Origin of the sequence: Streptomyces sp. NPDC002790, from assembly GCF_040295505.1 — a bacterium.
Taxonomy (GTDB): domain Bacteria; phylum Actinomycetota; class Actinomycetes; order Streptomycetales; family Streptomycetaceae; genus Streptomyces.
On sequence record NZ_JBEOVM010000056.1, the window covers coordinates 1 to 42,839 of the forward strand.

Annotated in this window: 37 protein-coding genes, 1 tRNA gene and 2 pseudogenes; 31 read left to right on the plus strand and 9 right to left on the minus strand. The window is 70.0% G+C overall.

Annotation, left to right across the window (positions count from 1 at the left end):
- Positions 1–88: 88 nt before the first annotated feature.
- Positions 89–835 carry a FadR/GntR family transcriptional regulator gene (locus tag ABT004_RS22965; protein ID WP_351339927.1) on the minus strand — a complete coding sequence of 249 codons (747 nt, stop codon included), beginning with the start codon at positions 833–835 and terminating at the stop codon, positions 89–91.
- A gap of 82 nt (positions 836–917) precedes the next feature.
- Complete coding sequence (locus tag ABT004_RS22970) at positions 918–1,685, minus strand: SDR family NAD(P)-dependent oxidoreductase (protein ID WP_351339929.1); 768 nt, start codon at positions 1,683–1,685, stop codon at positions 918–920.
- 206 nt (positions 1,686–1,891) lie between these two features.
- On the opposite strand from ABT004_RS22970, the gene ABT004_RS22975 reads away from it, so the two are divergent.
- From ABT004_RS22975 to ABT004_RS23070, 20 genes are all read left to right on the plus strand, one after another.
- Positions 1,892–3,868 carry a beta-galactosidase gene (locus tag ABT004_RS22975; RefSeq protein WP_351339932.1) on the plus strand — a complete coding sequence of 659 codons (1,977 nt, stop codon included), beginning with the start codon at positions 1,892–1,894 and terminating at the stop codon, positions 3,866–3,868.
- A 118-nt stretch (positions 3,869–3,986) separates the two neighbouring features.
- Positions 3,987–5,318: an ABC transporter substrate-binding protein gene (locus tag ABT004_RS22980; protein WP_351339935.1), complete on the plus strand. Its 1,332-nt coding sequence runs from the start codon at positions 3,987–3,989 to the stop codon at positions 5,316–5,318.
- A gap of 110 nt (positions 5,319–5,428) precedes the next feature.
- Complete coding sequence (locus tag ABT004_RS22985; RefSeq protein ID WP_451190362.1) at positions 5,429–6,292, plus strand: carbohydrate ABC transporter permease; 864 nt, start codon at positions 5,429–5,431, stop codon at positions 6,290–6,292.
- On the plus strand, positions 6,289–7,191 hold the full coding sequence (locus ABT004_RS22990) for a carbohydrate ABC transporter permease (RefSeq protein ID WP_351339941.1): 903 nt from the start codon (positions 6,289–6,291) through the stop codon (positions 7,189–7,191). The genes ABT004_RS22985 and ABT004_RS22990 overlap by 4 nt, the downstream gene beginning before the upstream one ends.
- Positions 7,192–7,222: 31 nt before the next feature.
- Entirely contained in the window at positions 7,223–8,371 is a 1,149-nt protein-coding gene (gene dgoD, locus ABT004_RS22995; protein WP_351339943.1) for a galactonate dehydratase, read from the plus strand.
- Positions 8,372–8,521: 150 nt separating this feature from the next.
- Positions 8,522–9,250, plus strand: coding sequence for an SDR family NAD(P)-dependent oxidoreductase (locus ABT004_RS23000; RefSeq protein WP_351339946.1), 729 nt, complete (start codon positions 8,522–8,524; stop codon positions 9,248–9,250).
- Between the two features lie 44 nt (positions 9,251–9,294).
- Positions 9,295–9,798 carry a 2,4'-dihydroxyacetophenone dioxygenase family protein gene (locus ABT004_RS23005; RefSeq protein WP_351339948.1) on the plus strand — a complete coding sequence of 168 codons (504 nt, stop codon included), beginning with the start codon at positions 9,295–9,297 and terminating at the stop codon, positions 9,796–9,798.
- Positions 9,799–9,894: 96 nt separating this feature from the next.
- Positions 9,895–10,887 (plus strand): LysR family transcriptional regulator, encoded by a 993-nt coding sequence (locus tag ABT004_RS23010; RefSeq protein ID WP_351339949.1) that lies wholly within the window; start codon positions 9,895–9,897, stop codon positions 10,885–10,887.
- Positions 10,888–10,933: 46 nt separating this feature from the next.
- Positions 10,934–11,608, plus strand: coding sequence for an RraA family protein (locus tag ABT004_RS23015; RefSeq protein WP_351339951.1), 675 nt, complete (start codon positions 10,934–10,936; stop codon positions 11,606–11,608).
- An 11-nt stretch (positions 11,609–11,619) separates the two neighbouring features.
- Positions 11,620–12,582, plus strand: a complete 963-nt coding sequence (locus ABT004_RS23020; protein ID WP_351339953.1) for a sugar kinase — start codon at positions 11,620–11,622, stop codon at positions 12,580–12,582.
- A 15-nt stretch (positions 12,583–12,597) separates the two neighbouring features.
- The gene (locus ABT004_RS23025) at positions 12,598–13,740 is read left to right on the plus strand and encodes an ABC transporter substrate-binding protein (RefSeq protein WP_351339956.1); all 1,143 of its coding nucleotides are present in this window, start codon (positions 12,598–12,600) and stop codon (positions 13,738–13,740) included.
- Positions 13,737–14,594 carry an ABC transporter permease gene (locus tag ABT004_RS23030; RefSeq protein WP_351339959.1) on the plus strand — a complete coding sequence of 286 codons (858 nt, stop codon included), beginning with the start codon at positions 13,737–13,739 and terminating at the stop codon, positions 14,592–14,594. The genes ABT004_RS23025 and ABT004_RS23030 overlap by 4 nt, the downstream gene beginning before the upstream one ends.
- The gene (locus tag ABT004_RS23035) at positions 14,594–15,415 is read left to right on the plus strand and encodes an ABC transporter permease (RefSeq protein WP_351339962.1); all 822 of its coding nucleotides are present in this window, start codon (positions 14,594–14,596) and stop codon (positions 15,413–15,415) included. The genes ABT004_RS23030 and ABT004_RS23035 overlap by 1 nt, the downstream gene beginning before the upstream one ends.
- On the plus strand, positions 15,412–16,215 hold the full coding sequence (locus ABT004_RS23040) for an ABC transporter ATP-binding protein (RefSeq protein WP_351339965.1): 804 nt from the start codon (positions 15,412–15,414) through the stop codon (positions 16,213–16,215). Before ABT004_RS23035 ends, ABT004_RS23040 begins: the two co-directional genes overlap by 4 nt.
- Entirely contained in the window at positions 16,187–16,543 is a 357-nt protein-coding gene (locus ABT004_RS23045) for a hypothetical protein (RefSeq protein ID WP_351339968.1), read from the plus strand. Before ABT004_RS23040 ends, ABT004_RS23045 begins: the two co-directional genes overlap by 29 nt.
- A 119-nt stretch (positions 16,544–16,662) precedes the next feature.
- Positions 16,663–17,664, plus strand: a complete 1,002-nt coding sequence (locus ABT004_RS23050) for a LysR family transcriptional regulator (protein ID WP_351339970.1) — start codon at positions 16,663–16,665, stop codon at positions 17,662–17,664.
- A gap of 93 nt (positions 17,665–17,757) precedes the next feature.
- The gene (locus tag ABT004_RS23055; RefSeq protein WP_351339973.1) at positions 17,758–19,350 is read left to right on the plus strand and encodes an aminotransferase class V-fold PLP-dependent enzyme; all 1,593 of its coding nucleotides are present in this window, start codon (positions 17,758–17,760) and stop codon (positions 19,348–19,350) included.
- A 40-nt stretch (positions 19,351–19,390) separates the two neighbouring features.
- Complete coding sequence (locus ABT004_RS23060) at positions 19,391–19,885, plus strand: RidA family protein (protein WP_351339976.1); 495 nt, start codon at positions 19,391–19,393, stop codon at positions 19,883–19,885.
- Positions 19,886–19,944: 59 nt separating this feature from the next.
- A complete protein-coding gene (locus ABT004_RS23065; protein WP_351339979.1) occupies positions 19,945–21,246 on the plus strand; it encodes an amidohydrolase/deacetylase family metallohydrolase in 1,302 nt (433 codons plus the stop codon).
- 116 nt (positions 21,247–21,362) lie between these two features.
- Positions 21,363–22,820 (plus strand): MFS transporter, encoded by a 1,458-nt coding sequence (locus ABT004_RS23070; protein WP_351339982.1) that lies wholly within the window; start codon positions 21,363–21,365, stop codon positions 22,818–22,820.
- Here ABT004_RS23070 and ABT004_RS23075 read toward each other — a convergent pair.
- The gene (locus ABT004_RS23075; protein WP_351339985.1) at positions 22,801–23,886 is read right to left on the minus strand and encodes an Lrp/AsnC family transcriptional regulator; all 1,086 of its coding nucleotides are present in this window, start codon (positions 23,884–23,886) and stop codon (positions 22,801–22,803) included. The two genes, ABT004_RS23070 and ABT004_RS23075, sit on opposite strands and share 20 nt — an antisense overlap.
- A 90-nt stretch (positions 23,887–23,976) precedes the next feature.
- Between ABT004_RS23075 and ABT004_RS23080 the strand changes: the two genes are divergently transcribed.
- The 3 genes from ABT004_RS23080 (at position 23,977) to ABT004_RS23090 (ending at position 27,381) form a co-directional block, all read left to right on the plus strand.
- Complete coding sequence (locus ABT004_RS23080; RefSeq protein WP_351339988.1) at positions 23,977–25,227, plus strand: metal-dependent hydrolase family protein; 1,251 nt, start codon at positions 23,977–23,979, stop codon at positions 25,225–25,227.
- Positions 25,224–26,798, plus strand: coding sequence for an AbgT family transporter (locus ABT004_RS23085; protein WP_351339991.1), 1,575 nt, complete (start codon positions 25,224–25,226; stop codon positions 26,796–26,798). The genes ABT004_RS23080 and ABT004_RS23085 overlap by 4 nt, the downstream gene beginning before the upstream one ends.
- A 91-nt stretch (positions 26,799–26,889) precedes the next feature.
- Positions 26,890–27,381 carry a lamin tail domain-containing protein gene (locus tag ABT004_RS23090; protein WP_351339994.1) on the plus strand — a complete coding sequence of 164 codons (492 nt, stop codon included), beginning with the start codon at positions 26,890–26,892 and terminating at the stop codon, positions 27,379–27,381.
- A 159-nt stretch (positions 27,382–27,540) separates the two neighbouring features.
- Here the strand turns inward: ABT004_RS23090 and ABT004_RS23095 are convergent.
- Positions 27,541–28,326: pseudogene (locus ABT004_RS23095) on the minus strand (pectate lyase family protein); the annotation flags it as partial.
- A 213-nt stretch (positions 28,327–28,539) separates the two neighbouring features.
- Between ABT004_RS23095 and ltnD the strand changes: the two are divergent.
- The 7 genes from ltnD (at position 28,540) to ABT004_RS23130 (ending at position 35,474) form a co-directional block, all read left to right on the plus strand.
- Positions 28,540–29,514: an L-threonate dehydrogenase gene (ltnD, locus tag ABT004_RS23100; RefSeq protein ID WP_351339997.1), complete on the plus strand. Its 975-nt coding sequence runs from the start codon at positions 28,540–28,542 to the stop codon at positions 29,512–29,514.
- Position 29,515: 1 nt separating this feature from the next.
- Positions 29,516–30,799, plus strand: coding sequence for a 3-oxo-tetronate kinase (otnK, locus tag ABT004_RS23105; protein WP_351339999.1), 1,284 nt, complete (start codon positions 29,516–29,518; stop codon positions 30,797–30,799).
- Positions 30,796–31,458 (plus strand): class II aldolase/adducin family protein, encoded by a 663-nt coding sequence (locus tag ABT004_RS23110; protein ID WP_351340002.1) that lies wholly within the window; start codon positions 30,796–30,798, stop codon positions 31,456–31,458. Before otnK ends, ABT004_RS23110 begins: the two co-directional genes overlap by 4 nt.
- A 61-nt stretch (positions 31,459–31,519) precedes the next feature.
- Positions 31,520–32,827, plus strand: a complete 1,308-nt coding sequence (locus ABT004_RS23115) for an MFS transporter (protein ID WP_351340004.1) — start codon at positions 31,520–31,522, stop codon at positions 32,825–32,827.
- A 31-nt stretch (positions 32,828–32,858) separates the two neighbouring features.
- Positions 32,859–33,674 carry a 2-oxo-tetronate isomerase gene (gene otnI, locus ABT004_RS23120; protein WP_351340006.1) on the plus strand — a complete coding sequence of 272 codons (816 nt, stop codon included), beginning with the start codon at positions 32,859–32,861 and terminating at the stop codon, positions 33,672–33,674.
- On the plus strand, positions 33,671–34,705 hold the full coding sequence (gene denD / locus ABT004_RS23125) for a D-erythronate dehydrogenase (RefSeq protein ID WP_351340008.1): 1,035 nt from the start codon (positions 33,671–33,673) through the stop codon (positions 34,703–34,705). Before otnI ends, denD begins: the two co-directional genes overlap by 4 nt.
- A 4-nt stretch (positions 34,706–34,709) precedes the next feature.
- The gene (locus ABT004_RS23130) at positions 34,710–35,474 is read left to right on the plus strand and encodes a FadR/GntR family transcriptional regulator (RefSeq protein WP_351340010.1); all 765 of its coding nucleotides are present in this window, start codon (positions 34,710–34,712) and stop codon (positions 35,472–35,474) included.
- Positions 35,475–35,496: 22 nt separating this feature from the next.
- On the opposite strand, the gene ABT004_RS23135 is transcribed toward ABT004_RS23130, so the two are convergent.
- Entirely contained in the window at positions 35,497–36,660 is a 1,164-nt protein-coding gene (locus ABT004_RS23135; protein ID WP_451190342.1) for an acyl-CoA dehydrogenase family protein, read from the minus strand.
- Between the two features lie 209 nt (positions 36,661–36,869).
- Here ABT004_RS23135 and ABT004_RS23140 point away from each other — a divergent pair, with 209 nt between their 5' ends.
- Positions 36,870–38,048 carry a CaiB/BaiF CoA transferase family protein gene (locus ABT004_RS23140; protein ID WP_351340012.1) on the plus strand — a complete coding sequence of 393 codons (1,179 nt, stop codon included), beginning with the start codon at positions 36,870–36,872 and terminating at the stop codon, positions 38,046–38,048.
- 15 nt (positions 38,049–38,063) lie between these two features.
- On the opposite strand, the gene ABT004_RS23145 is transcribed toward ABT004_RS23140, so the two are convergent.
- The 4 genes and pseudogenes from ABT004_RS23145 to ABT004_RS23160 form a co-directional block, all read right to left on the minus strand.
- Positions 38,064–39,524 (minus strand): PucR family transcriptional regulator, encoded by a 1,461-nt coding sequence (locus tag ABT004_RS23145; protein WP_351340015.1) that lies wholly within the window; start codon positions 39,522–39,524, stop codon positions 38,064–38,066.
- A 113-nt stretch (positions 39,525–39,637) separates the two neighbouring features.
- A tRNA-Leu gene (locus tag ABT004_RS23150) sits at positions 39,638–39,722 on the minus strand.
- 103 nt (positions 39,723–39,825) lie between these two features.
- On the minus strand, positions 39,826–42,438 hold the full coding sequence (locus ABT004_RS23155; RefSeq protein ID WP_351340018.1) for an ABC transporter permease/substrate binding protein: 2,613 nt from the start codon (positions 42,436–42,438) through the stop codon (positions 39,826–39,828).
- Positions 42,431–42,839: pseudogene (locus ABT004_RS23160) on the minus strand (glycine/betaine ABC transporter ATP-binding protein); the annotation flags it as partial. The gene ABT004_RS23155 and the pseudogene ABT004_RS23160, both read right to left, overlap by 8 nt.

Here is a 42,839-nt window from a genome sequence, read left to right on the forward strand (position 1 = left end):
CCGGGGGCGGCGGCCGGGGCGCCTGGGTTGCGGACGGGGGGCTCCGCCCCGGACCCCGCGCCTCAAACGCCGGCGAGGCTGGATCGCCTCAATCGCCGGCGGGGCTTGATCCGGCCCGCCCCAGATCCCGCGCCGCCTGCGCAAGCAACACCCGCATCGCGGCCTCCGCCGCATCCGCATCGCCCACCCGCACCGCATCCAGCACCGCGCGGTGACTCGGCACCGGGTCCCTGGGGTGACGCCCCGTACCGTGCACGAGCCGGTCGCGGTGGGCCAGCCCCGCCGCGATCACCAGGTCCATGCGCTCCAGCAGCTCGTTGTGGGAGGCCCGGAGCAGCGCGCCGTGGAAGGCCAGGTCCGCCTCTACCGCACGCGCCGCACTGCCCTCGGCCACCTCCCCCACCTCCCCCATCGCCGCCAGCGCAGCGTCGAGCGCATCCAGATCGTCCTGCGTACGGCGGCACGCCGCGAGCCGCACCGCGGCCGGCTCGACGATGCCGCGCACCTCGTCCAGATCGCCGAGCAGCGGATTGCCCGCGCCCCCCGCGACGCCCCCGTCCAGCGACTCGAACTGCCAGCGCAGCACATCCGCGTCGAGGAGATGCCAGTCCGCGCGGGGCCGTACAAACGTGCCGCGCTTCTGCCGGGCGTCGACCATGCCCTTCGCGGCGAGCACCTTCAAGGACTCCCGCAACGCGGTGAGGCTGACGCCCAGTTCGTCCTGGAGCGCGCCGAGGTCGAGGGTGGCCCCCTCCCCGATCCGGCCGCTCAGCACCCGGTGCGCGATGGTCTCCACGGTCTGCCCGTGCACCCCGCGGCGCGCGTACCCCGCCATGTCCTACCTGCTGTTCTCTCGACGTCTCGGCCCACCAAGTATCCTTGGGGCGGCGGGAGTTCACCCCACGTACGGCATGCGTTCACGCCGACGACTTCACCACGCTCCACCCGCCGTCGACCACCAGGCTCGCCCCGGTCACGTACGAGGCCTCGGGCGACGCGAGGAACGCGATCGCGGACGCCACCTCGTCGGGGCTGCCGAACCGGCGGGCCGCGGTCCCGGCGACGCTGGCCGCCCGCTCCTCCTCCGGCACCCGGTCCCACACCCCGGTCAGGATCGGCCCCGGCAGGACGGTGTTGACCCGCACCAACGGGCCGTAGTCCACGGCGAGTTGGCTGCTCAGGGAGAGCAGACCGCCCTTGGCCGCCGCGTACGCCGGATGGCCCGGGATGCCGTGCCTGGCGTGCACGGACGAGACCAGGACGACGGCCCCCTCCTGCTCCCGCAGGTCGTCCAGACAGGTCCGCACGCCGAGGAACGCCGCCGTGAGCCCGATGGACAGCTGACGGTTCCACGACTCGGGCGAGGTCTCGTGTGCGGGGGCGACCTCGATCTTCACCGCGTTGCTGACCAGAACCCCGACGGGGCCGAAGGCGCGCGCGGCGGTCAGCACCTCCTGCCAGGACTCCTCGCGGGCGACGTCCGCGGGCACGAGCGCGGCGCGTCCACCGCCCCGCTCGATCTCCTTGACCACCCCGGCCCCGTGCCGCTCGTCGATGTCGACGAGCACGACGGCCGCCCCCTCCGCGGCGAGCCTGCGCGCGGTCGCGGCGCCGATGCCCGCGGCGGCGCCGGTCACGATGGCGGTGCGCCCGGCGAAGCGGTCGGTGACACTCGGAACTCTCATGGGCTGCCTCCTGGCTCCGACGACTACCCCTACGGCTGCTCCGACGACTCGGAACATGATCATCAACTGTTCGGCTGTGCAGAGGGGTTGACCGCCTCACCCCCCACCTCTAGATTCCGCCACGTTAATTCCTAATTAATGGATTGAACAGACCGAGCACAACCGCCTGGCACAGCCGGCGGCTCCCACGGATCGAGTGAGGTGCGATGCTCCACTTCGGCGCCGACTACAACCCCGAGCAGTGGCCCGAGGAGGTCTGGGCCGAGGACACCCGGCTGATGAAGGAAGCCGGGGTCACCATGGTCACGGCCGGGATCTTCTCCTGGGCCAAGGTCGAACCCCGGCCCGGCGCCTACGACTTCGGCTGGTTCGACCGCGTCATGGACAACCTCGCCGACGCGGGGATCCGGGTCTGCCTGGCCACCATGACCGCGTCGCCGCCGCCGTGGCTGTCGCGCCTGCACCCGGAGGTCCTCCCGGAGACCGAGGACGGCCGGCGCAAGTGGCCCGGCGGCCGCCAGCACTACTGCCCCTCCAGCCCGGTGTACCGGGAGCACGCCACCCGCCTCGTCGAACGGCTCGCGACCCGCTACGCCGACCACCCGGCCCTGGACACCTGGCACATCGGCAACGAGTACGGCTGCCACACCCGCCAGTGCTACTGCGACGTGTCCGCCGCCGACTTCCGCCGCTGGCTGCGTGAGCGCTACGGATCCGTGGACGCGCTCAACGAGGCCTGGTCCACGGCCTTCTGGTCGCAGCGCTACGACGACTTCGCCGAGGTCCTGCCGCCGCGCCTCGCCCCCACCTTCGCCAACCCGGCCCAGCAGCTGGACTATTGGCGCTTCAGCGACGACGCGCTGCGCCAGTGTTACCTCGCCGAGCAGGCGGTGCTGCGCCGCGTCACACCGGACGTGCGGATCACCACGAACCTGATGCCGAACCACAAGCCGGTCGACGCCTTCGCCTGGTCCGAGCACATGGACGTGATGGCGCTCGACCACTACCAGGACCCGTACGAGTCGGACCCCCACCTCACCGCCGCGTACAACTTCGACCTGATGCGCTCGGCGCGCGGCGGGCAGCCCTGGCTGCTCCTGGAGCAGGCGCCCAGCGCGGTCAACTGGCGCCCGCGCAACAGCCCGAAGCAGCCGGGCCGGATGCGCCTGTGGAGCTGGCAGGCCGTCGCGCAGGGAGCCGACGCGGTCCTCTACTTCCAGTGGCGCCAGTCGCGCGGCGGAGCCGAGAAGTACCACTCGGCGATGGTTCCGCACGCCGGTACCGACACCCGCATCTTCCGCGAAGTCTCAAACCTGGGAAGAGAGTTGGCGTCGCTCCCCGAGATCGCGGGAACCCGCTCGACCGCCGACGTCGCCCTCCTCACCGACTGGAACAGCTGGTGGGCCCTGGAGCTGGACTCCCACCCCTCCACGGCACTCAACCAGTCCGAGATCAACCTCGCGCACCACCGGGCCCTGTTCGACGCGGGTGTGCCGTGCGACGTCGTCCCGCCGGACCGCGACCTCGCCGCGTACAAGCTCGTCGTCGTGCCGAACCTGTACCTGCTCAGCCAGGAGAACGCCGAGCGGCTCGCGGACTACGTAGAGGGCGGCGGGCACCTGGTCGTGTCCTTCTTCTCCGGAATCGTCGACGACTGCGACCGGGTCGAACTCGGCGGCTACCCGGCCCACTTGCGGCAACTGCTCGGTATCCGTACGGAGGAGTTCTGGCCACTGGACGTGGACCAACACCTCACGGTGGGTGGCGAGTTGAACGGTACGGCCGATCTATGGTCCGAGGCCATCGACCTGGAGGGCGCGGCCGCCGTCGCCGTCTTCAAGGACGGCGACCTCGCGGGCCGCCCCGCCATCACCCGCCACACATACGGCGAAGGCACCACCTGGTACCTCGCCACCCGCCTCGCCCCGACAGCCCTGCGCACCCTGTTGGACGGGGCCCGCGAGGCAGCCGGCGTCCACCCCGTCCTACCGAACCTCCCCGACCACGTACAGGCCACAGTGCGCGAGGGTGAGACCGGCCACTTCCTGTTCCTCCTGAACCACGGCGCGGCCGAGACAACGGTCCAGCTGCCGACACCGATGCAAGACCGCCTCACCACCGACTCGGCCCCCGCCACTCACGTCACTCTTCCGGCCCGAGGTGTAGCGGTCCTTCAGAGCTGAGCCCCGTGCATTTCAAGCCCCGCCGGCGATTGAGGCGCGGGGTCCGGGGCAGCGCCCCGCAACCGCAACCCCGTGCCACCGCACACGCACCCGCACCCGCACCTGACAAGGAGGTCAGATGCCCCAACCACCCACCCGGCGCAAAGTCCTCACCTGGGCCGCAGCAACCGCCGCCACCCCCGCCCTAGCGGCTTGTGGCGAATCCGCCGGCGCCGCCCGCAAAACAACGAACCACGGCCGTAAACCGGGCCAAAAGGTCACCCTCCGCCTCTGGACCTGGGTGCCCCTGCAAAAGGCCGTCGCCCTGTGGAACAAGCGCAACCCGGACATTCAGGTCGTCGCCCAGATGGTCCCCGCCAACACCTCCGGCGGCTACCAGAAGATGCACGCCGCCGTGAAGGCCGGCAACCCGCCGGACCTCGCCCAGGTCGAGTACTACGCGCTGCCCGAGTTCATGCTCGAAGGCGGCCTGACGAACCTGAGCGAGTACGGGGCGGACAAGCTCAAGGACCACTACGTCGACTGGCAGTGGAAGCAGGGCGTCTTCGCGGGCGGCACCTACGCGATCCCGCAGGCCTCGGGACCCATGGGCCTCTTCTACCGCAAGGACCTCCTGGAGAAGTGGGACGCCGACGTCCCCCGCACCTGGGACGAGTACCGCGCCACCGCGAAGAAGGCCAAGAAGCACGGCTCGTACATCACGGCCTTCCCGCCCTCCAACGCCCAGTGGTTCGCCTCCTTCCCCTGGCAGCGCGGCGCCCACTGGGTGCGTACCGAGGGCGACACCTGGGTCGTCGACCTCACGTCCCCCGAGTCGCTTGAGGTCGCCGACTACTGGGACGGACTGGTCCGCGACCGCTTCGTGCTCCAGACGCAGGACGCGCAGAGCGCCTTCTACAAGGGGTTGCAGACCGGACAGCTGGCGACGTGGCCGGGCGCGCAGTGGTACGACGCCCTGATCCGTGGCAACGCCCCGCGCACCAAGGGCACATGGGCGGTGTCCGAACTGCCGCAGTGGGAGGCGGGCGCGCACGCCTCATCGAACTGGGGCGGCTCCTCCACCGCGGTCCTCCAGGGCTCTCAGCACCCGGTCGAGGCGCTGAAGGTCGCGCACTGGCTGAACACGAACCCGGACAGCATGAAGCTGCTGATCGAGGCCGGATACGGCTGGCCCGCCGCGAAAATCGACCTGCCGAGGACTCCGCTCGGCAAACCGGACCCGTTCTTCGGTGGCCAGCGCTACAACGAGGTGTTCCAGGTCTCCGACCGCAACGTCGACACCTCCTGGCGGTACGCGCCGACCACGACGCAGTCCTTCACGCACATCCAGGACAACCTGGCGCTGGCCCTCGCGGGCAAGGGCACGTTCGTGGACGCCCTGAAGGACGCGCAGACCAAGTTCGTCGACGACCTCAAGGCCAAGGGGCTCAAGGCGAGGAGCGCACGATGACGACATCACCCGTGAAGTCCGCGGCGCCCGGCACCGGGCGTGACGCCGCCGCCGTGCCCGTCACGAGCGGGCGGCGCGCCCGCCGGGCCAGGCCCGACCGCAAGGCGTGGATGTTCCTCGGCCCGTTCCTCGCGGTCTATCTGTTCGCGATGATCATTCCGGTGTTCTACGCGATCTACCAGAGCCTGCTGAAGGTCGAGCGTTCGGGACCCCTCGGACTCGGCTCCCCGAAGGTCGTCTTCGGCGGCCTCGACAACTACGCCGTCGCGCTCCAGCAGGACGCCTTCCTGGAGGGCTTCGGCCGGGTGCTGCTCTTCGGGATCGTGCAGGTCCCGGTGATGCTGCTGCTCTCGCTCGGCCTCGCCCTGCTGCTCGACCAGATATCGGACCGCTGGGCCGGCCTGATGCGGGCGACGTACTTCCTCCCGTACGGCATCCCCGGCGTCATCGCGACGATCCTGTGGGGCTTCCTGTACGTCCCCGGCATCAGCCCGATCACCGAGCTGCTCGGCGACCTGGGCTTCCAGCCGGACTTCCTCGGCCCCGACAACGTGCTGTGGTCGATCGCGAACATCGTGATCTGGGAGTTCGCCGGCTACAACATGCTGATCATCGTCGCCCAACTCCAGTCGATTCCCCAGGAGTTGTACGAGTCGGCGAAGATCGACGGGGCGGGTCCCTGGCAGATCGCGCTCCGCGTCAAGATCCCGCTCGTCCGCCCGGCCCTCGTCCTCACCTGCGTGTTCTCCATCATCGGCACGATGCAGCTGTTCGCGGAGCCACTGGTCCTCAAGAAGATCGCGCCGGCCGTCATCCCCGACTACACGCCGAACCTCAGCGCGTACTTCGACGCCTTCTCCAACGCCAACATCTATGTGGCCGCCGCCAAATCGGTGATCCTCGCGGTGGTCGCGATGGTCCTGTCCTTCGGCTTCCTGAGCCTCGTCACCCGCAAGCAGAGGAGCGAGCGATGAGCGCCGTCGACACCGCCGACGTCAAGACGCCCGCCGCCACACCGGCCGGCAGGCCGCCACGGCGTCTCACGCCGGGCCGGATCGTGCTGGTCGCGGTTCTCACCCTCGCCGCGATCTACTTCCTCGTCCCCGTGTACTGGCTGATCGTCGCCACGACGAAGAACAACGACAGCCTCTACGGCTCGTTCGGCTTCTGGTTCGACAACCCCCAGCTGCTGCACAACCTGGGCAACGTCTTCTCCTACGACCGCCACATCTACGTCCAGTGGGCGCTGAACTCCGTGCTGTACGCGGGGGTCGGCGCGGTGCTCGCCACACTGTTCTCGGCGGCGGCCGGATTCGCTCTCGCCAAGTACCGCTTCCGGGGCCGCGAGGCGGTGTTCAAATTCGTCCTGGCAGGGGTCCTCCTCCCCTCGACGGCCCTCGCCCTCCCCTTGTACCTGCTCTTCAGCAAGCTGCACCTCACGGACACGTACTGGGCGGTCCTGATCCCCAGCATCGTCAGCCCCTTCGGGGTGTACCTCTGCCGGATCTACGCGGAGGCGTCCATCCCCGACTCCGTGCTTGAGGCGGCGCGGGTGGACGGCGCGGGTGAGGAACGGATCTTCGCGACGCTCGTCCTGCGCATCATGACGCCGGCGCTCGTCACGGTCTTCCTGTTCCAGTTCGTGCACATCTGGAACAACTATTTCCTGCCGTTGGTGATGCTCTCCGACGACCGGAAGTACCCGATCACGCTCGGCCTGGTCACCTGGCAACAGGCTGCCGACCGGGTCCCGGAGCTGACGCAGTACACCATCGGCGGCGCCTTCGTCTCCGTCATCCCGCTGGCCTTCGCGATGCTCGTCCTCCAGCGTTTCTGGCGGACGGGTCTGACCGAGGGCAGCGTCAAGGAGTAGTCCCGCGTCACAGAGCAAGGGAGCAATTGGTTTGAAAATCACCCGAGTCGAGACCTTCGCCGTCCCGCCCCGCTGGCTGCTGTGCCGGATCGAGACGGACGACGGTCTCGTCGGCTGGGGCGAGCCCGTGGTGGAGGGACGCGCCGACACCGTCCGTACGGCCGTCCACGAACTCGCCGACCAGCTCCTCGTCGGCGCGGACCCGCTGCGTGTCGAGGACCACTGGCAACTGATGACCAAGGGGTCGTTCTACCGGGGAGGACCGGTCCTCTCCAGCGCCGTCGCGGGCCTCGACCAGGCGCTGTGGGACATCGCGGGCCAGGCGTACGACGCGCCTGTGCACCAGCTCCTGGGCGGTCCCGTACGCGAGCGGGTGCGCGCCTACTGCTGGGTGGGCGGCGACGAACCGGCCGAGCTGCACGACCAGATCGCCGAACAGTCGGCTGCGGGCTTCACAGCGATCAAGATGAACGGTGCGGGCCGCACGAACCGGCTTCCGACCGTCGCCGAACTCGACGCCATGGCGGCCCGCGCCTCGGTGGCCCGCGAAGTCCTCGGCCCCGAGGGCGACTTCGCGGTCGACTTCCACGGCCGGTTCACGGTGGCGGGCGCGGTCCGCGCGGCGGAGGCCATCGCCCCGTACCGCCCGATGTTCGTCGAGGAGCCGGTCCTCCCCGAGTACACGCACCGCATCGGCCGCGTGGTGGACTCGACGACGACACCGGTCGCGACGGGCGAGCGCCTCTACTCCCGCACGGAGGTTCTTCCGGCCCTGCAGTCGGGCGTGGCTGTCGTACAGCCGGACCTCTCGCACGCGGGCGGCATCTCGGAGTCGCGACGCATCGCCTCCCTCGCCGAGACCTTCGACGCACTGGTCGCCCCGCACTGCCCGCTCGGCCCCGTCGCCCTGGCGGCGAGCCTCCAACTCGCCTTCTGCACACCGAACTTCCTCATCCAGGAACAGTCCATCGGCATCCACTACAACAACGGCTCCGAACTCCTCGACTACGTGTCGGACCCCGAAGTCTTCCGCTTCCACGCGGGCCACTTCACCCGCCCCACCCTGCCGGGCCTCGGCGTCCGCATCGACGAGAAGGCGGTCCGCGCGGCGAGCGACTCGGCGCCGGGCTGGCACAACCCGGTGTGGCGACACGGGGACGGATCGTTCGCGGAGTGGTGAGTTGCCGCGCCGCGAACACGCTCCTCCACAGCATCCGAATGGCCCTCATTCCGCCCACGTATGAGAACTGACGCCTGAACACCCGCCGTGGTCGACTCGGAACGATCGCGCTCGCGATCGTTTCCGAGCCGGACGCAGAAGGGGGCACACGTGCGCCAGGACGAGGTGGCGGGGCCCGGTGGACGGACCGTGGTGGTCACCGGCGGGACCAGTGGCATCGGTGCCGCGATCGCGCGGCGCTTCGCCGCCGACGGGGACGAGGTCGTCGTCGGCGGACTCGACGCGGACCGGTGCACGGGGGAACTCCCCCCGGACGTACGGGCCGTGGAGCTCGACGTCACACGGGCGGACGCGCTCGGCGCGTTCCTGGGCGGGCTCGACCGGCTCGACGTACTGGTCAACGCAGCCGGGGTGATCGCCCGTGGCCGGGAGTACGACCCGGAAGTCTTCGCCGACGTCGTCGGCGTCAACCTCACCGGGACGATGCGCAGTTGCGTCGCCGCCCGCGAGGCACTCGCCGGGACCGGCGGCTGCATCGTCAACGTAGCCTCCATGCTGAGCTACTTCGGCGGCCCCAAGGTTCCCGCGTACAGCTCCAGCAAGGGCGGGGTGATGCAGCTGACGAAGTCCCTCGCGATCGCCTGGGCGGGCCAGGGGATCCGGGTCAACGCGGTGGCGCCCGGCTGGATCCGCACCCCGCTCACCGCCGCGTTGCAGGAGGACCCGGAGAACAGCCGCCGCATCATCGACCGTACCCCGATGGGGCGTTGGGGCACGCCCGCGGAGATCGCGGGGGCCGTCGCGTTCCTCGCGGGCCCGGACGCCGGGTTCATCACGGGCGCCGTGCTCGCGGTGGACGGCGGCTATCTCGCCGCGTGAGCGTCGGCGCGCCAACTGCCGTATACAGGAAGGGATGTAACGCCATGTCACAGAGTCGAGGGCCGGTCATTCCCGTCTCCTCCGTCGTGCCGCCGGAGATCGCCCTGGCGGCGCTGCCCGAGGACGAGCGGGTGTGGGTGCCGCAGGCGCCGAACGTATGGTTCCGGCCGCTGATGTTCAACACGGTGACCGGGCAGTGGTGCAACCTGCTGAAGGTGACCGCGTCCGGCATCGTGTCCCGGCACCGGCATCCGGGGGTCGTCTTCGGCTATGTCATCAAGGGCAAGTGGCACTACTACGAGCACGAGTGGGTCGCCGAGGCGGGCCACTTCGTCTACGAGCCGCCCGGCGAGATCCACACGCTCGCCGTGCCCGAGGACTGCGCCGAGATGATCACGTTCTTCAACATCACCGGCGCGATGGCGTACGTCGACGAGGACGGCGTCCAGATCGGCTACGAGGACACGTTCACGAAGATCGAGATGTGCCGGGAGCACTACGCGAAGGTGGGGCTCGGCGCGGAGTACGTGGACCGGTTCATCCGCTGATGTCCGAGAAGGACGGCGGATGAGGTGATCACGCACCATTCTTTTGACGGCTCACCGAGGGTAGCGTTCCGGTCGATCTCGGTAACTGGAGGCGTCATGGACCTCGCAAGCGTGCACCACTACCGCATCGACTGGATCGTCAGCTTCGTGGCGGTCGCCCGGCACGGCAGCTTCTCGGCCGCCGCCAAGACCCTCTACCGCTCCCAGCCGCGGGTGAGCAGCCACATCGCCGCGCTGGAGCGGCTCGTGGGGCGACGGCTCGTGGACCGTTCCGTGCAGCCCGCGACACTCACCCCCGAGGGGCGGGGACTGCTTCCGCACGCCGAGGAGATCCTGCGGCGGCTCGACCTGATGGCACAGAGCACCGAGGGGGCGGTGTGCGGGACGGTCCGGCTCGGCTGCTATCCGAGCGCCGCCGCCCACCTGTACCCGCGGGCGGTGCGGGCCCTGCGCGCCGCGTATCCGCGGGTGCGGCTCGTCCTGCACGAGGGGCCGAGCCTGGAGCTGGGCGAACGACTCGCCGACGGGGGCGACGGGGGCGTCGACCTGGCCGTCAGACCGCTGCACCCGCTGGTCAGCTCCGACCGGGTGGCCAACCGGGTGCTGTGGCGCGAGCCGCTCGTCGCGGTCTTCCGCGCCGACCATCCGCTGGCCGGCGCGCACGAGGTGGCGCTCGCGCAGACGGTGACCCAGCCGGTGATCAGCATCGGGGAGAGCGACGACGGGCACAGCCGCCAGTACGAGACCAACCTCGCCTTCGCCAACCTCGGCCTGCGGCCGGTGATCAGCGAACGCACCAACCAGCCGCAGACGTTGATCTCCCTGGTCCGGCACGGGCTCGGCGTCGGTGTCACCAACGCGCTCGCCATGACCACCGCCGACACCGAGGGCGTGGCTCTCGTGCCGATCCGCGACGCGGGCTGCGAGCGGGCGGTCGCCACCTGGTGGCGGACCGGCGAGGAGTCACCCGCGGTCGCGGCGGTACGGGAGTGTCTCGACCGGCTGCCGGGGCCGACCTGGCCGTGGGCCGCCCCTGCCGTGCCCGCGCCATCCGCTAGTCGAATAGCAGCATTCGCGAGCGAGCACTGACGGGCCATCAGTGCGCTCCTACGGTTGCCCCAGTCGATTCGCCGACATGGACAGGAGCACATACCGCATGGCCAACTCCTTCTCCCCCGAGACCATCGAGGCGTTCCGCTCGATCGCCACGGCGTCCGTCGCCGACGCGGTCGAGCAGTTCGGAGCGCACGGCTACCTCTCCGGCACCATCCGCCAGGTCCTGCCCGGCAAGCTCGTCGGCCCGGCCGTCACCGTCCTGGAGGTCCCCTCGCCCGAGCCCGCCCCGCCGGAGCACGCGCTGCGGGCCATCGACGAGTCGGCGCCGGGCAGCGTCGTCTGCATCGCGGCGGGCGGCGCCGACGTCGCGGTGTGGGGCGGCCTGATGAGCGCGGGCGCCGTCGCCAACGGCGTCGCGGGCGCGGTCCTCGACGCGGGTGTGCGCGACATCGAGGAGATCCGCCGCGACTACCCGCACTTCCCCGTCTACGCCCGCGGCGGCGTCCCGGCCACCACCGTCGGCCGCTACCGCACGGTCAGCCTCAACGAGCCGGTGGAGATGGGCGGTACGCGGGTGTACCCCGGCGACCTGATCGTCGCGGACAGCGACGGCGTGGTGTGCGTACCCGCCGACCGCGTGCCCCAAGTACTGGACGCGGCGCAGGAGATCGAGCGAAGGGAGCGCGAACAGACGGCTCTGATCCTGGAATCGGGGTCGCTTCAGGGCGGGCTCGAGAAGTACCACCGGATCTGAGGCCGGCCGCCATGGACATCCTCGCGCTGGGCGAGCCCCTCCTCGAATTCAACACGTCCACGGATACGCCGGGTCCGGTCGACGCGGGCGCCTCCTTCACTGTCGGACACGGCGGTGACACCTCCAACTTCTGTGTGGCGGCCCGACGTTCGGGGGTCGACACCGGGTACGTGACGCGTATCGGGGACGACGACTTCGGTGGCGCCTTCCTGCGGCTGTGGGAACGGGAGGGCATCCGCACGGAGCACGTCATCCGCGAGCCCGGCGGACGGACCGGGATCTACTTCATCTCCCGTACGCCGACCGAGAGTTCCTTCACGTACTACCGTGCCCAGTCCCCCGCCAGTCGGCTCACCCCCGCCGACATTCCGCAGGAGGCGATCGCCCGGGCCCGCCTCCTGCACCTGAGCGGCATCACGCAGGCGATCTCCACCTCGGCCTGCGACGCGTCCTTCCACGCGATGCGACTCGCGCGGGACAACGGCACGTTGGTCAGCTACGACCCCAACATCCGGCCCGCCCTGTGGCCCGCCGAACGGGCCCGCGCCGTGGTCTGGCGCAGCGTCGAGCTCTGCGACATCGCGCTGCCGAACCTCGCCGAGGGGCGGCTGCTCACCGGGCTTACGGCGCCGGACGACATCGTGGCCGAGTTCGTGCGTCGCGGGCCTTCGGTCGTCGTCCTGAAGATGGGCGAGCAGGGCGCGCTCCTCGCTCACGACGGGACGGTCACCCGCATCCCGCCGCACCCGGTCGACCCGGTCGACACCACCGGAGCCGGTGACACCTTCGACGGCGCCTTCGCGGCGCGCCTCCTCGCCGGGGCCACCGCGACGGAGGCCGCCCGGTACGCGGCGGTCGCGGCGGCGCTCACCACGACCGGGCCGGGCGCCGTCACCCCGATCCCGCACCGCGACACCGTCGAGAGCGAGCTCAAGGACCGTCGACCATCACCGTCAACCACGCCTGTCCGATGAGGAGTTGAGAAGCCAATGGTTCGCGCCACACGCCACATCGCCGTGGCGGCATGCTCGGGAATCCTGCTGCTTGCGGGGTGCTCCGACGGTTCCACCGTGGACGATGCCGTGGAGGGTGCATCCGGCGCGGGCGCGGCGGCGCCGGTCCGCGTCAGAGCCGGATATGTGTCCGCCATCGACCAGATAGGCCTGCCGTCCGGGGTGGAGGCCGGGTACTTCGACGAACAGAACCTCAACGTGAAGCTGGCCCAGCCGTACCCGACCGGCGTGGACGCGCTCAACGCCCTGCAGGCGGGCGAGGTCGACTTCATCCAGGTCGGCACACCCGCGATCGCCGCAGCCCAGAAGGGCATCGACCTGTCGCTGGTCGGCAACTACACCGGCTCGTCCAGCCAGAAGAGCATCGACGAGACGATGGCCGTCGTCACCACCGCCGCGTCCGGCGTGGACGGCAAGGACCTCAAGACCCTGCGCGGAAAGAAGATCGGCGTCTCCGAGGGCTCCATCAACCACCTCTACCTGCTCGGTCTGCTGCGCGAGGCCGGCCTGAAGACCGGCGACGTCAAGATCGTGAACACCGAGCCGCCGGACATGGCGGTCGCCCTCAAGACCGGCGGCATCGACGCGGCGATCGTCTGGGACCCGTTCCCCATCACCATCGTCGACCAGGTCGACGGCGCCAAGGAGGTGCTGCGCGGCGGCGGGCACATCCCGTTCATCGGCTACATCGTCACCACACCCTCGTACGCGAAGAAGCACCCCGAGGTCGTCGAGCGCTTCCTGACGGCGCGGGCGCGCACCGACCATTGGATGCGCGAGAACCCGAAGGACGCGGCCGACTCCGCGACCCGGTGGCTGCCCGGCACGAAGAAGCCGGTGGCCGTGGAGGCGATGAAGTACAACGTGAAGCAGCTCGATCCGCGCTTCTCCGCCTGCAACTACCTCGCCCTCGACACCCAGGCCCGGCTGCTCGCCAAGCAGGGCGCCGTCAAGTCCGGCTTCGACGTCGACAAGTACTTCGACCCGGAGCCGATCCTGAAGGTGATGGCGGCCAACCCGAAGCTCTTCCGTGATCTGCCCGACGTACCGAAGGCGGCGGCCGTCAAGGGCGGATACCACTTCGACCGGGCGAGTGCCTCGAAGGCCTGCCCGTCGTGACCCCGCCGACGACGAAGGCGGCTCCCCCGCGCCCGGCGGCCGCCCTGTCGGGCCACGCACGAGAGCCTCGTAAGCGGGGTGGCTCCCGGCTCGGCCGCGCGCTCTGGTTCCTCGGGCCGCTCGCCGTACTCGCCGTCGCGTGGGCGGTGACGGTGGCCGTCACGGGGACACCACTGCGGGTGTTCCCGCAGGTGACCGACGTGGCCAGCGCGCTCGGTGACATGGCGGCGAGTGGTGACCTGGTCCGGCACCTGGGCGCGAGCCTGCGGCGGATGGGCATCGGGATCGTGCTCGCGCTGGTGACCGCGTTGCCGTTCGGCATCGCCCTCGGGTCGAGCCGCGCGCTGTCCGCGTTCTTCGCGCCGCTGCTGCGGTTCTCGGTCGCGCTCGCGGGCATCGCGTGGATCCCGGTGGCGACGCTGTGGTTCGGCTACGGCGACCGCGCGGTGATCTTCATCGTGTGGAACGCGATGTTCTTCGCGCTGACGTACAACGCGATGCTGGGCGTGCGCCAGATCCCGGTCCAACTGCTGCGCGCGGCAAGGTCGTTGGGGACAGGACGGGTGCGGATGTTCTGGGAGATCCTGCTGCCGGGCGCCCTGCCGAGTATCGTGACCGGCCTTCGCGTGGGTCTCGGGTACGGCTGGCGTGGGCTCGTGGCCGCCGAGATCATCGCGGGCAGCGCGGGCCTCGGCTACGCCCTGTTCCAGGCGCAGAAATACTTCCGCACCGACGTCATCATCGCCTCGATGGTCATCATCGGGGTGCTGTGGCTGCTGATGGACCGGCTGCTGCTCGCGCCTCTTGAGCGGCGCACCGTGGAGCGCTGGGGCATGACGGGGGTGAACCGCTGATGACCGCACTGTCCACGGCCACGATGCCCATGTGGCGGCGCCTGTTGCGCAGCGGCACGGTCCGCACGCTCGGCCCGTTCGTGCCGGTCGTCGCCCTGTGGTGGCTGCTCGCCGAGTTCGAGGTGTTCCCCCGGTCGTTCTTCGCCGGCCCCGGCGAAGTAGTCACCACGCTCGGCGGCCTCCTGGAGAAGGGCATCCTGCCGGGCTATCTCTCCGACTCCCTGACCCGCCTCGCGTACGGCGTCGGGTTCGGGCTGCTCATCGGCCTGCCGCTGGGCTTCGCGGTCGCGATGATCGGCCCGTTGCGCCGGTTCTTCTGGCCGATTTTGCTGTTCTTCCAGGCGATCGCGGACATCGCGTGGCTGCCGATCGTCATCGTCTGGTTCGGCTTCAGCCTGACCGCCGTCACCTTCGTGATCGTCTACACCATCGTCTTCCCGCTGATGCTCAGCGTCGTCGCAGGCGTCGAACAAGTGCCGCGCGAGCTGGTGCGGGCGGCGCGGAGCCTCGGGGCCGGGCGGTGGCGGGTGTTCGTCGAGGTGATCGTGCCGGGGTCGCTGCCTTCGGTGGCGGGCGGCGTCCGCACCGGGCTCGGCTACGGCTGGCGGGCGCTGGTGGCCGCCGAGATCATCGTCGGCACCAGCGGGATCGGCTACATGATGTTCGACGCGCGCCGGGTCGGTGACATCAGCCAGGTCTTCCTCGGCATGGTCGTCCTCGGCGCGCTCTGGTACGCGCTGGACGCGCTGATTCTGGCCCCGTTCGAGCGGGCGACCGTCGAACGCTGGGGAATGGTGAGGACGTTGGAGGCAGACGGATGACCGCTCTGGAGATCAGCAAGCTGCGCAAGGCCTACGCCGACGCCTACAGCGGCGAGGAGGTGACAGCCATCGACGAGGTCTCCTTCGGCGTCCAGGAGGGCGAGTTCGTGTCGGTCCTCGGGCCGAGCGGCTGCGGCAAGACCACCGTCCTGAACATCGTCGCCGGGTTCGTCGAGGCGAGCGGCGGCACGGTGTCCGTGGACGGCGCGCCCGTGCACGGCCCCGGCCCCGACCGAGGTGTGGTGTTTCAGAGCCATGCGCTCTTCCCGTGGAAGACGGTGCTCGGCAACGTCGCGTTCGGGCCGCGGATGCGCGGCGTGGCGAAGACCGAACGCGCCGACCGGGCAAGGGAGTTCCTCGACCTGGTCGGCCTCGGGGGCTTCGAGCACCGCTATCCGCACGAACTGTCCGGCGGCATGCAGCAGCGGCTCGGCGTGGCCCGCGTACTCGCCAACGAACCGGCGGTGATGCTCATGGACGAGCCGTTCGCCTCCATCGACGCGCAGACCCGGCGCAAGCTGCAGGAGGACCTCACCGGCATCTTCGAGAGCCGTCGCCCGACGGTCTTCTTCGTCACCCACGACGTCGACGAGGCGGTGTTCCTCTCCGACCGCGTCGTGGTGCTCTCCCGGCGCCCCAGCCGGGTCAGGGAGATCGTCGACGTCGAACTGCCCCGGCCGCGGCGCTGGGACGCCGCCGTGACGCTGCCGGGATTCCGGGCCACCGTGGACCGGGTCAACGCACTGCTGGCAGGGGATGGGGGTGAGGACGGTGCCGCCGACGTCGTCGCTTCTTCGTAGGACCGCGAAGAGTCCCACGCTGCGGAAGATCGCGGTGGTGGTGCTGCTCGTCATCGTCTACCAGGTGTGGCTGAGCGTGCAGGCCACCGGAAAGGTCGACTCGGGGGTGGGCGAACTCCGCGACCCCCGAGGGCGGTTCGCGGTCGACGTCGAACTCGACTTCAAGCCCGAGCGGTACCACATCCTGCAGTTGCAGAAGCACGGCCGGATCGCCGGTACCGACGGGCATGTGGTGCATCTGCGCGGGGTGGCACCGGCCGGGGTGGACGCGCTGACCCGCGAGTACTGGATCGAGCACATCGGGGCGCCAGGGGGAGCGCCGCGCTGAACCCGCTTGCCGGGCAGGCGGGTTCACGGCTTCGCACGCTATTCGGAAACCGTATCGGCCCTCCTCTGAAAGCCGGTCCCTTCTGGTCCGCGGCGCGCGGGCGACGGTAGACGAGAGGCATGCTCCGTTCCGATCTGCGTCTCGAATGGCTCGTCTCCTTCCTCGGCGTCGTGGACACCGGCAGCTTCAGTGCGGCGGCCGAGCTGACCCACCGCTCCCAGCCGCGCGTGAGCATGCATGTCGCCGCCCTCGAACGGGAGGCGGGGGTGCCGCTGTTCGACCGCGACCGGCGCCCTGTGACACCCACCGACGCGGGAGCGGTCCTCGCCGAGCACGCACGCGCCATCCTGCGCCGGCTCGCGGGGGCCGAGGCCGCGATGGCCGGGTACCGCGGCGCCGCGCGCGGGGTGGTGACGCTGGGCAGCTACCCGAGCGCGAGCGTCGCGTTCGTGCCGCAACTCCTCGAACGCATGGCACGAACCCGCCCCGCCATCAAGGTGGTGCTGGTCGAGCGCTCCACCCTGGAGCTCGACGCGGCGCTGGCGAGCGGCGAGGTGGACATCTGCCTGCGCCCCATGGCACCTCCGCCGGGCCCTTCGGTGGAGTCGCGGCCGCTGTGGTGGGAGGGCCTGATCGCGGTGCACCCGCCCGACCATCTGCTCGCCGAACTGCCGGAGCCACTACCGCTCGCCGCGGTGGCCGCGCATCCCCTGATCACCATCGGCCGGCTCGGCTCGTCCGAGGCGATGGGCTTCGAGACGTACCGCGCGTTCAGCGAACGCGGCCTCGAGCCCAACGCCGTACAGGCCACCAACCAGCCGCAGACCCTCATCTCGCTGGTCCGCAGCGGCCTCGGCATCGGTGTCACCAACCTGCTCGCCGTCGCCACCGCGGACACCTCGGGCGTCGTGGCGCGCAGGCTCGATGTGCCCTGCGGGCGCAGGGTCGCGGTGCACTGGTCCACCACCCGGACACTGACACCTCCCGCACGCACGTTGCTGCGCGAGATCGAGGCATCGGAGGCACCGGCAGGCACCCGGGACCTGACGGGAGACTCCCCGCACGGCTCATCCCCCGGTTCATCCAACTTGCGAATACCCGCATCAGCACGGCGCGCTTAACGCCGGACGGCGACGTTCCTAGCGTTAGGACCTGACCCAAACGACAGGTCCTAAGTCCAACACCGGTCAACGAGGCGGAAGTTGAGGGTTCGGATGCGTACTGACCCAGTCACACGTCGCACGATTCTCGGGCGCAGCGCGGCGGCCGGCGGGGCGCTCGCGCTCGGCCCGCTGTTCGCGGGGCAGGCGGCGGCCGCGGAGACCTCCCCGTACAAGGACGGGGCCGCCGCGAAGAAGGGCGGCTACGAGCGCATCGGTGTCCGGCCGCTCATCAACGGCCGTGGCACCTACACCGTCCTGAGCGGTTCGCTGATCCTGCCGGAGGTGCGCGAGGCCATCGACAGCGCGGCCCGCCAGTACGTGCAGTTGGACGAGCTGGCCGACGGCGTCGGCAGACGACTCGGCGAGCTGACCGGAGCCGAGTTCGGCATGGTCAGCTCCGGCTGCTCGGCGGCCCTGACACACGCGTCCGCGGCCTGCACGGCGGGCGGCAACCCGGATCTGCACATCCAGATCCCCGACCTGAGCGGCTTCGCCAAGACCGAGGCGGTCATCCCGAAGCACTCCCGGAACGTGTACGAGGCCGCGATCAGCGCGGTCGGCCTGAAGGTCGTCGAGGTGGCCACCCGTGAGGAGATGAAGGCGGCGCTCGGCCCGCAGACCGCGCTGGTCTACGTCTTCGCGATGCCCCGCGTCGACGAGAGCGAGCTGGACCTCAAGACGATCGCCGAGCTCGCCCACGCGAAGGACGTGCCGGTCCTGGTGGACGCCGCCGCCGAGGTGCTCACCATCCCCAATGTCCATCTGGAGCGCGGCGCCGACCTCGTCGCGTACAGCGGCGGCAAGGCGCTGCGCGGTCCGCAGTCGGCGGGCGTCCTGCTCGGCCGCGAGGACCTGGTGCGCGCGGCCTGGGTGCACAGCGCGCCGCACCACGGTTACGCGCGCGGCTTCAAGGTCGGCAAGGAAGAGGCCATGGGCATGCTCGCGGCCGTCGAGATGTGGGTGCGCCGCGACCACAAGGCCGAGTACGCGAGGTGGACTTCATGGCTGAGGACCATCGCCAAACGGGTCTCCGCCGCCGTCCCGGGTGTCACCTCCGAACTCGTCCAGCCGGAGGGCCTGTCCAACCGCACACCAACCCTCAATCTGTACTGGGACGCGGAGAAACGCGGTGTCGTCGGCCAGACGATCGTGGACGCCCTGTGGGAGGGCGAGCCGCGCATCGCCATCAACCCGGCCTCCGGCAAGAAGCCCTCGCAATCGGGCCTCGCCATCACCCCGTACATGCTGGAACCCGGCGACGAGAAGACCATCGCCGACCACATCGTCAAGCAGCTCAAGGACCCGCCCCCGGCCCCCGCCAAGCCGAAGCCTCCTGCCGTCGACGCGAGCGGCACCTGGTCCCTGGAGATCACCTACGCGGCCGGCGCCTCCAGCGCGCACAAGCTGACGCTGAAGCAGGACGGCGCGAAACTCACCGGCACCCACCGCGGCGACATCGTCTCGCGCGCCGCCACGGGGTCCGTCAGCGCCGACGAGGTGACGGTGACCAGCAGCTACGGCGAGGAGCACGGCGACTCCCTCTCGTACACCTTCACCGGGAAGCTCTCCGGCGACGCGATGAGCGGACGCGTCGATCTGGGCGAGTACCTCAAGGGCAGCTGGAAGGCGACCCGCACGTCCTGAGCACCACTTCGCAACCACTCTCACCTTCATCGGAGGACGCGTGACCTCGAACCGACGGGACTTCATCCGCAGGGCCCCCGCAGTGGCGGCCGTCGCCGCCGTACCGGCCGTGGTGGCGGGAGCGGGCACGGCCTCGGCCGCCGACGCCCGGCACGGCAAGCCGGACAAGCCGCGCAAGGAGGTGCACTACCCCGACGGCGAGAAGCCACCGGAGAACCCGCTCTTCAGCCCGATCGTCACGTACGGCTCGATGGTCTTCATCTCCGGCATCGGCGCCCACTTCGAGGGCGACATCCGCGCGCACACCGACCACGTACTCAACGAGGTGGAGCGCTATCTGGAGTCCGTGGGCTCCTCGATGGCGAAGGTGCTGAAGATCAATGTCTATCTGAACACCCTCGACGACTACGACGGAATGAACGAGGTCTTCCTCGGCCGCTGGGGCCCCGAACCGGGCGTGCGCACCACGATCGCGGCGGCGGCCGGCATCCCCGGCGACTCGCTGGTCGAGATCGACTGCATCGCCGTCATCTGACCGCCGGGACCCCATTCCGTCCCACTCATTCCGTCCCACTCGTACAAGGAGAGTGCTTCATGGAGGCAAGACAGCGGGCCCACTGGCTCGTGCTCCCCGCGGCGGTGACGCTGGTGCTGGGCGCGGCGACAGCGGGCGCCTCGGCGCCTTCGGCAGCGGGCGCGAAAGCGAAGGCCGAGGCCTACGACCTGGTGATCGAGCGCGGCCATGTCATCGACCCGAAGAACCACGTGGACGCGGTCCGCGACGTCGCGGTCAAGGGCGGGAAGATCGCGAAGGTGGCGAGGGACATCGACTCCTCCGCCGCGAAACAGACGGTCGACGCGGCCGGTACGTACCTCACTCCCGGCCTGATCGACCTGCACGCCCACCTGTTCCCCGGCCCCGAGGACGACTACGCGAACGGCAAGAACGGGGTGTCGCCCGACGGCTTCACCTTCCGCACGGGTGTCACCACCGCGGTGGACGCGGGCTCATCCGGCGCGGCCAACTTCGAGCTGTTCAAGAAGAACATCATCGACCGGTCCCAGACCCGGGTTCTCGCCTTCCTCAACATCGTCGGCAAGGGCATGGGCGGCGCCAAGGTCGAGCAGGACGTCAGTGACATGAAGCCGGGGCCCGCGGCCGAGTACCCGGACACCGTCGTCGGCATCAAGACCGCGCACTACGAGGGCAAGGACTGGGCCGCCGTCGACAACGCGGTCGAGGCGGGCACCAAGGCGGACCTCCCCGTCATGGTCGACTTCGGCGCCAACCACCCGGAGCGGCCGATCGAGCAGCTCCTCGGCGAGAAGCTGCGCCCCGGCGACATCTACTCGCATGTGTACTCGGGGTTGCGCAACGAGCTGCTCGACAACGGCAAGCTCAATTCGGGCCTGCACAAGGGCCGGGAGCGCGGTGTGCTGTTCGACGTCGGGCACGGCGGCGGCAGCTTCAGCTGGAACGTGGCCGTCGAGGCGATGAAGGAGGGCTTCGCGCCCGACACCATCTCCACCGATCTGCACATCACCAGCATGAACGCCGGCATGAAGGACATGCCGAACATCATGGGCAAGTTCCTCACGCTCGGCATGCCGCTGAAGGACGTGGTCGAGGCCTCCACCTGGAAGCCCGCGAAGGCGGTCGGCCGCGCCGACCTGGGCAACCTCTCGGTCGGAGCCCCCGCCGACCTGGCGATGTTCTCCCTCGACAAGGGCAGGTTCGGCTACGTCGACAGCTTCGGCTTCCGCATCGACGGCAGCCGCAAGCTCACCACCCAGCTGACCGTCCGCGACGGCAAGGTGGTGTGGGACCTCAACGGCAAGTCCGCCACGAAGTGGACACCGGGCGCCAAGCCGGACACCGGGGAACACGAGCACTGACAGGCACTGACCAGCATTCGGACAAGTGGACGAGGCCCTTCCGGTGGTTGCATACGATTCCACGAAACGCACGACCAGCACCACCCGCACCATCGGAAGCACACCGGAAGGCCCCCGTGAGCACCACCACACCCCCGACCGCCGGGACGGGAACCGTCGCGATCCGGTCCGCGGCCGACGTCTCGGACCTGGTCAACTCCGGCACGGCGCGCGGCAAGCACGCCCGGATGATCGTGATCATCGCGCTCGGCGGCATCTTCCTCGACGCGTACGACCTCAGCTCGCTCGCGTACGGGCTGCCCGACATCACGAAGCAGTTCGGCCTCAGCTCCGCGATGGCCGGTGTCGTGACCGCCTCGATCAGCGTCGGCTCGCTGATCGGGGCGCTCGTCGGTGGCTGGCTCGTGGACCGAATAGGCCGCTATCGGGTCTTCATGGCCAACATGCTGTTCTTCGTCGTTACGGCGTTGGTGTGCTCGGTCGCGCAGGATGTGTGGACGCTGATCGGCGCCCGCTTCGTGATGGGCATCGGCGTCGGCATGGACATCCCGGTCGCCATCGCGTTCCTCGCCGAGTTCTCCCGGCTGCGCGGCAAGGGCAGCAAGGGCTCGCGCACGGCCGCCTGGTCGCCCGCCTGGTACGCGGCGACCAGCGGCTGCTACCTCGTCATCATGGCGCTGTACTTCCTGCTGCCGGACGCCCACCTGGGCTGGCTGTGGCGCTTCACGGTCGGGTTCGGCGCGATCCCCGCGCTCGTGGTCCTGCTGCTGCGCCGGCGGTACATGAACGAGTCCCCGACCTGGGCCGCCGACCAAGGTGACCTGGACCGCGCGGCGAGCATCCTGCGGCAGTCGTACGGTGTGGAGGCGTACGTCCCCGATGACGTCGAGGGGAAGTCGGAGCGGCCGCGGCGGCCCGGACTCGCCTCCTACGCGCGCCTGTTCACGGGCCCGTACCGCACCCGCACCATTCAGTCGGTGGCGGTCGGGCTCGCGGAGACCTTCGGCTACAACGCGGTCGCGTTCGGCCTGCCGATCATCATCGCGACGCTCATGACGCAGGGGCCGCTGACCACGATCGCGTCGTCCTTCACCCTGAACCTCGTCTTCGCGCTGACCGGCGGACTGCTCGGCATCCGCTGGGCGTCGACGAAGGGCGCCTGGCCGATGATGACGCTGGGCTTCGCGATCCAGCTCGTCGCGATCTCGGTGCTCGCGCTCATCGGGCAGCCGTCGGGCACGGCTGTCGTCACGGCGGGCATCCTGATGCTGGGAGCCTTTATGTTCGCCCAGGGATTCGGTCCCGGCGCACACATCATGAGCTACGCCTCGCTGGGGTTCCCGACCTCCATGCGCGGTGTCTCCATCGGCTTCAACCAGGCGGTCCTGCGCCTCGGTTCGACGCTCACATTGTTCTTCTTCCCGATCCTCAGCACCGGCCTCGGCACGGGGGTGTACTGGGTGATCCTCGGCGCGCCCGTCCTCGGCCTGATCGCGCTGCTCGTCAAGCGCTGGGAGCCGGTGGGCTTCGATCCCGATGCGGAGGAGCGCGAACTCAGTCTCCGGTCGATCTGAGCGGGACCGCGCCCACGCTGTGGCCGCGCCGGTCGAGCAGTCGGCCGGCGTGCTTCAGTGTGCGCAGCACCACCGCGCGCTCCGTGATGCGCAGGCCGAGATCGGCGAGGCGGCGGTTGAGGAGGGCCTCCGTGGTGTGCACCTCGGCGAGTGTGCGCAGCCAGATGTCCAGGATGAGGTTGTGGGTGCCCGCGGTGATGCTGCACATGCGCAGCCCCGGCAGGGTGCGCAGGGCCTGCACGGCGGGGTCCAGGTTCTCGGCGGGCACCGACCCGAAGTAGACGGCGGAGACCGGGAATTCGGTCAGCGGCCGGGCCAGCGTGCACCGCAGCGAGAGCCTCCCGCCCGCGGTGAGCACCCGCAGCCTGCGCCGGACCGTGGCGGTGCTCGCCCCGGTGGCACGGGCCAGGCCGGACAGCGGCATCCGCCCGTCCGAGCCGAGCGCGTGCGCGATGCGCCGGTCGATGGAACGTATCGGCTCATCGGGGACGGGGCTCCCGGCGTCCGCGTACTCGGGCCGCAGCAGCGCGCGCTGGCCCGGCGTGAGGCTCCGCAGCCGCCACTGCGCCCCCTCGAAGGGCACCGCCGTGATGACATGGATACGGGTGCCGCGCACACCGTGCAGCCGGGAGATCCGCTCGCCGGTGTACCGAGCGAGGTCGTCGAACGACGAGGCGCCCACGATGGCCAGCAGATCGCGCCCACCGGACGTCTGCTTGAGGCTGAGCATCCGGGAGTCGGCGGCGAGCGACGTCAGCACGTCCTCCGGCAGATGCCCACCGGTGTCGATCTCGACCTGCGCGTACACCGACCCTTCGTCGCGGTCGAGCGCGAGGTACCCGTCGACCCAGGCCGCCCCGCTACGCGCGAGCCGCTCCCAGCGGCGGGCGGCGGTGACGGGGTCGATGTCGAGGGCCTCGCCGACGAGTGTCCACGGGGCGCGGGTGTTGACCTGAAGCGCGTGCACGAGCGCGAGGTCGAGCTCGTCGATCCGGGTGCGGTCGGCGACGGGCTCCGCCGGGGCCGGTTCCGACGGCTCTGACAGTTCTGAATGCTGCGTTCTCACGGTGGCCGAAATCCTGCACAGTTAGGTGGACCAGGTCAGGTTCCTGCGATTTTACGTGTTCGTCATCGCCGAATCCGACAGTGTTCGCTCATGAGTTCCCAACAGCCTTCCTCGCCCCGCTCGCTCCGCGTCACCAACGCCCGCCTGATCGACGGCACCGGCGCCGCGCCTGTCGAGAACGCCACGCTCGTCGTCGACGCCGAGGGCCTCATCGCGTACGCGGGCCCGTCGGCGACGGCGCCGGACGCCCAACCCGGCGTACACACCATCGACGCCGGTGGTCGCACCCTCCTCCCCGGCTTCATCGACACCCACGTCCACCTCGGTGTCGAGTCCGCGCGCCAGATGGTGCGCCGCTACGAGCAGGACAGCACGGTCGAGGTGTTCCGCACGGCGGAGCGCCTGCGTGCCACCCTCGACGCCGGTGTCACCACGGTGCGCGACCTGGGCGGGCTCCCGGCCGGGTACCGCACGGCCGTCGCGCAGGGCCTGACCGCGGGACCGCGCATCCACACGGCGGTCCGCATCCTCAGCCACACCGGCGGCCACGCCGACTTCGCCACCGAGTGCGGCTTCGACCCGAGCTCCGGGATGGGCGAGATCGCCGACACACCGGACGAGGTGCGGCTCGCGGTGCGCAAGCTGCTGCGCGCGGGCGCCGATGTCATCAAGGTGTGTGCCACCGGCGGCATGTCGAGCCCCTACGACCACCCCGACGACGAGGGCCTGACCGAGGACGAGATCCGTACGGTCGTCGAGGAGCTGGCCCGGCACGGCGGCCGCCCGGTCGCCGCGCACGCGCAGGGCACGGCGGGCATCCTCAACGCCATCCGCGGTGGTGTCACCAGCGTCGAGCACGGCTACGGCATGTCGGCGCAGGCCCGTGAACTCGCGGGCGAGCGGGGCACGTTCGTGGTCCCGACGCTCTCCACGGTCTTCGACGGCATCGACAAGGCCACCATGGAGCCGTACCACTACGAGAAGAAGGTCCGCTGGTCCGGGATCACCAAGGAGAACATCTCCGCGGCGATCGCCGAAGGCGTGAAGATCGCCATGGGCACGGACGCGGCGATGGTCCCGCACGGCCGCAACCTGCGCGAACTCACCCACCTCGTCGCCCTCGGCATGACACCTCTCCAGGCGATCACCACGGGTACCCGCTCCGCCGCCGAACTCCTCGGCCTGGAAGCCGAGATCGGCACCCTGGAGGCGGGCAAGCGGGCCGACCTGGTGCTGTGCGAGGGCGACCCGCTCGCCGACATCGCGCTGCTCGCCGACCCGGGGAACGTCGTCCTCGTCGCACAGGGCGGCACGCTCAGCAAGAACGGGCTCGGGACATGACGACACACGCGCCGGCCCCCGAGAAGGACCCCACCAGACGGGGGTTCATCGACAAGGCCATGTCCGGCATCGAGCGGGTGGGCAACAAACTCCCCCACCCGGTCCTCCTCTTCCTCGGCCTGTTCGTCCTCGTCGGCGCCGCGTCCACCGCGCTCGCGGCGGCCGGCGCGACGGTGCGGATACCCGGCGAGGACAAGACGGTCGCGGTGCAGGGGGTGTTCACCGGGAACGGCGTGGTCTGGCTCCTGGAGAACTTCATCCCCAACTTCACGGGCTTCCCGTCGCTCGGCACCGTACTGCTGATGATGGCGGCGGTGGGTGTCGCCGAGCGCACGGGCCTGCTGGAGACGGTGGTGCGTGCCTCGATCTCCCGCGCCCCGCGCGCCTTCCTCCCGTACCTGGTCGCCTTCGTGGCGGCGCAGGCCCACTTGATGAGCGACGTGGCGATCCTGGTGATCCCGCCGCTGGCCGCGCTGGTGTTCAAGAACGCGGGCCGCAACCCGGTCGCGGGGCTGATCGGCGGCTTCGCCTGCGTGTGCGCCGGATACGCGGCGGGCTTCTCGATCGGCGCGCTCGACGCCCTCTACACCGGCATCACCCACCAGGCCGCGCAGGTCCTCCCACAGGGCGCGGACGCCCCGACGCACATCCTGATCAACTACTTCTACACGGCGTCGGCCAGCGTCATCCTCGCCCTCATCGGCGGCTTCCTCATCTCGCGGATCCTGGAACCGCGACTGCCCTGGCCGACCGCGGACGGCACCGGGACGGACGCAGACGTCACCACGGGCGAAGTCACCACGGAGGTCACCGCCCTCCAGCGCCGGGGCATGCTCCGCGCGGGCCTGTCGGTCCTCGCCTACGCCGCCGTGGTCCTCACCTGCTGGCTGCTGCCCGGCTCCCCGCTGCGCGGCGAGGGCGGATCGCTGGTCCCCTCCCCCGTCCTCGACGGCATCGTCCCGCTCCTCTTCGTGGCGTTCCTGCTGGCCGGCGCGGTCTACGGCCGTACGGTCAAGGCGGTGACGCGCTTCGAGGACGTGCCGCGCATGATGGCCGACGCGATCACGGGCATGTCCGCGTACATCGTGCTCATCCTGGTCATCGCGCAGGTCATTGGCGTCTTCGACTGGACGAACCTGGGCACGCTGCTCGCGGTGAAGGGCGCGGCGCTGCTCGAATCGGTGGGCCTGACGGGCTACTTGGGCCTGGTGGCCTTCGTCCTGCTGGTCTGCGTGCTGAACCTGTTCATCACGTCGGGCTCGGCGCTGTGGTCCCTGGTGGCCCCGGTCTTCGTCCCGGCCTTCATGCTGCTCCACATGGAACCGGCGGTCACCCAGGCCGCGTTCCGCATCGGCGACTCGGCCACCCAGATGATCACGCCCCTGAACCCCTATGTCTTCCTGCTCCTCACGGTCCTCAGACGCTACGAGCCGGAGGCCCAACTCGGCTCCCTGCTCTCGAGGTTGTCGGTTTTCGTGGTGCCGTTCCTCGTGGCGTGGCTGGCCGTGCTCGGCATCTTCTACGGCTTCGACATACCGCTGGGGCCGGGGGCGTCGATCCACACACCCTGACCCACCCACAATTCCTTCACATCTACACCACCCACCGTTCACATGACATATGCTCGCGGGGCACCATTGGAACCACTGAGGGGGGAACCTCATGCGTTACCGCTACGCCCTGCCCGCTGCCGCCGCCGTCGCCGCGCTCGCCGCGACCGTGTCTCCCGCGCAGGCCGCCGAGTACCACTCGGCACTGAAGGTGAGGGGCGTTCAGTACGACGCTCCCGGCCCGGACTCCAACCGCTGCTCGGGCGGCAACACCAAGAACGAGTACCTGACCATCAAGAACTACTCGCGCACCGCGACGGTCAACCTCAAGGGGTACGTCGTGAAGGACGCCACGGGGAACCGCTTCAAGTTCACCGCGAGCCACTCCCTGCAGCCCGGTGACTACGTCAAGCTGCGCGGCGGCAACGGCAGCGACTCCGACGCGAAGAACGTCGTCTACCGCGACAACTGCAACTTCATATGGAACAACAGCGGGGACACCATCTACCTGTACAAGCCGTCCGGCGCCCGTTCCGACGTCCACAAGTACACCAAGGCGGCGAACGACCGGGACCGCAACGGATACATCAAGTTCCACAGCTGACCGGACCCGTACCGCACCCCGCCCACCGGTGTCGACCCCGGTGGGCGGGGTGCTGTTCGTCTACTGGACGTACGTCTCGAACTCCGCCACCTGGGGCGTCGCGCTCGCGCCGCTCGGCGACCAGTACGTGGTCATGCTGCCGTCGGCGTGGGTGTCTGCGTCGAGCTTGTACGAGTACGGGATCGAGACCGTGGTGTTGGACACCGGGTCCGGGCCCGCCGGCTTGCACTCACTACCGGCCGGCGACCACGTCACGTAGTCGAAGATGTTGCCGCCGACCTGCCAGGAGCCGGCTGCGTCCGTGTAGAACGCGCCGAGGACGTCCTTCGACTCGTTGAGGCTCACGTAGTAGTTGTTGTACATGTGCTCCGTGCCACCGCGGAGCAGGGGTACGCGGGAGTCGATGTTCTCGTACAGGTTGTGGTGGAACGTGATATAGCCGTTGGACAGTTCGGTCTCGCTGGAGCCGATGAGGCCGCCACGGCCCGAATTCCGCAGCGTGCTGTACGAGAGGCCGTCGTAGCCCTCCGACTCGCCGCCCGAGGCGAGCAGGTTCACCTGGTCCACCCAGACGTTGCGGACGTCGCTCTCCATGCCGATGGCGTCGCCGCCGTTGGAGGTGGGCGAGCCGGACTTCTTGACGTTCTGGACCGTCACGTTCTGGATGATGATGTTGCTGGACTGCCGTATGTGGATGCCGAGTTGGTCGAAGACCGCGCCGTTTCCGACACCCACGAGCGTGACGTTGCCGATCTGCTTGAGCTCGATGACACCGTCGGCCGTGTTGCAACTGTCGCCGGACACATTGCTGGTGTTGCCGTGGTTGACCGTACCCTCGACCTCAATGGTGATCGGGGTGCTGTCGCTCGCACGGTTGCACAGCGCCGCGTGGATCCGCGTCCCCGTGGTGGCCCGTACGGTCGCTCCGCCCGCGCCGGCGGCTGATCACCTCAAGCCCCGCTAGCGGTTGTTTTTTGAGCCCCGCCGGCGATTGAGGCGCGGGGTCCGGGGCAGAGCCCCGGCTTTTGGGCCCGGCCACGGGACCACTTCACACCGTCACCCACCTGTGACCGGCATCACCCTGTACTCAACGTCGACGTCAGGTCATCATATGACCTGCGTTCGACGGCCCACGCCCAGAGACAGGAACGGACACCCATGCACGACCCGGACCGCCCGGCACCCCCCACCCCCACGCCCCGCGTAGGCCTCGTCGGCCTCGGAGCCATGGGCCTCGGCATGGCCCGCAGCCTGCGCACCGCCGGGTTCCACGTGGCGGTCCACGACCTGCGCGCCGATGTCGCCGCCGCCTTCGCCCGCGAGGGCGGCACCGCCTACGACACGGCCGGTGACCTCGCGGCCGACGTCGACGTCCTCGTCGGCGTCGTGGTCAACTCGACGCAGGTCGAATCGGTCCTGTTCGGCGACGGGGACGGCGGCGCGGCCCACCGGCTGCGGCCCGGCTCCGTCTACGTCATGTGCTCCACCGTCGACCCGGCCTTCTCTGCCCAACTGGAGGGCAGGCTCGGCGAGTTGGGCGTCCGATTCCTCGACGCCCCGATCTCCGGCGGCGCCGCCCGCGCCGCGACCGGTGAGCTGACGATGATGACCTCCGGCTCCCCGGCGGCGTACGCGCTCGCCGACCCCGTGCTCGACGCGATGAGCGCCACTGTCTACCGGCTCGGTGACACCGCGGGGCTCGGCTCCAAGGTCAAGATCGTGAACCAGCTGCTCGCGGGCGTGCACATCGCCGCCGCCGCGGAGGCGATGGCCCTCGGCATCAAGGCGGGCGTGCCCGCCGAGTCGCTGTACGAGGTGATCACGCACAGCGCGGGCAACTCGTGGATGTTCGAGAACCGCATGGCACACGTCCTGGACGGGGACTACACACCACTGTCCGCGGTTGACATCTTCGTCAAGGACCTCGGGCTCGTGCTGGACTCGGCACGGCCGCAGAAGTTCCCGCTGCCGCTGTCCGCGACCGCCCACCAGATGTTCCTCCAGGCCTCCGCGTCCGGTCTCGGCAGCGAGGACGACAGCGCGGTCATCAAGATCTTCCCGGGCATCGAGCTGCCCGAGCCGAAGCCCGAGTCCAGGCCCGCGCCGAAGCCCGCGCCCCAGAAGGAGAACTGACATGCCCATCCGTCTCGGCTGCATCGCCGACGACTTCACCGGCGCCACCGACCTCGCCAACAACCTGGTCCGCGCGGGCATGCGCGTGGTCCAGCTGATCGACGTACCGGCGGCGGACACCAAGCCCCCGGCCGCCACCGACGCCGTCGTCATCGCGCTCAAGTCGCGGACCGTCCCGGCGGCCGAGGCCGTCGACTCCTCGCTGCGTGCCCTGGAGTGGCTGCGCTCCGCGGGCGCCGAGCAGATCTACTTCAAGTACTGCTCGACCTTCGACTCGACGCCCGCCGGCAACATCGGCCCGGTCACCGAGGCGCTGATGGACGCGCTCGGCACCGACTTCACCGTCGCGACGCCCGCGTTCCCCGACAACGGGCGCACCGTCTTCAAGGGGCACCTCTTCGTCGGCGACGTGCTGCTCGGCGAGAGCGGCATGCGCCACCACCCGCTGACCCCGATGGCCGACTCCAACCTGGTGTCGGTGCTCGGCGCGCAGACCGTGCGGCCCGTCGGGCTCATCGACCACAAGGCCGTCGCGGCCGGGCCCGAGGCCATCGCGGCCCGGATCGAGGAGCTGCGGGAGGACGGCGTCGGCGCCGCGGTCGTCGACGCCGTGTCGAACGACGACCTCGTGCGCCTGGGCGCGGCGGTCGCCGGACTGCCGCTGGTCACCGCCGGTTCGGGCCTCGCCATCGGGCTGCCCGCGAACTGGGGCATCGAGCCCTCCCCCGGGGCCGCCGAACTCCCCGCCGCCACGGGCCACTCGGCGGTCGTCGCCGGTTCGGTGTCCGCCGCGACGAACGGCCAGGTACGGGAGTTCCTCGCCACCGGCCGCCCCGGCTTCAGCGTGGATCCGATGCGGATCGCGGCGGGCGAGGACGTGGCCGCCGAGGCACTCGCCTTCGCCGACGCCCACCTGTCGTCGGACGGCCCGGTGCTCATCTACTCGACCGGGTCCCCCGACGCCGTACGCGACGTGCAGGGGCAGCTCGGGGCCGCCGAGGCCGGGGAGTTGGTGGAGCGGACGCTCGCGCGCGTCGCCCAGGGACTCGTCGAGCGCGGGGTGCGCCGGCTCGTCGTCGCCGGTGGCGAGACCTCCGGCGCCGTCGTCCAGGCCCTCGGCCTGACCGGGCTGCGGATCGGCCCGCAGATCGATCCGGGTGTGCCGTGGTGTGCCGCGCCGCTCGCCGACGGTGACACCCTCCACATCGCGCTCAAGTCGGGGAACTTCGGCGGCGCCGACTTCTTCACCTCGGCCTTCGCCCGCCCCGGGGAGGTCACGGCATGACCCCCGACACGGCACGCGCCGAGATCGTCCGCGTCGGCACCAGCCTCTTCGCCCGCGGCTACGTCCACGCCAGCGCGGGCAACATCAGCGCCAAGCTGGACGACGGCCAGGGCCACCTGATCACCCCGACCGACGCGGCGCTCGGCTTCCTCTCCGGTGACCGGATCGCCCAGGTCGACGCCGACGGACGGCAGATCGCGGGCGACCGCGCCAGCAAGACACTCTCCCTGCACCGCCGCATCTACGAGGCCGACCCCACGGCCCGCTTCGTCATCCACACCCACTCCACACACCTGGTCGCGCTCACCCTTGCCGGTGTGTGGCACCAGGACGATGTGCTGCCACCCATCACCCCGTACTACGTGATGAAGGTGGGCCACGTCCCGCTCATCCCCTACCACCGGCCCGGCGACCCGCTCGTCGCCCAGCTGGTGTCCGAACGGATCAACTCCCGCGCCGCTCAAGGCACTTCGATCCGCGCGGTCCTGCTCGACCGCCTCGGCCCCGTGGTCTGGGGCCCGGACGCCGCCTCCGCGCTCGCCGTACTCGAAGAGCTCGAGGAGACGGCCCGCCTCTGGCTGACGACCGACCGCAAGCCCGCACCGCTCCCCGAACGGGCCATCGCCGAACTGCGAGACACGTTCGGAGCGGCCTGGTAGTCCCCCGCCCGCTCATCCCCCGCTCATTCCCCCACCTGAGCCGCACAAGGAAGTGCCCCTCATGTCCACGACCGTCCCCACGGACGACACCCCCGAACTCGCGCGTGAGAACGCGGTCTTCCGCAAGGTGATCCGTCGCATCGTCCCCTTCCTGATCCTCTGTTACGTGGTCTCGTACCTGGACCGCGTGAACGTGGGCTTCGCCAAGCTGCAGATGTCCTCGGACCTCGGCTTCAGCGAGGCGGCCTACGGGCTCGGAGCCGGCCTCTTCTTCATCGGCTACTTCTTCTTCGAGGTCCCCTCGAACCTGCTGATGCAGAAGGTGGGCGCCCGCACCTGGATCGCCCGCATCATGATCAGCTGGGGGGTGGTGTCCGCGGCGTTCGCCTTCGTCAACAGCGAGACGACGTTCTACGTGCTCCGTTTCCTGCTCGGCGCCGCCGAGGCCGGCTTCTACCCCGGCGTGATCCTCTACTGCACGTACTGGTTCCCGTCCCAGCGCCGGGCCCGCGTCATCGCGATGTTCATGTCGGCGATTCCCGTCGCGGGCATCTTCGGCAACCCGCTCTCCGGCTGGATCATGGACGTCTTCGACGACGCGGCCGGCTGGAGCGGCTGGCAGTGGCTGTTCGTCGTGGAGGCGATCCCCGCCCTGGTCATCGGTGTCGTCTGCCTGTTCTGGCTCGACAACAGCGTGCGCGACGCCAAGTGGCTGACCGACGACGAGAAGACGGTCGTCGAGAAGGCCCTCGCCGCCGACGCCACCCACCACACCGTCCACGGCCGCGCCCTCGACGCCTTCCGCAACGGCAAGGTGTGGCTGATGTGCCTCATCTACTTCTGCTTCGTGATGGGTCAGTACGCGCTGACGTTCTGGATGCCGACGTTCGTACAGTCCACCGGCGTCAAGGGCGGCCTCGCGATCGGCGTCCTGAGCGCCGTCCCGTACCTGGCCGCGCTGATCGCCATGAACCTCTTCGGCTTCTCCGCCGACAAGCGCCGCGAGCGCCGCTGGCACCTGGTGATCCCATCGCTGATGGGCGCCGTCGGCTTCTCGATGGCGGCGAGCTTCACCGGTTCGACCGTGCTGGCCCTCGTCGCCCTGTCGATCGCGGCGGCAGGCGTCCTGACCTGCGCCCCGCTGTTCTGGTCGCTGCCGACCGCGTTCCTCGGCGGCACGGCGGCCGCGGCGGGCCTCGCGGTGATCAACTCAGTCGGCAACCTCGCCGGCTTCGTCAGCCCGTACATGATCGGCGCGCTGAAGGACGCGACCGGTTCGACGGCGATCCCGATGTACGTTCTGGCCCTTGCCCTCGTCATCGGTGCGGCGGCCGTCCTGACGACGAAGAAGGACGTCGTCAACCGCTGACGCACCCACCTCTTTCCCGATAGGAGTCACCATGCCAAGGTTCGCGGCGAATCTTTCCACGCTGTATCCCGAGTACGAGTTCCTGGACCGCTTCGCCGCGGCCTCGGCGGACGGCTTCGAGGCCGTCGAGTACCTCTTCCCGTACGCGTACGGGACCGCGGAGCTCCGCGCCCGCCTCGACGAACACGGCCTGCGCCAGGCCCTGTTCAACGCCTCGCCCGGCGACTGGGACGGCGGCGAGCGCGGCATCGCGGCCCTGCCCGGCCGCGAGTCCGAGGTGCGCGAGGGCGTCGACCGGGCGCTGGAGTACGCGGCCGCGCTCGGCAGCCCGCGCGTGCACATGATGGCGGGCCTCGCGCCCGAGGGTGTGTCGCGCGCCGCGTGCCGGGACACGTACCTGACCAACCTGGCGTACGCGGCCGAACAGGCGGCGCCCGCGGGGGTCGACATCCTGATCGAGCCCATCAACACCCGTGACATGCCGGGCTACTTCCTGAACCACCAGGCGGACGCCCACGCGGTCGTACGCGAGGTGGGCGCGGCCAACCTGAAGGTCCAACTCGACCTGTACCACTGCCAGATCGTCGAGGGCGACCTCACCGCCACCCTCCGCCGCGACCTGCCGACGGGCCGCGTGGGCCACCTTCAGATCGCGGGCGTCCCGGACCGCCACGAGCCCGACGCGGGCGAGCTGAACCTCACTCACCTCCTGTCGGTGGTGGACGGTTTGGGCTTCGACGGCTGGATCGGCTGCGAGTACTTCCCCAAGGCCGGCACGAGCGAGGGTCTCGGCTGGCTGAACAACTTCCGTACCGAGCAAGACAATTCTGGAGAGCACGCATCATGAGGATCGTCATCACGGGCGGCTTCGGCTTCCTGGGCCGCCAGGTCGCCGAGGCCCTGCTGGAGCGGCGCACGTTCGACGGCCTGCCCATCGACCGCCTCACGCTCGCGGACAGGTTCGTCCCGGACGAGTCGCCGCTCACAGCCAACGCACTGGTGGACGTGGTCCAGGGCGACCTCACGGACCGTCTCCCGGAGCTGTTCGCCGAGCCGGTCGACGTGGTCATCCACCTCGCGGCCGCGGTGTCGTCGGAGTGCGAGGCGGACTTCGACCTCGGCATGACCGCCAACCTGGACACAACCCGCGCTCTCCTCCAGGCTGCCCGCGCCCAGTCGGAGGCGGGCGGCCCCTCCGTACGCCTCGTGTTCGCGAGCAGCGTCGCGGTCTACGGCTCCGACGCGGCGCTCCCCCTGCCGCCCGTGGTCAGCGAGTCGACGCTGCCGACGCCGCAGTCCAGCTACGGCGTGCAGAAGCGGATCTGCGAGCAACTGGTCGCCGAGTACACGCGCCGCGGGTACGTGGACGGCCGCGTGACCCGCCTGATGACGGTGTCGGTACGCCCCGGCAAGCCGAACGCCGCCGCCTCCGGCTTCCTGTCCGGCGTCGTCCGCGAACCCCTCGCGGGCCTCGCGGCGACCTGCCCGGTGAGCCCGGAGACACGAGTGGCGCTGGCCTCCCCGCGCCGCACGGTGGAGGGCATCCTGCGGGTCGCCCAGGCCGAACTGGGCACGCGTGAGGGCCAGTTGACCGGCAAAATCCCAGTGAACCTCCCGGCCCTGACGGTCACGGTCGCCGAGATGCTCGCGACACTGCGCGAGGTGGCGGGCGACGCGGTGGCCGACCTGGTGACGGTGGCCCCGGACGCGTCCGTGGAGTCGATCGTCGGCTCGTGGCCGGCCTCCTTCGACAACACCCGCGCGGCGGCCCTCGGCCTCACCTCCGACCCGGACTTCGCGTCGGTGATCCGCCAGTACGTCGCCGACCACCCGGACGCGGTCACCGCCGAGGTGTCCGCGGCCACGTCGATAGACTGACGCCATGTTCAACAAGGTGGACGGGCCCGTGCGGCTCGCCGATCGCGTCGCCGCGATGCTCACCGAGGAGATCGAGTCGGGGCGGCTCACGGCGGGCGACAAGCTGCCGACCGAGGTGGAGCTCGTCAAGCAGCTCGGTGTGAGCCGCACGGTGATCCGTGAGGCGGTCTCCCGGCTGCGCAACGCGGGACTGGTCGAGCCGCGCCAGGGCCGGGGCGTCTTCGTGCTGCCCCGCCGCATCCGTCCCCTGGACCTGGAGGGTGACACCGAGTCGCCGGGCACGCTGGCGAAGGTGCTCCAGATCGTCGAGGTGCGCCGCGCGATGGAGGCCGAGGCCGCCCATCTCGCGGCGACCCGCGCGCAGCCCGCCGACATCGTGCGGATGCGGGCGGCGCTGGCCGCCATCGACACGGCGGTCGCGGCGGGCGGCGACGGCACGGACGAGGACCTCGCGTTCCACCGCTCCATCGCCGAGTCGACGGGCAACCCGGTCCTGGTCCCCACGGTCCACTACCTCGGCGAGGTCTCCCGCGGCGGCATCCGCGTCACCCGCGCCAACGAGGCGCGCCGCGACGACTTCTTCGAGGCGGTCCGCCAGGAACACCAGTCGATCCTGACGGCGATCGAGGCCGGCGACGCGAAGGCGGCCCGCACGGCGGCCCGCCGCCACATGAAGCACGCCGCGACCCGCCTCCAGAAGGCGGACCCGGAATTCTGGGACGAGGCGGACCACCTCGACGTGGACGTGGACCTGGACGCGGGGGCCTGAGCCACCCGCGCCGCAGACCCCCTCACCGTGCTCGGAGCAGGTGCCGGGCCATCACGATCCGCTGGATCTGGTTGGTGCCCTCGTAGATCTGGGTGATCTTCGCGTCTCGCATCATGCGCTCGGCGGGGAAGTCCTGCGTGTAGCCGTAGCCACCGAGCAGTTGCACCGCGTCGGTGGTGACCGCCATCGCGGTGTCGGAGGCCAGGCACTTGGCGGCCGCGCCGAAGTACGTCAGGTCGGGCGATCCGGCGCTGCTGCGGGCGGCCGCCGCGTAGACCATCTGCCGTGCCGACTCGACCTTCATCGCCATGTCGGCGAGCAGGAACTGGACACCCTGGAACTCGGCGACCGCCTTGCCGAACTGCCTGCGCTCCTGCACGTATCCGACCGCCAGGTCGAGGGCTCCCTGCGCGATGCCGAGAGCCTGGGCCGCGACCGAGACACGTGTGTGGTCCAGGGTCCCGAGCGCCACCCGCATCCCCCTCCCCCGCTCGCCGAGCAGCCGGTCGCCGGGGATCCGGCAGCCGTCGAAGTACACCTCGCGGGTGACCGAGCCCTTCAGGCCCATCTTCCGCTCGGGCTCCCCGTACGTGATGCCGGGGTCGTCCGCGTGCACGACGAACGCGGAGATGCCGCGGGACCCGGCCTCGGGGTCGGTGACCGCGAAGACGATGAGGTAGCCGGCCACACCGGCGGAGGTGATCCACGTCTTGACGCCGTCCAGCACCCACCCATCGCCCTCGGCCACTGCCCGGCAGCGCATCGCGGCGACGTCGCTGCCCGCCTCCCGCTCGCTGATGGCGTACGCCATCAGCGCCCTGCCCGCGGCGACTTCGGGGAGGTAACGCCGCTTCTGCTCCTCGGTCCCCGCCAGCAACAGCGGTACGACGCCGAGCTTGTTGGAGGTCTGGACGGTGGAGGACGAGGCGCACACACGGGCGACCTCCTCGACCGCGATGGCGGCGGCGATGGCGTCGACACCGTCACCCTCGTACTCCTCGGGGATGCCGGGAGCGTGCAGCCCGGCGGCCACGAGCGTCTTGTAGTTGTCGTGCGGGAAGCCGCCCCGGGCGTCGACGTCCGCGGCCCGTGGTCCGAGTTCCTTCTCCGCGAGGGCCCGCGCCGCCGCGCGGAACTCGTCGTACATCGGAGGCAGCAGGTACGGCATGGTGGCGTGCTCGGTCATGACGCGGCCCTTCAAAGGTGTGCGGATCGGTAGGGGGAGGCCCTGGTGCGGGCCCGGCTCCATTGCGGGGTACGACACCGGGCCGCGCCAACGTGCACACGCACGAAGATCGGCCCCCTGTTCATGCGCCCGCACATCGACCCCGCGGCGTTGGCGGCCATACGTTCCGCAATGCCGGATGCGATCCACCGAGTGAAAGGCGCGAGGCGATGACCGTTCTTCAGGGGCTGCGAGTACTCGATCTGAGCCGGGTGCTGGCGGGCCCGTACTGCACCGCTCTGCTGGCAGATCTCGGCGCGGACGTGGTCAAGGTCGAGCCACCCGCCGGCGACGACGCCCGGCACCTCGGGCCCTTCCGGGACGGCGAGAGCGTCTACTTCGCCCAGCTCAACCGCGGCAAGCGGAGCATCGCCCTCGACCTGAAGGACCCCGAAGACCACGCACTGCTGCTGCGGCTGGTCGAGCGCGCCGACGTCTTCGTCGAGAACTTCCGCCCCGGTGTCGCCCAGCGGCTGGGCATCGACCATCCCACGCTCGCCGGGCTCAACCCGCGCCTCGTCTACGCGAGCATCTCGGGTTTCGGGCAGAGCGGCCCGATGCGTGAACACCCCGCGTACGACCTGATCGTCCAGGCGATGTCCGGCCTGATGGCCGGGACCGGCACCCCGGACGGGCCGCCCACCAGGGTGGGCGAGTCGGTCGGTGACCTGATGGCCGGGCTGTTCGCCTCGTGGGCCATCAGCTCCGCCCTGTACGACCGGGAGCGCGGCGGGCGGGGCCGGCACATCGACATCGCCATGCTCGACTCGCTGGTGTCGTTGCAGGTGACCGCGATGAGCCTGGTCACGGCGACCGGGCAGCTGCCGGGGCGGGTCGGCAACCGGCATCCGGTCTCCACGCCGTTCGACACCTACCGCACCGTCGACGGTCTCGTGGCGATCGCGGTGGCGAGCGACGTGGTCTTCGGACGGTTCGCCGCCCTGGTGGGACGGCCCGACCTCCCGTCCGACCCGAGGTTCCACGACGACACCGCACGCTCCGGCCACGTCGAGCGGATACGGGAGATCACCGAGGAGTGGTCTTCGTCCCTCACCACGGACCAGGCCCTGAAGCTCGCGCAGCAGGCGGGCGTGCCCGCCGCGCCGATCTGGGAGTTGACCGACGCGCTGCGCAGCGAGCAGATCCAACAGCGGGGCCTGATCGGCGAGTTCGACCATCCGGTGCTCGGCCCCACCCCGTACCTTCGGCAGCCGGCGCAGTTCGGGGACACCGCCCCGGCCGCGACGGCCGGTACCCCGACGGCGGCCCCGAGCCCCGGACTCGGCGCGCACGCCGACGACGTCGTCGCTCAGTGGCTCTCGAACCCCACGGAACCGCCTGCGACCTGATCCGTCGGACGGGCTTCAGGAATCGGCATCCAGCGCGGACAGCGCGAGCCACAGCTCCATGCGGTCGGCGAGGCGGCCGAGGTTCCGGCCGGTGAGTTGCTCGATCAGGCGCAGCCGGTAGCGCAGGCTGTTGCGGTGGAGGGTCAGTTCGCGGGCGGTCGCGGCGGGCGAGCAGTCATGGGCGAGGTACGAGCGCAGGGTGGTGACGAGTTCCGCGCGGTGCGCCTCGTCGTGGCTGAGCAGCGGAGCGAGCACGGCGTGCCCCAACTCCCGCAGCGGCAGGTCCAGGTTGCCCATCAGCAGGCCGGCGATGCTGAGCGGCGCCGCCCGGTGCACGCCGGGTCCTGCCTGTGCTGCCTGGCGGGCCTCGAAGTAGCCGAGCCGGAGCCCGGTCACGCCGCGACGGGGCTCCGCCACGCCGACCCGGACCTGCGCGTCCAGCGCGCTCAGGTGTTCCGCGACCGTCCCGGCGGCGCCCTCGGCGTCGACGCCGCCCGGCACGACGACCATCACCGTGTCGTCGATCAGGGCGGTGGGCAGCCGGTCCCCCGCCCGTTCCAGGAGCGGCCCCAGCGTCCACGGCAGATTGCGCAGCCGCGCGGGATCGCCGCCGACGCGGGCGACCACGACCGCATGCGGGCCTTCCGTGGCCAGTCCGTGCGCGGCCAGTCGGCGGCGGGCGTCGCCGTCGGAGACGGTGCGGTGCAGGACGTCCTCCAGGAGCTGACCGAGCAGCTCCCGCCGACCGGTGAGCACGGCCTGGTGGCGGGCCACTTCGAGCCCGAGGATGCTCGTGGCGAACGACAGGATGTCATGGCGCCGCGTGGCCTGCTGGGTGCGCAGCTCCGCGACCGGGACCCCGTCCACGACGACCGGCACGGACGCCCCCGTCCCGGCCGGGCCGGTGTCCGGCCGGCGGCTCGACGCGGGATGGCGCGCGAGGACACGGCCGCCCAGCTCGACGACGGCCACGGGCCCCGCCCCCAGCTCCCGGTGCAACCGCCGGAGCAACCCGCGCAACCCGTGCCCGGACAGCAGCTCGCGGACCAGCTGGTCCTGCAAGGTGACGGCCGAGCGCACCGCGTCGTACCGCTGCGCGAAGATCCGGTCGGCGACCCAGCGGCTGATCTGCACGAACGGCACCTCGACCGGCGAGCCGACGAGCGCGAGCCCGGCCCGCTCGGCGACCTCGACGACGACGGGCGGCACCTCCTGGTGCACGAGCCCGGTGCCGAAGCACAGCGCGGCAACCGGCAGCTCCGCAAGCCGTTCCAGCAGCCCGGCCCACTCGGCGTCGTCCCGCTCGAGCATGCCGGTCGTCATCACCAGCTCGTCCCCGCGCAGGAACGGCAGCGGATCAGGCAGCTCCGTCGTGGACACCCAGCCGATCCGCCGGTCCGCGTCGTGACAGTGGCTGGTCAGCGCGCGGAGGCGGAGGGTCGGTTCGGCGAGGAGATCGGCAACGGATACGGACACGGGCCGATTGTGCATCAGCCCGGAACGCCACCGGAGGGCGGGACAGCAAAAGGTCCTGGCCGAGAAGATTCTCAACCAGGGCCTTGGACTCAATGCGAGTCGCGAGTTGCGAGTGTCCGAGGGGGGACTTGAACCCCCACGCCCGATAAAGGGCACTAGCACCTCAAGCTAGCGCGTCTGCCATTCCGCCACCCGGACAAGGTGTACGCCGCACGGGGACTGGCCCCGTGGCGACGGAAAGAACCTTATCAAGGTCTGGGAACGGCTTTCACCAGCACCTATGCGGTGCCGCTCGGCATCCCTACGATGCCGTCATCCGCTCCTCGACCTCCGGGTGCTTCTTCAGCCACGCCGTGACGGCCGCCGCCTGATGACCCTGGCCGTGCTTGTTGATCTCGATCTCCAGGGTGCCGAGCTCGTCCTCGGTCAGCTTGAAGTCCTTGAACCACTTCGTGAGCTTCGGGTACTGCTCGGTGAACGCCTTGCTGGTGACCGTGCGAATGGTGTCGCCCTTGCCGAAGAGCCCCTTGGGGTCCTTCAGCTTGGTCAGCTCGTACTTGCTGTAGGACCAGTGCGGGGTCCACAGGAGCACCGCGATCGGCTTCTTCTTGGCGTACGCGCGCTTCAGTTCGGCCAGCATCGCCGGCGTGGAGCCGTTGACGACCTTGTACTCCTTGTCGAGGCCGTATCCCGGCACGACGTCGTCCCTGAGGATGTCCATCGTGCCGGTGCCGCCCTCGATGCCGACGATCTTGCCGTCGAAGAGCTTCGACTTGCCCTTCAGGTCCGCGACCGACTTGATGCCCTTCACGTACGAGGGAACGGCGATCTCCAGCGAGGTGGGCCCGTACCAGGAGCCGAGGGTCGCGACCTTGTTCTTGTACTTGTCCCAGTAGCTCTTCTGCGTGTACGGCAGCCAGGCGTCGAAGTTCACGTCCAGGTCACCGGTGGAGAGACCCGTGTAGACCGGGCCGACATCCATCTGCTTGAGGTTGAGCTTGTAGCCGCGGTTCTCCAGGACGTGCTTCCAGAGGAAGGTGACCGCGATGTCCTCGTCCCAGGGGAACCAGGCGACGTTCACGGGGCGCTTGGCCTCGGCGGGGGTCGACTGCTTCTTGACGGGGGCCAGTTCGTCGACGATGCCGGGGTTCTTCTTCAGCCACGCCTTGACGGCGTCCTGCTGCTTGCCCTTGCCCGACTTGTTGATCTCGGCCTCAAGGCTGGTGAGCTGCTTCTCGGTCAGCTTGAAGTCCTTGACCCACTTGTTGACCTCGGGGAAGTCCTTCCCGAAGCCCTTGCGAGCCAGCGAGTGGATGCCATCGCCCTTGCCCCAGGCGCCCTTCGGGTCCTTGAGCTTGGTCAGCTTGTAGTCGTTGTACGCCCAGTGCGGCGACCACAACGGCACGACGATCGGCTTCTTCTTGGCGTACGCGCGCTTCAGCTCGGCCAACATCGCCGGCGTGGAGCTGTCGACGACCTTGTACTCCTTGTCGAGGCCGTAGGCCTTGAGCATCTTGCTCTTGAGCAGCGCCGTCTCGCCCGCGCTGGCCTCGATGCCGGTGATCTTGCCGTCGAACTTGGCACCCTGGCCCTTCAGGTCCTCCATGGACTTGATGTCCTTCATGTACGAAGGCACCGCCAGCTCCAGAGAGGTGGGGCCGTACCAGGAACCCAGGTCCTCGAGCTGCTTGCCGTACTTCTTCCAGTACTCGGCGTGTGTGACCGGCAGCCAGGAGTCGGTCTCGAAGTCGACCGTGCCACCCGCGAGCGAGGTGTAGAGCGGGCCGGCGTCGAACTGCTTGGTCTCGACGTCGAAGCCGCGCTGCTCGAGGATCTCCTTCCACAGGAACGTCGAGGCGACGCCCTCGTCCCACGGGATGTAGCCGATGGAGATCTTCTTGCCCTGGCCCACGTTCGTGGAGCTCGCGGCCGGGGAGACGGAGGCGTTGTTCTGGCCGAACATGCCCATGCCGCCCGCGACGAGCGCGAGGACGACGACACCGACCACGGCGACCGCCGGGCGGGGACGGTACGACCAGATCTTCAGGCCGTGCGCGGCCCGCAGCTTGTTCAGTGCCCGGCGGCCGAGCGGGGAGACCTGCTGACCGAGCGAGCTGGTCATGCGGTCCAGGTAGATCGCCAGGATGACGATCGAGATGCCGGATTCCGCGCCGAGGCCCACGTTCAGCTGGCCGATGGCCTCGTTGACGGCGCCACCGAGTCCGCCGGTGCCGACCATGCCCGCAATGGCGGCCATCGACAGGCCCAGCATGATGACCTGGTTGACACCGGCCATGATCGTCGGGAGCGCGAGGGGCAACTGGACACGGAACAGGGTGCTGCGCGGCGTCGTGCCGAACGCGTCGGCGGCCTCGACCAGCTCCTTGTCGACCTGCCGGATACCCAGCTCGGTCATGCGCACGCCCGGCGGCACCGCGAAGATCAGCGTCGCCACGATTCCGGCCGGAGCGCCCGAGCCGAAGAACAGGATCGCCGGGATCAGGTAGACCATCGCCGGCAGCGTCTGCATCAGGTCGAGGACCGGGCGGAAGAAATTGCTGACCCGGTTGGAGCGGGCCGCCCAGATGCCGAGCGGCACGCCGATGATGAGCGCGATGAGTGTCGACACGAGGACGAGCGACAGGGTCTCCATCGCCTTGTCCCACAGTTCAAGGTTCTGGATGAACCAGAGCCCGACGAAGGCGAGGACGGCCCCCACGGTGCCGCGCAGCCAGAAGGCGATCACGGCGAAGATGCCCGCCAGCAGGAGCGGCTCGGGGGCCTGGAGGAGTTCGGTCAGGCCGTCGTAGACACCGTTGAAGATGCTCTCGAAGAAGCCGAACAGCCAGTCCAGGTGCACGAGCATCCACTGGACGACGTCGTTGACCCAGTCACCGAAGGGAATCCTAGGCACCGGCGTTCACCTTCTCCGCCGACTCGTCCTCGGTGAGGCCGGAGGCCGCTGCGTCCGTACCGTTCTCGACGGTCTTCATCGGCTCGCCGAGCACGGCCAGCAGCCGCTCGCGCGGCACCACGCCGACGAGTTCACCCTCGTCGTCCACGACCGCGACGGGTATCGCGCTCGTCGAGCACGGCGCGAACAGCTCGACGATCGGTGTGTCCTGGTGGACCCTCGCCGGGGCGTCGGCCATCGCGTAGCCCTCCCCCGGCTCCGCCATGATCGCGCTCGCGCTGAGCACGCGGGAGCGGTCGACGTCGCGGGTGAAGGAGGCCACGTAGTCGTTGGCCGGCGTGACGAGGATGTCCTCGGCCGAACCGATCTGGACGATGCGACCGTCACGCATGACCGCGATG

What these genes read in the sequence shown, in the direction of transcription:
- ABT004_RS23080 (WP_351339988.1), top strand. Translation starts at nt 23,977, where the DNA reads ATGAGTTCCCAACAGCCTTCCTCGCCCCGCTCGCTCCGCGTCACCAAC.
- ABT004_RS23065 (WP_351339979.1), top strand. Translation starts at nt 19,945, where the DNA reads ATGGAGGCAAGACAGCGGGCCCACTGGCTCGTGCTCCCCGCGGCGGTG.
- ABT004_RS22965 (WP_351339927.1), bottom strand. Translation starts at nt 835, where the DNA reads ATGGCGGGGTACGCGCGCCGCGGGGTGCACGGGCAGACCGTGGAGACC.
- ABT004_RS22985 (WP_451190362.1), top strand. Translation starts at nt 5,429, where the DNA reads ATGTTCCTCGGCCCGTTCCTCGCGGTCTATCTGTTCGCGATGATCATT.
- ABT004_RS23025 (WP_351339956.1), top strand. Translation starts at nt 12,598, where the DNA reads ATGGTTCGCGCCACACGCCACATCGCCGTGGCGGCATGCTCGGGAATC.
- otnK (WP_351339999.1), top strand. Translation starts at nt 29,516, where the DNA reads ATGCCCATCCGTCTCGGCTGCATCGCCGACGACTTCACCGGCGCCACC.
- ABT004_RS23085 (WP_351339991.1), top strand. Translation starts at nt 25,224, where the DNA reads ATGACGACACACGCGCCGGCCCCCGAGAAGGACCCCACCAGACGGGGG.
- ABT004_RS23035 (WP_351339962.1), top strand. Translation starts at nt 14,594, where the DNA reads ATGACCGCACTGTCCACGGCCACGATGCCCATGTGGCGGCGCCTGTTG.
- ABT004_RS23130 (WP_351340010.1), top strand. Translation starts at nt 34,710, where the DNA reads ATGTTCAACAAGGTGGACGGGCCCGTGCGGCTCGCCGATCGCGTCGCC.
- ABT004_RS23040 (WP_351339965.1), top strand. Translation starts at nt 15,412, where the DNA reads ATGACCGCTCTGGAGATCAGCAAGCTGCGCAAGGCCTACGCCGACGCC.
- otnI (WP_351340006.1), top strand. Translation starts at nt 32,859, where the DNA reads ATGCCAAGGTTCGCGGCGAATCTTTCCACGCTGTATCCCGAGTACGAG.
- denD (WP_351340008.1), top strand. Translation starts at nt 33,671, where the DNA reads ATGAGGATCGTCATCACGGGCGGCTTCGGCTTCCTGGGCCGCCAGGTC.
- ABT004_RS23090 (WP_351339994.1), top strand. Translation starts at nt 26,890, where the DNA reads ATGCGTTACCGCTACGCCCTGCCCGCTGCCGCCGCCGTCGCCGCGCTC.
- ABT004_RS23005 (WP_351339948.1), top strand. Translation starts at nt 9,295, where the DNA reads ATGTCACAGAGTCGAGGGCCGGTCATTCCCGTCTCCTCCGTCGTGCCG.
- ABT004_RS23050 (WP_351339970.1), top strand. Translation starts at nt 16,663, where the DNA reads ATGCTCCGTTCCGATCTGCGTCTCGAATGGCTCGTCTCCTTCCTCGGC.
- ABT004_RS22970 (WP_351339929.1), bottom strand. Translation starts at nt 1,685, where the DNA reads ATGAGAGTTCCGAGTGTCACCGACCGCTTCGCCGGGCGCACCGCCATC.
- ltnD (WP_351339997.1), top strand. Translation starts at nt 28,540, where the DNA reads ATGCACGACCCGGACCGCCCGGCACCCCCCACCCCCACGCCCCGCGTA.
- ABT004_RS23020 (WP_351339953.1), top strand. Translation starts at nt 11,620, where the DNA reads ATGGACATCCTCGCGCTGGGCGAGCCCCTCCTCGAATTCAACACGTCC.
- ABT004_RS22980 (WP_351339935.1), top strand. Translation starts at nt 3,987, where the DNA reads ATGCCCCAACCACCCACCCGGCGCAAAGTCCTCACCTGGGCCGCAGCA.
- ABT004_RS23010 (WP_351339949.1), top strand. Translation starts at nt 9,895, where the DNA reads ATGGACCTCGCAAGCGTGCACCACTACCGCATCGACTGGATCGTCAGC.
- ABT004_RS23135 (WP_451190342.1), bottom strand. Translation starts at nt 36,660, where the DNA reads ATGACCGAGCACGCCACCATGCCGTACCTGCTGCCTCCGATGTACGAC.
- ABT004_RS23055 (WP_351339973.1), top strand. Translation starts at nt 17,758, where the DNA reads ATGCGTACTGACCCAGTCACACGTCGCACGATTCTCGGGCGCAGCGCG.
- ABT004_RS23110 (WP_351340002.1), top strand. Translation starts at nt 30,796, where the DNA reads ATGACCCCCGACACGGCACGCGCCGAGATCGTCCGCGTCGGCACCAGC.
- ABT004_RS23115 (WP_351340004.1), top strand. Translation starts at nt 31,520, where the DNA reads ATGTCCACGACCGTCCCCACGGACGACACCCCCGAACTCGCGCGTGAG.
- ABT004_RS23140 (WP_351340012.1), top strand. Translation starts at nt 36,870, where the DNA reads ATGACCGTTCTTCAGGGGCTGCGAGTACTCGATCTGAGCCGGGTGCTG.
- ABT004_RS22975 (WP_351339932.1), top strand. Translation starts at nt 1,892, where the DNA reads ATGCTCCACTTCGGCGCCGACTACAACCCCGAGCAGTGGCCCGAGGAG.
- ABT004_RS23015 (WP_351339951.1), top strand. Translation starts at nt 10,934, where the DNA reads ATGGACAGGAGCACATACCGCATGGCCAACTCCTTCTCCCCCGAGACC.
- ABT004_RS22990 (WP_351339941.1), top strand. Translation starts at nt 6,289, where the DNA reads ATGAGCGCCGTCGACACCGCCGACGTCAAGACGCCCGCCGCCACACCG.